Annotated in this window: 51 protein-coding genes and 3 pseudogenes (2 of these 54 cut by a window edge); 33 read left to right on the forward strand and 21 right to left on the reverse strand. The window is 70.8% G+C overall.

Annotation, left to right across the window (positions count from 1 at the left end):
• Positions 1-219 carry the beginning of an ATP-grasp domain-containing protein gene (locus CG719_RS28155; protein WP_100571519.1) on the reverse strand. It extends 873 nt beyond the left edge of the window, so the window shows 219 of its 1092 coding nt (coding positions 1-219); the start codon lies at positions 217-219; the stop codon falls past the left edge of the window.
• A gap of 270 nt (positions 220-489) precedes the next feature.
• Here CG719_RS28155 and CG719_RS28160 point away from each other — a divergent pair, with 270 nt between their 5' ends.
• Positions 490-1350: a metallophosphoesterase family protein gene (locus CG719_RS28160; protein WP_100571520.1), complete on the forward strand. Its 861-nt coding sequence runs from the start codon at positions 490-492 to the stop codon at positions 1348-1350.
• On the forward strand, positions 1347-2027 hold the full coding sequence (locus CG719_RS28165) for a 4'-phosphopantetheinyl transferase family protein (RefSeq protein ID WP_100571521.1): 681 nt from the start codon (positions 1347-1349) through the stop codon (positions 2025-2027). Before CG719_RS28160 ends, CG719_RS28165 begins: the two co-directional genes overlap by 4 nt.
• Positions 2028-2038: 11 nt before the next feature.
• On the opposite strand, the gene CG719_RS28170 is transcribed toward CG719_RS28165, so the two are convergent.
• From CG719_RS28170 to CG719_RS28175, 3 genes are all read right to left on the reverse strand, one after another.
• The gene (locus CG719_RS28170; protein WP_100571522.1) at positions 2039-2269 is read right to left on the reverse strand and encodes a hypothetical protein; all 231 of its coding nucleotides are present in this window, start codon (positions 2267-2269) and stop codon (positions 2039-2041) included.
• Between the two features lie 203 nt (positions 2270-2472).
• The gene (locus CG719_RS37225) at positions 2473-2604 is read right to left on the reverse strand and encodes a hypothetical protein (protein ID WP_267895373.1); all 132 of its coding nucleotides are present in this window, start codon (positions 2602-2604) and stop codon (positions 2473-2475) included.
• Between the two features lie 14 nt (positions 2605-2618).
• On the reverse strand, positions 2619-3275 hold the full coding sequence (locus CG719_RS28175; protein WP_100571523.1) for a helix-turn-helix domain-containing protein: 657 nt from the start codon (positions 3273-3275) through the stop codon (positions 2619-2621).
• A gap of 226 nt (positions 3276-3501) precedes the next feature.
• Here CG719_RS28175 and CG719_RS28180 point away from each other — a divergent pair, with 226 nt between their 5' ends.
• Positions 3502-4173, forward strand: a complete 672-nt coding sequence (locus CG719_RS28180) for an MmyB family transcriptional regulator (protein ID WP_199836809.1) — start codon at positions 3502-3504, stop codon at positions 4171-4173.
• A gap of 59 nt (positions 4174-4232) precedes the next feature.
• Here CG719_RS28180 and CG719_RS28185 read toward each other — a convergent pair whose 3' ends face one another.
• Together CG719_RS28185 and CG719_RS28190 are read right to left on the reverse strand one after the other, a co-directional pair.
• A complete protein-coding gene (locus CG719_RS28185) occupies positions 4233-5015 on the reverse strand; it encodes a cache domain-containing protein (protein WP_199836810.1) in 783 nt (260 codons plus the stop codon).
• 36 nt (positions 5016-5051) lie between these two features.
• Positions 5052-5786, reverse strand: coding sequence for a FadR/GntR family transcriptional regulator (locus CG719_RS28190; protein ID WP_100571614.1), 735 nt, complete (start codon positions 5784-5786; stop codon positions 5052-5054).
• A 158-nt stretch (positions 5787-5944) separates the two neighbouring features.
• Here CG719_RS28190 and CG719_RS28195 point away from each other — a divergent pair, with 158 nt between their 5' ends.
• The 14 genes and pseudogenes from CG719_RS28195 to CG719_RS28255 all read left to right on the forward strand — a co-directional run bounded on the left by CG719_RS28195 (position 5945) and on the right by CG719_RS28255 (position 30239).
• Positions 5945-6982 (forward strand): ABC transporter ATP-binding protein, encoded by a 1038-nt coding sequence (locus CG719_RS28195; protein WP_100571524.1) that lies wholly within the window; start codon positions 5945-5947, stop codon positions 6980-6982.
• A gap of 35 nt (positions 6983-7017) precedes the next feature.
• Positions 7018-8217, forward strand: coding sequence for an ABC transporter substrate-binding protein (locus tag CG719_RS28200; RefSeq protein ID WP_100571615.1), 1200 nt, complete (start codon positions 7018-7020; stop codon positions 8215-8217).
• A gap of 3 nt (positions 8218-8220) precedes the next feature.
• Positions 8221-9123: an ABC transporter permease gene (locus CG719_RS28205; RefSeq protein WP_100571525.1), complete on the forward strand. Its 903-nt coding sequence runs from the start codon at positions 8221-8223 to the stop codon at positions 9121-9123.
• Between the two features lie 37 nt (positions 9124-9160).
• Complete coding sequence (locus tag CG719_RS28210; RefSeq protein ID WP_100571616.1) at positions 9161-9976, forward strand: ABC transporter permease; 816 nt, start codon at positions 9161-9163, stop codon at positions 9974-9976.
• A gap of 74 nt (positions 9977-10050) precedes the next feature.
• Entirely contained in the window at positions 10051-11049 is a 999-nt protein-coding gene (locus CG719_RS28215) for a LacI family DNA-binding transcriptional regulator (RefSeq protein ID WP_199836812.1), read from the forward strand.
• A 119-nt stretch (positions 11050-11168) separates the two neighbouring features.
• Complete coding sequence (locus CG719_RS28220; RefSeq protein ID WP_100571527.1) at positions 11169-12521, forward strand: ABC transporter substrate-binding protein; 1353 nt, start codon at positions 11169-11171, stop codon at positions 12519-12521.
• Between the two features lie 5 nt (positions 12522-12526).
• Entirely contained in the window at positions 12527-13480 is a 954-nt protein-coding gene (locus CG719_RS28225) for a carbohydrate ABC transporter permease (protein WP_100571528.1), read from the forward strand.
• Positions 13477-14352: a carbohydrate ABC transporter permease gene (locus CG719_RS28230; protein WP_100571529.1), complete on the forward strand. Its 876-nt coding sequence runs from the start codon at positions 13477-13479 to the stop codon at positions 14350-14352. Before CG719_RS28225 ends, CG719_RS28230 begins: the two co-directional genes overlap by 4 nt.
• A gap of 31 nt (positions 14353-14383) precedes the next feature.
• Positions 14384-15991, forward strand: a complete 1608-nt coding sequence (locus CG719_RS28235; protein ID WP_100571530.1) for a glycoside hydrolase family 13 protein — start codon at positions 14384-14386, stop codon at positions 15989-15991.
• A 68-nt stretch (positions 15992-16059) separates the two neighbouring features.
• The gene (locus CG719_RS28240; protein ID WP_100571531.1) at positions 16060-18243 is read left to right on the forward strand and encodes a discoidin domain-containing protein; all 2184 of its coding nucleotides are present in this window, start codon (positions 16060-16062) and stop codon (positions 18241-18243) included.
• A 169-nt stretch (positions 18244-18412) separates the two neighbouring features.
• Positions 18413-28414, forward strand: coding sequence for a LamG-like jellyroll fold domain-containing protein (locus tag CG719_RS28245; protein WP_199836813.1), 10002 nt, complete (start codon positions 18413-18415; stop codon positions 28412-28414).
• A gap of 25 nt (positions 28415-28439) precedes the next feature.
• The gene (locus CG719_RS37450) at positions 28440-28814 is read left to right on the forward strand and encodes a DNA/RNA non-specific endonuclease (protein WP_324838904.1); all 375 of its coding nucleotides are present in this window, start codon (positions 28440-28442) and stop codon (positions 28812-28814) included.
• Positions 28762-29316: an SMI1/KNR4 family protein gene (locus CG719_RS35230; protein WP_234375796.1), complete on the forward strand. Its 555-nt coding sequence runs from the start codon at positions 28762-28764 to the stop codon at positions 29314-29316. Before CG719_RS37450 ends, CG719_RS35230 begins: the two co-directional genes overlap by 53 nt.
• A 159-nt stretch (positions 29317-29475) precedes the next feature.
• Positions 29476-30239, forward strand: a pseudogene (locus CG719_RS28255) (IS5 family transposase).
• On the opposite strand, the pseudogene CG719_RS36775 reads toward CG719_RS28255, so the two are convergent.
• Positions 30239-30412, reverse strand: a pseudogene (locus tag CG719_RS36775) (helix-turn-helix domain-containing protein); the annotation flags it as partial. The pseudogenes CG719_RS28255 and CG719_RS36775 overlap by 1 nt on opposite strands.
• A gap of 172 nt (positions 30413-30584) precedes the next feature.
• Here CG719_RS36775 and CG719_RS37230 point away from each other — a divergent pair.
• Positions 30585-30716, forward strand: a complete 132-nt coding sequence (locus CG719_RS37230; protein WP_267895374.1) for a hypothetical protein — start codon at positions 30585-30587, stop codon at positions 30714-30716.
• 46 nt (positions 30717-30762) lie between these two features.
• Positions 30763-31057 (forward strand): annotated as a pseudogene (locus tag CG719_RS37590) (transposase); the annotation flags it as partial.
• A 16-nt stretch (positions 31058-31073) separates the two neighbouring features.
• Here the strand turns inward: CG719_RS37590 and CG719_RS28275 are convergent.
• A complete protein-coding gene (locus CG719_RS28275) occupies positions 31074-31967 on the reverse strand; it encodes a DUF1963 domain-containing protein (protein ID WP_100571533.1) in 894 nt (297 codons plus the stop codon).
• Between the two features lie 216 nt (positions 31968-32183).
• Between CG719_RS28275 and CG719_RS28280 the strand changes: the two genes are divergently transcribed.
• Positions 32184-32369 (forward strand): hypothetical protein, encoded by a 186-nt coding sequence (locus CG719_RS28280; protein WP_100571534.1) that lies wholly within the window; start codon positions 32184-32186, stop codon positions 32367-32369.
• A 73-nt stretch (positions 32370-32442) separates the two neighbouring features.
• Here CG719_RS28280 and CG719_RS28285 read toward each other — a convergent pair whose 3' ends face one another.
• Positions 32443-33105 (reverse strand): response regulator transcription factor, encoded by a 663-nt coding sequence (locus CG719_RS28285; RefSeq protein ID WP_100571535.1) that lies wholly within the window; start codon positions 33103-33105, stop codon positions 32443-32445.
• A gap of 14 nt (positions 33106-33119) precedes the next feature.
• Positions 33120-34340: a sensor histidine kinase gene (locus tag CG719_RS28290; RefSeq protein ID WP_100571536.1), complete on the reverse strand. Its 1221-nt coding sequence runs from the start codon at positions 34338-34340 to the stop codon at positions 33120-33122.
• 108 nt (positions 34341-34448) lie between these two features.
• Between CG719_RS28290 and CG719_RS28295 the strand changes: the two genes are divergently transcribed.
• Both CG719_RS28295 and CG719_RS28300 read left to right on the forward strand, forming a co-directional pair.
• The gene (locus tag CG719_RS28295) at positions 34449-35390 is read left to right on the forward strand and encodes an ABC transporter ATP-binding protein (RefSeq protein ID WP_100571537.1); all 942 of its coding nucleotides are present in this window, start codon (positions 34449-34451) and stop codon (positions 35388-35390) included.
• A gap of 2 nt (positions 35391-35392) precedes the next feature.
• The gene (locus CG719_RS28300) at positions 35393-36127 is read left to right on the forward strand and encodes an ABC transporter permease subunit (protein ID WP_199836814.1); all 735 of its coding nucleotides are present in this window, start codon (positions 35393-35395) and stop codon (positions 36125-36127) included.
• Positions 36128-36216: 89 nt separating this feature from the next.
• Here the strand turns inward: CG719_RS28300 and CG719_RS28305 are convergent, their stop codons facing one another.
• The 4 genes from CG719_RS28305 to CG719_RS36785 are packed head-to-tail and all read right to left on the reverse strand — an operon-like array spanning position 36217 to position 38550.
• Positions 36217-36525, reverse strand: a complete 309-nt coding sequence (locus CG719_RS28305; protein ID WP_100571539.1) for a hypothetical protein — start codon at positions 36523-36525, stop codon at positions 36217-36219.
• Positions 36526-36545: 20 nt separating this feature from the next.
• On the reverse strand, positions 36546-36998 hold the full coding sequence (locus CG719_RS28310; protein ID WP_100571540.1) for a hypothetical protein: 453 nt from the start codon (positions 36996-36998) through the stop codon (positions 36546-36548).
• Positions 36995-37999, reverse strand: coding sequence for a metallophosphoesterase family protein (locus CG719_RS28315; RefSeq protein WP_100571541.1), 1005 nt, complete (start codon positions 37997-37999; stop codon positions 36995-36997). Before CG719_RS28315 ends, CG719_RS28310 begins: the two co-directional genes overlap by 4 nt.
• Positions 37999-38550: a plastocyanin/azurin family copper-binding protein gene (locus tag CG719_RS36785; protein WP_234375798.1), complete on the reverse strand. Its 552-nt coding sequence runs from the start codon at positions 38548-38550 to the stop codon at positions 37999-38001. The genes CG719_RS28315 and CG719_RS36785 overlap by 1 nt, the downstream gene beginning before the upstream one ends.
• 349 nt (positions 38551-38899) lie before the next feature.
• Here CG719_RS36785 and CG719_RS28325 point away from each other — a divergent pair, with 349 nt between their 5' ends.
• The 6 genes from CG719_RS28325 (at position 38900) to CG719_RS28350 (ending at position 45477) form a co-directional block, all read left to right on the forward strand.
• Positions 38900-39502 (forward strand): sigma-70 family RNA polymerase sigma factor, encoded by a 603-nt coding sequence (locus tag CG719_RS28325; protein ID WP_100571543.1) that lies wholly within the window; start codon positions 38900-38902, stop codon positions 39500-39502.
• Between the two features lie 25 nt (positions 39503-39527).
• Positions 39528-40316 (forward strand): anti-sigma factor, encoded by a 789-nt coding sequence (locus CG719_RS28330; protein ID WP_100571618.1) that lies wholly within the window; start codon positions 39528-39530, stop codon positions 40314-40316.
• Positions 40317-40772: 456 nt separating this feature from the next.
• Positions 40773-41201 carry an ATP-binding protein gene (locus tag CG719_RS28335; RefSeq protein ID WP_100571619.1) on the forward strand — a complete coding sequence of 143 codons (429 nt, stop codon included), beginning with the start codon at positions 40773-40775 and terminating at the stop codon, positions 41199-41201.
• Positions 41198-41905, forward strand: coding sequence for a hypothetical protein (locus CG719_RS36790; protein ID WP_234375799.1), 708 nt, complete (start codon positions 41198-41200; stop codon positions 41903-41905). The genes CG719_RS28335 and CG719_RS36790 overlap by 4 nt, the downstream gene beginning before the upstream one ends.
• A gap of 369 nt (positions 41906-42274) precedes the next feature.
• Positions 42275-44035, forward strand: a complete 1761-nt coding sequence (locus CG719_RS28345) for an ABC transporter permease (protein WP_100571544.1) — start codon at positions 42275-42277, stop codon at positions 44033-44035.
• Positions 44036-44103: 68 nt separating this feature from the next.
• Complete coding sequence (locus CG719_RS28350; protein ID WP_100571545.1) at positions 44104-45477, forward strand: ABC transporter ATP-binding protein; 1374 nt, start codon at positions 44104-44106, stop codon at positions 45475-45477.
• Between the two features lie 28 nt (positions 45478-45505).
• Here CG719_RS28350 and CG719_RS28355 read toward each other — a convergent pair whose 3' ends face one another.
• Entirely contained in the window at positions 45506-45916 is a 411-nt protein-coding gene (locus CG719_RS28355; RefSeq protein WP_100571546.1) for an ArsR/SmtB family transcription factor, read from the reverse strand.
• A gap of 4 nt (positions 45917-45920) precedes the next feature.
• The gene (locus CG719_RS28360; protein WP_442802752.1) at positions 45921-47735 is read right to left on the reverse strand and encodes a phosphatidylglycerol lysyltransferase domain-containing protein; all 1815 of its coding nucleotides are present in this window, start codon (positions 47733-47735) and stop codon (positions 45921-45923) included.
• A 205-nt stretch (positions 47736-47940) separates the two neighbouring features.
• Between CG719_RS28360 and rodA the strand changes: the two genes are divergently transcribed.
• A complete protein-coding gene (rodA, locus tag CG719_RS28365) occupies positions 47941-49146 on the forward strand; it encodes a rod shape-determining protein RodA (protein ID WP_100571548.1) in 1206 nt (401 codons plus the stop codon).
• A 10-nt stretch (positions 49147-49156) separates the two neighbouring features.
• On the opposite strand, the gene ftsW is transcribed toward rodA, so the two are convergent.
• Both ftsW and CG719_RS28375 read right to left on the reverse strand, forming a co-directional pair.
• Positions 49157-50551 carry a putative lipid II flippase FtsW gene (gene ftsW, locus CG719_RS28370; protein ID WP_100571549.1) on the reverse strand — a complete coding sequence of 465 codons (1395 nt, stop codon included), beginning with the start codon at positions 50549-50551 and terminating at the stop codon, positions 49157-49159.
• 146 nt (positions 50552-50697) lie between these two features.
• Entirely contained in the window at positions 50698-51084 is a 387-nt protein-coding gene (locus CG719_RS28375) for a hypothetical protein (protein WP_100571550.1), read from the reverse strand.
• Between the two features lie 147 nt (positions 51085-51231).
• Between CG719_RS28375 and CG719_RS28380 the strand changes: the two genes are divergently transcribed.
• The gene (locus CG719_RS28380; protein WP_199836815.1) at positions 51232-51465 is read left to right on the forward strand and encodes a hypothetical protein; all 234 of its coding nucleotides are present in this window, start codon (positions 51232-51234) and stop codon (positions 51463-51465) included.
• Between the two features lie 146 nt (positions 51466-51611).
• Positions 51612-53150, forward strand: coding sequence for an LCP family protein (locus tag CG719_RS28385; RefSeq protein ID WP_100571552.1), 1539 nt, complete (start codon positions 51612-51614; stop codon positions 53148-53150).
• Between the two features lie 112 nt (positions 53151-53262).
• Here CG719_RS28385 and CG719_RS28390 read toward each other — a convergent pair whose 3' ends face one another.
• Complete coding sequence (locus tag CG719_RS28390; RefSeq protein WP_234375800.1) at positions 53263-54282, reverse strand: LAETG motif-containing sortase-dependent surface protein; 1020 nt, start codon at positions 54280-54282, stop codon at positions 53263-53265.
• 165 nt (positions 54283-54447) lie between these two features.
• On the opposite strand from CG719_RS28390, the gene CG719_RS28400 reads away from it, so the two are divergent.
• Entirely contained in the window at positions 54448-55269 is an 822-nt protein-coding gene (locus CG719_RS28400) for a phospholipid scramblase-related protein (RefSeq protein ID WP_100571553.1), read from the forward strand.
• A gap of 7 nt (positions 55270-55276) precedes the next feature.
• On the opposite strand, the gene CG719_RS28405 is transcribed toward CG719_RS28400, so the two are convergent.
• Positions 55277-56257, reverse strand: a complete 981-nt coding sequence (locus CG719_RS28405) for a hypothetical protein (RefSeq protein ID WP_100571554.1) — start codon at positions 56255-56257, stop codon at positions 55277-55279.
• Between the two features lie 363 nt (positions 56258-56620).
• Between CG719_RS28405 and CG719_RS28410 the strand changes: the two genes are divergently transcribed.
• On the forward strand, positions 56621-57262 hold the full coding sequence (locus CG719_RS28410) for a TetR/AcrR family transcriptional regulator (RefSeq protein ID WP_100571555.1): 642 nt from the start codon (positions 56621-56623) through the stop codon (positions 57260-57262).
• 135 nt (positions 57263-57397) lie between these two features.
• On the opposite strand, the gene CG719_RS28415 is transcribed toward CG719_RS28410, so the two are convergent.
• Positions 57398-57671, reverse strand: partial view of a DUF2510 domain-containing protein gene (locus CG719_RS28415; protein WP_100571556.1) — the 3' end only. The gene runs 791 nt beyond the window's last position; 274 of the gene's 1065 nt are visible here — the last part of the coding sequence; the start codon falls outside the window, past its right edge — the gene reads right to left on this strand; it ends in the stop codon at positions 57398-57400.

A 57671-nucleotide genomic window follows, 5' to 3' on the forward strand; every position in this document is an offset into this window, starting at 1 on the left:
CGCACACTGGTCGAGGGCGTACTCGACGTAGCCGGCCGGGGAAAGACCCTCCGGTTCGAGCTCGGCGGTGTCCGCGGCGGCCAGGACGGGCGAGTCGGCGTCGCCGTGCGTGGCATGGATCTCGACGGCCCGTTCACTGGGGTTTCTCCGCAGCTGGTCCATGAAGAAGACGTTCTCCGCGTACGTGCGGTTGAGCCAGACGCGTACGCGGGAGACCATGCGGGCCGCCTTTCGGGGGGACGCGGGCAGGGCGAAGCCGGCCGAGCCCGGCCAGAGGGGAGGGAGGGACACCAAGCCGCCCTGCGCGAAAGGGAGTTGGGGCGGCGGTGTTGGGGCGATCATACGACCTCCGCAGAGCGGGTCGTGCCACCCGCGGGCGCGTCCCGGTCCGCCGCGGGCCGGCGTCCGCGGCGGACCGGCACGCGCTTGTCTCCGTGCCGCCGGATGTGTTCTTGTGGTGCCCATGAGGTGGGTGACAGGGGGCAAGAAGTGACGGAAGAGGCCGGTGGGGCCGGGCGGTTGCTCGCCATCAGCGACCTGCACATCGGTTACAGCGAGAACCGGGCCCTGGTCGAGCGGATGGCGCCCGAGCGGGACGACGACTGGCTGATCGTGGCCGGCGACGTCGCGGAGACCGTCGCGGACATCCGCTGGGCCCTGAAGACGCTGGCGAGCCGGTTCCGCAAGGTGATCTGGGCACCGGGCAACCACGAGCTGTGGACCCATCCGAGCGACACCGTCACCCTGCGCGGCGTCGCACGCTACGAGCACCTGGTCGAGCTGTGCCGCGAACTGGGCGTGACGACGCCCGAGGACCCCTATCCGGTCTGGGACGGGCCTGGCGGCCCGGTGGCCGTGGCACCGCTGTTCCTGCTGTACGACTACTCCTTCCTGCCGGCGGGCTGCGCGACCAAGGACGCGGGACTGGCCTACGCGCACGACACCGGCGTGGTCTGCTCGGACGAGTTCCTGCTGCACCCGGACCCGTATCCGAGCCGCGAGGCCTGGTGCGCGGCCCGGGTCGCCGAGACCGAGCGCAGGCTCGAGCGGATCCCGGGCGATCTGCCGACCGTGCTCGTCAACCACTACCCGCTCCACCGGCACCCGACGGACGTCCTGCGGTACCCGGAGTTCGCCATGTGGTGCGGTACCCGGCGCACCGCCGACTGGCACCGCAGGTTCCGCGTGGCCGCCATGGTCTACGGCCACCTCCACATCCCGCGGACCACCCACCACGAGGGCGTCCGCTTCGAGGAGGTGTCGGTCGGGTACCCCCGAGAATGGCGGACGCGCTCGGCACCGCCGGGCAGACCGCGCCGCATACTTCCCCTGGAGGTCGGAACCCGGTGATCGAGGACCTGCTGCCGGACTCGGTGGTGTCCGTGGAGGCGTACGGCGACGACGGGACCGACCTGGCCCCGTTGCACCCCGAGGAGCAGGCGGTGGTGGCTCAGGCGGTCGCCAAACGCCGGCGCGAGTTCGCCGGTGTGCGTGCCTGCGCCCGCCAGGCCATGGAGAAGCTCGGCGTGCCGCCGCAGCCCGTACTGCCCGGCGAGCGGGGCGCCCCGCGCTGGCCGGACGGGCTGACCGGCAGCATGACCCACTGCGACGGCTACCGCGCCGCCGCTCTGGTCCGCGCCACCGACCTGGCCTCTCTCGGCATCGACGCCGAACCCCACGCCCCGCTCCCCGAAGGCGTGCTGTCCACCATCGCCCTGCCCGCCGAGCAGCGGCGTCTGGCGCAGCTGGACGCGCAGCACCCCGGGGTGCACTGGGACCGGATGCTCTTCAGCGCCAAGGAGTCCGTCTACAAGGCCTGGTTCCCGCTCACCGGCAAGTGGCTGGACTTCGAGGAGGCGGACATCGAGGTGAGTACCGCCGCGGGCCCGGCCCCGCGCGGCGGCTTCCGCGCCCGGCTCCTCGTCCCGGGGCCCGTGGTCGACGGACGGCGCCTCGGCCACTTCGAGGGGCGCTGGGCCGTTGCCCAGGGTCTGGTGGTCACCGCGGTGGCGGTCCCGCGCGCCTGAGGGTCACGGCGTCACGGTCCGGGGCACCAGCTGTGCAGGAGCCGGAAGAACTCCTCCTCGTTGCCCGTCAGGCCCGCCCGGGTCAGCGCCTGTTCCGCCTCGGCGAGCACGGAGGGCGGGACCACCGCCGGGCGGTCACCGCCCGGCGGGCCGTCGTCGAAGGCGGCGCGCACCGTGTACAGGAGCCTGAGATAGGCCTGGACGGCGGTGCGTTCGTGGTCGGTCAGTACGGCGGTGGGCATGGATGGCTCTCCCCGGTTTCGGCGTCACACGGTCACCCGCCCGGTCGCCCGGACGGCGCACGGCGCCTCCGCACGGCGGTGACGCGTCCTCCAGCTTGCCGCCCACCACTGACAACGCCCTCGCGCTGCGCGCCGGTACGCCCACTCGGCTCGCCCCGGATGGCCGAGGGATGCCACGATCCGGGCGGGGACGAAGCCGCAGATCACGTACGGCACTTGCCGGCCGGCAGCGGACCGGAGCTCTCCACCGCCTCCTTCTCCGCCAGGCCGAACCGGCCGCGCACGGCGCGGTGTGCGGCCAGCCGGCAACGCCGCACGCCCCTGCCGGGCAGCACGCGCCCTTCCCGCGTCACGACCCGGGGCGCTTGACGCTCTCCAGAAGCATGTCCAGCCACTCGGCGACCTTGTCACGGTGCTGGTCGGTGGGCAGTTGCGCGGCCCGCCAGGCGATCCCGCGCACGCCGTGGTCCTGGAGCAGCCGCTCCAGCGGGTCGTCGGCAGCCGTGTCCGCCTCCCGTTCGCGGTCGGCTAGGCGCTGGAGGAGTTCCTGCTCGGTGTGCTGGAGGGACCCGGCGAGGGCCTCGGGGTCCTCGGCGGTGAGGAAGCCCGCGTGCACCCGGAAGAAGCGCTGGATGGCGTCGCAGTGCTCCATCGTGGGGCGCCGGTCGCCGTTGATGAGGGCGCCCGCCTGCTGCCGGGACATGCCCGCGCCGTCGGCGATCTCCTGCTGGGTGTAACGGCGTCCGTTGGGCTTCAGGCGGGTGCGGCGCAGCAGGTCGAGCCGCTGCAGGAAGCGGGCCTGCACATCCGGCTCGCCCGCGGACCGGCCGCTGAGCAGGGTCCTGACCACGGGCTCCGGCACACCGGAGGCCGCGGAGAGGCGGCCGACGTCGAAGACCTCCGCCTGGGGCACGCCGAGCCGGTCGGCCAGCGCGGTGACGCGTGCGACGACGGCCGGCAGCGCGGCCGAGGCCGTGGCGCCCGGATCCTCGATGCCATCCGTCACCGACAGATCTCCTACGTCTCTCACAGGCTTCTCACAAAGGCGGGGTGCCGTGAACTTCCCGGAGGGTAACCGGTCGTTCGAACTCGCATCCAGGTCTCGCCACAATTGTGGCCAATTTCAGCCGTCAAGCGGCGTGGAATGCCACGATAGTTGACACGCCTCATGGATGAGAAGCAGGATCAAGGTGCCGCGTGAAGGCCGCAGAGGCAAGAGGGGTGACCTCCCGATGGCACATCAGGCAGGAGGGCCGCGGCCGGCGCCGCGGGCCGTCCCCGTTCGTTCCCAGGCGCAGGCCTACCTGCGGGACTACACCACGTTCCTGGAGGCCGTCCCCTTCCCGTCCCTCGTCGTCGACCAGGCGTGGGACGTGGTCCTGACCAACAGCGCTTTCACGTCACTCTTCCGCGGCGTCGGCCCGCATCCGACGGCCATGCCGGACGACAACTTCCTCCGGTTCGTCCTGTTCCACCCGGACGCGGGCACGGTCCTCGGCGAGCACGAGTCGCGCTGGTGCCTGCCGATGCTGGCGCACTTCGCCGCCACGGTGGAGCGCAGCGGCCACGACCACGGACTCCAGTCCATCCTCGAGGACATCGCCGAGGACCCCATCATGGAGGCCGCCTACCGGCAGGGGCTGCCGCACTGGATCCGCGCGGTCGGTGAGACGGCGGTCGTCTCGGACGGCGCGGTGCGTCCCCTGCTGCACCCCGACCCCCGCTGGGGCGCCACCGAGTGCCGCATCATCGAGGAGACCCCGGCGACCCTCCAGGAACTCGGCTACACCCGCCTCACACTGGTACTTCGCGAGGCCCGCCGTCCCGCGCCCGCCCGGCGCGCAACGGGACGGGCCCGCCGCCCGGCCGGCCACCTGAGCGTGGTCACGGCCCCGGAGGGCTGACCCGGCACCGTCGGCGTTCAGGTCGCCGACGGCGCCGGGCCGCCCCGGCCCCCTGGCGGTCACGAGGCCGTGATCACCAGGACCAGCGGTACGCCCCGGCACGGAATCAGCCGCTTCCCGGCCTGGGTCACGGGGCGGCCCCGGTCCAGCGCCCCGGAGAAGTCCGGCCCCCTGGTCAGGGAGCCGGCCAGATGGGCCGGGTCGGCGGAGGCCGCCACGCGGCCGCGGGCGTTCACCAGATGGGCGGGACCGGGCAGCTCGCGCAGCAGGGGCAGCACGGCCGCCTCGAAGTGCCGTAGATACACGTCCGCCGCGGCCACCCCGGCGAACCGGCCCGCCACCTGGACCGGCGCGGACAGGGTCAGGCTGTACTCCTCGGAGCACAGGTAGTCCACGTAGGGCCCGGCCACGGCTCGCAGCCCGGTGTCACGGGGCAGGGCGAACCAGTCCCAGTGGGTGTAGTCCGAGTACGCCGACTGCCGCGGATCCAGGTCGAGCAGCAGCGGCCGTACGTCCCCCCGCGCGGTGCACTGCCACCACTCCAGCCAGGCCGGCACGTCGGCCAGCAGCCCCGGCGCGGCCACGAATCCGGCCCCCGACACAAGGTCCTCGCGGCCCAGCCGCAGATGCAGTCCCGGCCGCAGCGCGGCGAGGTCGGCGCTCACCGGCGCGCGGCCCTCGGCGGCCACCCGCGCCAGCAGATCCGCCGTCTCGGCGCGGATCCCGGAGACGGCGTCGAAGACCGCCTCCAGTGTGCGGCCCACCCGCGCGGCGACGCGCTCCCCGGCGCACACCTCGCGCGTCGCGGTCGCCGCCCCGGCACCTGCGCGGCTCGTGCTCATGGCGTCCTCCAGCGGACGGGGCCGCGCGCCGTGTCGTCAGAGGCCCAGCCGCACGGCGATGAGTCGCGCCGCCGACTCCTGGACGCATCGCTCGGCGAGCGTACGGGCCGGATCACGGGCCCCATCCTGCACGGCGGAGACGACGGCGCGAAGACGATCTGCGACTTCTTCACGATATTCGTCGTCGCCGAGCACCAGGCACAGCAGCGCGCCGACCTCCGTCTGGAGCGCGATCTGCTCCCGGGTGAGCCGGGCGGACTGCGCGGCCGCCGCCAGCTCCACATGGAACCGGCCGTAGACCCGGCTGCGGGCCGCCGCGTCCCCGGCCTCCGCCAACTCCTCGGCGGTGCACAGCAGTCCGCCGAGATCGCCGGGTTCGGTGCGATCGGCGGCGAGTGCGGCCGCCGCCCCCGACAGCGCGGCCCAGTGGTCGCTGAGGTCGCGCAGTTCCTCGGTGCTCCAGCCGCGCAGCCGGGACTTCAGCCGTTCCTCGTCAGGGAGTTCGGGCAGGGAGACGAAGCTGCCGCCGCCGCGCCCGCGCCGGGTGACGACCAGGCCCTGCTGCCGCAGCGCCATCAGCGCCTCCCGCAGGGTCACCGTGGACACGCCGAGCTGCCCGGCCAGTTCGCTCTCACCGGGCAGCTGTTCCCCCTCCGCGAGCAGCCCGAGTTCGATGGCGTCGCCGATCCTGCGCACCACCGCGTCCACCCGCGCCCGGCTCTCCACCGGCGCGAAGACGACTCTGCGGGCACCGGCCTCACCCGCGTCCACCGTCGCGCGCGGGCTGTCGGCCCCGTTCTCGACGTGTCCCTGCTTCACGGCCACCACCTTGCCAGTTGACCCAAGTTTTACCTAGAGGCGGTCTTGAGCTTTGAACTATGACTTCATAGGTTTCAGCTCAACGTTCGGAAGCGTCAGAAAGGTTCCCCATGGAGGGAGTTGCCGTCCGACTGCAGGGCCTGCGCAGGACGTTCGGGGAGACGGCCGCCGTGGCCGGGGTCGACCTGGAGATCCGGGACGGGGAGTTCTTCTCGATGCTCGGCCCCTCCGGCTCGGGCAAGACCACCGTCCTGCGCCTGATCGCCGGCTTCGAGGCCCCCGACGCGGGCCGCGTGGAGCTCGCCGGGCAGGAGGTCACCGGCCTCGCCCCCTTCGAACGGGACGTCCACACCGTCTTCCAGGACTACGCCCTCTTTCCCCACATGACCGTCGAGCAGAACGTCGCCTACGCCCTGAAGATTCGCAAAGTGCCCAAGGCGGAACGCCTCGTCCGCGCCCGCAAGGCCCTCGCCGAGGTGCGTCTCGACGGCTACGGCGGACGGCGCCCGGCCGAACTCTCCGGCGGCCAGCGCCAGCGCGTCGCCCTCGCCCGCGCCCTGGTCGGCCGCCCCCGCGTCCTGCTGCTCGACGAACCGCTCGGTGCCCTCGACCTCAAGCTGCGCGAGCAGATGCAGGTCGAACTCAAGGCGCTCCAGCGCGAGGTCGGCATCACCTTCGTGTTCGTCACCCACGACCAGGAGGAGGCCCTGACGATGAGCGACCGCATCGCCGTCTTCCACCAGGGCCGCATCGAACAGGTCGGCACCCCCGCCGAGATCTACGAACGCCCGGCGACCCTGTTCGTCGCCTCCTTCGTCGGTACCTCCAACCTGCTGGAGGGCGAGTCGGCCCAACGGATCCTCGGCGTCCCCGGAACCCACAGCGTCCGGCCCGAGAAGATCCGCGTCCTGAAGGAGTCCGCCGACGCCGACGAACCCGGGCAGGCGACCGTCACCGGCATCGTCGCCGAGGTCGTCTACCTGGGCGACTCCACCCGCTTCCTGGTCGACCTCGACACCGGCGGCCGCCTGACCGCGCTCCAGCAGAACCTGGAGACCTCCGCCGAGGACGTCGCCGCCTACCGCGGCACCCGGGTACGGCTGGCATGGCACCGCCGCCACGCCGTCCAGGTCCCCGACGCCCGCTGAGCAAGCACCACCGCCCCCGACCCATGGAGTACGTCGTGCGCCTGACCCGAACCCTCCAGACGGCGGCCGCCCTCACGCTGCTGCTCGCCGCCACCGCCTGCGGCTCCTCCGGCTCGGGGAGCGGCACCTCCGCCACCGGCCTCAACCCTCCCGACCTCAAGGCGCAGGCCGAACTCGGCAGGCCCGAGGGCCGGGTCAACGTCATCGCCTGGGCCGGCTACGTCGAGGACGGCTCCAACGACCCGAAGGCCGACTGGGTCAGCGGCTTCGAGAAGCAGACCGGCTGCCAGGTCCACTCCAAGGTCGCGGCCAGCTCCGACGAGATGGTCAAACTCATGAAGACGGGGGAGTACGACACCGTCTCCGCCTCCGGCGACGCCTCCCTGCGCCTGATCGCCTCCGGCGACGCCGCCCCGGTCAACACCGACCTCGTACCGAACTACAAGGACGTCTTCGGCGACCTGAAGCTGCAGGCCTGGAACTCCGTCAAGGGCAAGGCCTACGGCATCCCGCACGGCCGCGGGGCCAACCTGCTCATGTACAACACCGAGAAGGTACGGCCCGCGCCCGACTCCTGGTCGGCCGTCTTCGACGACGCGGCACGGTACAAGGGCCACGTCACGGCCTACGACTCGCCCATCTACATCGCCGACGCCGCCCTGTATCTCAAGGCCACCAGGCCGGAGTTGAAGATCAAGGACCCGTACGCGCTCGACCAGAAGCAGTTCGACGCCGCCGTCGCCCTGCTGAAGAAGCAGAACGCCGACGTCGGCGAGTACTGGGGCGACTACCTGCAGGAGGTCTCCGCGTTCAAGAGCGGCGACTCCCTGGTCGGCACCACCTGGCAGGTCATCGTGAACCTCGCCGCCTCCGAGGGCGCCAAGGTCAAGGCGTTCGTGCCCAAGGAGGGCGCGACCGGCTGGTCCGACACCTGGATGATCTCCGCCAAGTCCAAGCACCCCAACTGCGCCTACAAGTGGCTGGACTGGATCGTCTCCCCGAAGGTCAACGCCCAGGTGGCCGAGTACTTCGGCGAGGCCCCCGCCAACGCCAAGGCCTGCGAGCAGACCAGCGACAAGGACTTCTGCGCCACCTACCACGCCGCCGACACCGGCTACTGGAAGCGGGTCGCCTTCTGGAACACGCCGATCCCGCAGTGCCTGGACGGCCGTACGGACGTCACATGCGTCCCGTACGCCAAGTGGGTGCAGGCCTGGACCGAGATCAAGGGCTGAACCATGACCGTCACCGCCCAGGCCGCCGGACGACAGGGCTCACGGGCCGGCGTCCGGCGGCTGGCCGGGATGCTGCACCGCCGCCCCCGGCTGCGCCTCTCCCTGCTGCTGACCGCCCCGCTGCTGTGGCTGGCCGTGCTGTACCTCGGCTCGCTGGCCGTGCTGTTCCTCTCCGCCTTCTGGACGACGAACTCCTTCACCTCCGAGGTCGTCAAGGTCTGGTCGCTGGACAACTTCCGCGCGCTGCTGACGACTTCCGTCTTCCACCAGGTGATCCTGCGCAGCGTCGGCGTGGCCCTCGCGGTCACCGCCCTGTGCGCGCTGATCGCCTTCCCGCTCGCCTTCTGCACCGCGCGCGTAGCCCGGCCCCGGTGGCGGCCCCTGCTCGTCGTCGCCATCCTCACACCCCTGTGGGCGAGTTACCTGGTCAAGGTGTACGCCTGGCGGCTCATCCTGTCCCAGGGCGGGCTCGCCGACTGGATGCTGAGGCCGTTCGGACTGAGCGGCCCCGGATTCGGCCTGCCGGCCGCCCTCATCACCCTGACCTACCTCTGGCTGCCGTACATGATCCTGCCGATCCACACCGCCCTCGAGCAGTTGCCGGCCAACCTGCTCGACGCGTCCGCCGACCTCGGGGCGCGTCCCTGGCGCACCTTCCGGTCGGTGGTGCTGCCCATGGTGCTGCCCGCGGTCGCCGCCGGGTCCGTCTTCACCTTCTCGCTCAGCCTCGGCGACTACATCACCGTGCAGATCGTCGGCGGCAAGACCCAGCTGATCGGCAACCTCGTCTACTCCAACATCGAACTCAACCTGCCCATGGCCGCCGCACTCGGCACGGTGCCCGTCGTCGTCATCGTGCTCTACCTGCTGGCGATGCGGCGCACGGGCGCCCTCAGCAGCCTCTGACCGTCCACGGCAGCCTTCCCTGGGGGTGTACCACGTCATGCAGCTCTCCCGTGGCGCGCGCGTCGCGCTGGGCGTCGCCGCCGCCTTCGGCTTCGCGGTGATCTACGTCCCGCTCCTGCTGGTCCTCGTCAACTCCCTCAACCCCGACCGCAGCGCCGGCTGGCCGCCGCCCGGCCTGACCCTGCACTGGTGGTCGGTGGCCTGGGACAACTCCGGGGCGCGCGGCGCCGTCTGGGTCTCGGTGAAGGCGGGTCTGGGAGCCACCGCGATCGCCCTGGTCCTCGGCACGCTCATCGCCTTCGCGGTGGCCCGGCACCGCTTCTTCGGCCGCGACACCCTGTCCTTCGTGGTCGTGCTGCCGATCGCGCTGCCCGGCATCGTCACCGGCATCGCCCTGAACTCCGCCTTCTCCACGGTGCTCCGGCCGCTCGGCGTCGGCCTCGGCCTGTTCACCGTGGTCGTCGGGCACGCCACGTTCTGCATCGTCGTGGTCTTCAACAACGTCGTGGCCCGGCTGCGCCGCACCTCCGGCTCGTACGAGGAGGCGGCGATGGACCTCGGCGCGAACACCTTCCGCGCCTTCGTCGACGTCACCTTCCCGCTGGTGCGCTCGGCGCTCTTCGCCGGCGGCCTGCTCGCCTTCGCCCTGTCCTTCGACGAGATCGTGGTCACCACCTTCACCGCGGGACCCGGCGTCGAGACCCTGCCCATCTGGATCTTCAACAACATGACCAGACCCCAGCAGGCCCCCGTGGTCAACGTCGTGGCAGCCGTCCTGGTCCTCCTCTCCGTCATCCCGATCTACGTAGCCCAACGCCTGTCCTCGGACACGGCGACGGAGAGCAGGATCTAGCACGGCAACGGGCACGGCAACGGCCGACATCCTTTACGCAAGCAGTTTGCGTCTCTTGCGTTAGGCTTGCGCATATGACGCGACGACTTGCGGAAGTGGCGAAGAAGGTCGGGGTCAGTCAGGCCACGGTCAGCCGGGTGCTCAACGGGAAGCCCGGAGTGTCCGACGCCACCCGGCAGGCGGTGCTCTCCGCGCTGGACGTGCTCGGGTACGAGCGGCCGACGCAACTGCGCGGCGAGCGGGCCCGGCTGGTGGGCCTGGTCCTGCCCGAGCTGCAGAACCCGATCTTCCCGGCCTTCGCGGAGGCCATCGGCGGCGCGCTGGCCCAGCTCGGGCTCACCCCGGTGCTGTGCACCCAGACCAAGGGCGGGGTCTCCGAGGCGGACTACGTAGAGCTGCTGCTGCAACAGCAGGTCTCCGGCGTCGTGTTCGCGGGCGGCCTCTACGCCCAGGCGGACGCGCCGCACGACCACTACCGGCGGCTCGCCGAGCGCAACATCCCCGTGGTGCTGGTCAACGCGGCCATAGAGGACCTCGGTTTCCCCGCGGTGTCCTGCGACGACGCGGTCGCCGTGGAGCAGGCCTGGCGCCATCTCGCCTCCCTGGGGCACGAGCGGATCGGCCTGGTGCTCGGGCCGGAGGACCACATGCCGTCGGCCCGGAAGCTGGCCGCGGCCCGCACCCTCGCGGGCGAGCTGCCCGACGAGTTCGTGGCGCGGGCGATCTTCTCCATCGAGGGCGGCCACGCGGCCGGGGCCAAGCTGATCGACCGCGGGGTGACCGGCCTCATCTGCGCCAGCGACCCGCTCGCACTGGGTGTCGTACGGGCCGCCCGGCGCAAGGGACTCGACGTGCCCGGTCGGATCTCCGTCGTGGGCTACGACGACTCCGCGCTGATGAACTGCACGGAACCGCCGCTCACCACCGTGCGCCAGCCCATCGAGTCGATGGGCAGGGCCGCGGTCGAACTGCTCAACGCGCAGATCGGCGGCACCTCCGTACCGGCCGACGAGCTGCTGTTCGAGCCGGAACTGGTGGTCCGTGGCTCCACCGCGCAAGCACCGCGTGACTGAGATCCAGTAGATCCTCTCTACTGTCAAATAATTACAGATTCTGCGCGACATCTTGCGAAGCCCTGTCGCCGGTGCTTGAGTGTGCGGCGCCCACAGCTCCTGTCCAGAGGGGTCCACCGATGTCAAGCACCGGCTTCCGCCGCACACTTGCGGCGATCGGCGTCTGTTCCTCCCTTGCCCTCGTCGCCACGGCCTGCGGGTCGTCGGACGACGAGTCGTCCGGCGGCAAGACCCGCATCACCGTCAACTGCGAGCCGCCCAAGAGCGCCAAGGTCGACCGGAAGTTCTTCGAGGAGGACATCGCCTCCTTCGAGAAGCGGAACCAGGACATCGACGTCGTCGCGCACGACGCCTTCCCCTGCCAGGACCCGAAGACCTTTGACGCCAAGCTGGCCGGCGGCCAGATGGAGGACGTCTTCTACACCTACTTCACCGACGCCAGGCACGTCGTGGACATCAACCAGGCCGCCGACCTCACCCCGTACGTCAAGGAGCTGAAGAGCTACGACACCATCCAGCAGCAGTTGCGCGACATCTACACCGTCGACGGGAAGATCTACGGCGTCCCGCGCACCGGCTACTCGATGGGCCTGATCTACAACCGCAAGCTCTTCGAGAAGGCGGGCCTCGACCCCGACAAGCCGCCGGCCACCTGGGAGGAGGTCCGCGCCGCCGCCAAGAAGATCGCCGCGCTCGGCGGCGGAACCGTCGGCTACGCCGACTACAGCGCCCAGAACCAGGGCGGCTGGCACTTCACCGCCGAGCTGTACTCGCAGGGCGGCGACGTCGTCGACGCCGACGGCAAGAAGGCCACCGTCGACACCCCCGAGGGCCACGCCGTGCTCCAGAACCTGTACGACATGCGCTGGACCGACGACTCGATGGGCAGCAAACAGCTCCTCGTCATCAACGACGTGCAGCAGATGATGGGTTCGGGCAAGCTCGGCATGTACCTCTCCGCCCCCGACAACATCCCGATCCTGGTCAAGGAGAAGGGCGGCAACTACAAGGACCTGGCCCTCGCCCCGATGCCCGGCGGCAAGGGCACGCTCATCGGCGGCGACGGCTACATGTTCAACAAGAAGGCCACGCCCGACCAGATCCGCGCCGGCCTCAAGTGGCTCGACCACATGTTCCTCACCCCCGGCGAGGGCTTCCTCGGCGACTACGCCCGCGCCAAGAAGAACGACGGCCCGGTCGGCCTGCCCGAGCCGCGGCTGTTCACCGGCGCCGCCGACGCCAAGGACCAGGAGGTCAAGAAGGCCAACGCGAACGTCCCGGTGGAGAACTACCAGGCCTTCCTCGACGGCAACAAGAGCCTCCAGCTGAAGATAGAGCCGCCGAACGCCCAGCAGATCTACTCCGTCCTCGACGGGGTCGTCTCCGCCGTCCTCACCAAGAAGGACGCGAACATCGACCAGCTCCTGGGGGACGCCTCCGGCAAGATCGACAGCATCCTGTCCCGGAGCTGACGGCGATGACGAAGACGGCAGCGCGGCGATCCGCCCCGGCGGTCGCCGTCCGCTCCCTCCCGGCGCCGCCCCCGGCAGGGGACCGGAGGCGGCGGCGACTGCGCGACCAGCTCCATGCCTACGGATTCCTCCTCGGCGGCCTCGTCTGCTTCGCCCTGTTCTCCTGGTACCCGGCGATCCGCGCGGTCGTGATCGCCTTCCAGAAGTACACGCCTGGCGCCGAGCCCGAGTGGGTCGGCACCGCCAACTTCACCCGCGTCCTGCACGACCCGGAGTTCACGGCGGCCTGGCGCAACACGCTCACCTTCACGCTGCTGGCCCTGCTCATCGGCTTCGCCGTCCCGTTCGTCCTCGCCCTGGTCCTCAACGAACTCCGCCACGCCAAGGCCTTCTTCCGGGTCGTGGTCTACCTGCCGGTGATGATCCCGCCGGTGGTGAGCGCCCTGCTCTGGAAGTGGTTCTACGACCCCGGCGCCGGCCTCGCCAACGAGGCGCTGCGCTTCCTGCACCTGCCCACCTCGAACTGGACCAACGGCGCCGACACCGCCCTGCTCTCCCTGGTGATCGTGGCGACCTGGGCCAACATGGGCGGCACCGTCCTGATCTACCTCGCCGCGCTCCAGTCCATCCCCGGCGAGCTGTACGAGGCCGCGGAACTGGACGGCGCGAACCTCCTCCAGCGTGTGCGGCACGTGACGGTCCCGCAGACCAGGTTCGTCATCCTGATGCTGATGCTCCTCCAGATCATCGCCACCATGCAGGTGTTCACGGAACCGTTCGTCATCACGGGCGGTGGCCCGGAGAACGCCACGGTCACCGTGCTCTACCTGATCTACAAGTACGCCTTCCTCTACAACGACTTCGGCGGGGCCTGCGCGCTCAGCGTGATGCTCCTGGTGCTGCTCGGCGCGTTCTCCGCCGTCTATCTGCGGCTCACCCGCTCCGAGGGGGACGCATGAGCACCCGGACCCTGATCTCCCCGGCCGTCCTGGCCCGCCCGCGCGGCAAGGCCGTCTACTGGACCGTATTCACCGGTGTCGTCCTGCTCTTCGCGCTCGCCTTCCTCTTCCCGGTCTACTGGATGGCGACCGGCGCGATGAAGTCGCCCGACGAGATCGCCCGCACCCCGCCCACCCCGCTGCCCGAGCGCTGGCACCTCGGCGGCTTCACCGACGCCTGGGACCTGATGCAGCTCCCGCAGCACCTGTGGAACACGGTGGTGCAGGCCGCCGGCGCCTGGGCGTTCCAGCTGGTGTTCTGCACCACCGCCGCCTACGCCCTGTCCAAGCTGAGACCCGCCTTCGGCAAGGTGGTCCTCGGCGGCATCCTCGCCACCCTCATGGTCCCGGCGCAGGCCCTCGTCGTACCGAAGTACCTGACGGTCGCCGATCTGCCGCTGATCCACACGAGCCTGCTCAACGACCCCCTCGGGATCTGGCTGCCGGCCGTCGCCAACGCCTTCAACCTCTACCTCCTCAAACGGTTCTTCGACCAGCTTCCGCGGGACGTTCTGGAGGCCGCCGAGATCGACGGCGCCGGACGGCTGCGCATCCTGTGGTCGGTGGTGCTGCCCATGTCCCGGCCGGTCCTCGGCGTAGTCTCGATCTTCGCGCTTGTCGCCGTGTGGCAGGACTTCCTCTGGCCGCTGATGGTCTTCTCCGACACCGACAAGCAGCCGATCAGCGTGGCCCTCGTCCAGCTTTCGCAGAACATCCAACTGACCGTGCTGGTCGCCGCGATGGTGATCGCCAGCATTCCGATGGTCGCCCTGTTCCTCGTCTTCCAGCGGCACATCATCGCCGGGATCAGCGCCGGCAGCACCAAGGGCTGACACGGCCCCCCTCGACAGAAAGGCACGCACTGTGGGACAGCCCACCCATGCCCGGAAGCAGACCGACTGGTGGCGCTCCGCCGTCATCTACCAGGTCTATGTGCGCAGTTTCGCGGACGGCGACGGGGACGGCACCGGTGACCTCGCCGGAGTCCGCGCGAAGCTCCCGTACCTCGCCGAACTCGGCGTGGACGCCCTCTGGTTCACCCCGTGGTACCTGTCGCCGATGAAGGACGGCGGCTACGACGTCGCCGACTACCGGGCCATCGACCCGGCCTTCGGAACCCTCGCCGAGGCGGAGAAACTGATCTCGGAGGCCCGGGAACTGGGCATCCGCACCATCGTCGACGTCGTACCGAACCACGTCTCCGACCAGCACCCCTGGTTCCGCGCCGCGCTCGCCGCGCCGCCGGGCAGCCCCGAGCGCGAGCTGTTCCACTTCCGCTCCGGCCGCGGCGAAAGGGGCGAACTGCCGCCCAACGACTGGCCGTCCCAGTTCGTCGGCTCCACCGAACCGGTGTGGACGCGGCTGCCCGACGGCGACTGGTACCTGCACCTGTTCACACCCGAGCAGCCCGACCTCAACTGGGACCACCCGGCGGTCCGCCAGGAGCACGAGGACATCCTGCGCTTCTGGTTCGAGCGGGGTGTCGCGGGCGTCCGCATCGACTCGGCCGCCCTGCTCGCCAAGGACCCCGCGCTGCCGGACCTCGTCGAGGGCCAGGACCCCCACCCGTTCGTCGACCGCGACGAACTCCACGACGTCTACCGCTCCTGGCGGTCCGTGGCCGACGTCCACGACGGCGTCTTCGTCGGCGAGGTGTGGCTTCCCGACCCCGAGCGTTTCGCCCGCTACCTGCGCCCCGACGAACTCCACACCGCCTTCAACTTCTCCTTCCTGTCATGCCCCTGGGACGCCGGACGGCTGCGGGAGTCGATCGACACGACGCTCGCCGAGCACGCCCCCGTGGGGGCACCGCCCACCTGGGTGCTGTGCAACCACGACGTCACCCGCACGGTCACCCGCTACGGCCGTGCCGACACCGGCTTCGACTTCGCCGCCAAGGCCTTCGGCACCCCCACCGACCTGGCCGTCGGCACCCGCCGGGCCCGGGCCGCCGCCCTGCTGTCCCTCGCCCTGCCCGGCGCGGTCTACGTGTACCAGGGCGAGGAACTCGGCCTGCCCGAGGCGGACATCCCCCTCGACCGCATCGAGGACCCGATGCACTTCCGCTCCGGCGGCACCGACCCCGGCCGCGACGGCTGCCGGGTCCCGCTGCCCTGGGCGGCCGACGCGCCGTACGCCGGCTTCGGCTCCTGCGACGAACCGTGGCTGCCGCAGCCGGCCGGCTGGCCCGCGTACGCCGTCGACCGGCAGCAAGGCGACCCCTTCTCCATGCTCACCCTCTACCGCGAGGCGATCCGCCTCCGCCCGGCCTTCGGCGACGCCCCCCTGACCTGGCTGCCCGCCCCCGAAGGCGTCCTCGCCTTCACCCGGGCCGACGGCGCGACCTGTGTCGTCAACCTCGCCGCCACGCCCGCCGAACTTCCCGCCCACACAGAACTCCTGCTGAGCAGCGGCCCGTTGGACGAGGCCGGCCGGCTCCCGCAGGACACGGCGGCCTGGCTGCGCGCCTGAGCCCGCGCAGCCCGGCCGCCGCGACGCACCGCGCTATCCCCGTTCCCCCACCACGAAGGGATCAGCACATGCACGCGACAACCAGGGCCGGATCAGCCCGGCGTCTGCCGGCCATCGGGGCGAGTGTCGCCCTCGCCGCCGGCATGCTCGTCACCCTCGGCGCACCCGCCGCCCACGCCGCGGCGGGCGCCACCCTCCCCCTCACCTCGGTCGAGGCCGAGTCCGCCACCACCAACGGGACCAGGATCGGGCCGGACTACACCCAGGGCACCATCGCCTCCGAGGCCTCAGGACGCCAGGCCGTCCGGCTGTCCTCCGGGCAGCGCGTGGAGTTCACGGTGCCGCGCGCCGCCAACGCCGTGAACGTCTCCTACAGCGTCCCCGACGGCCAGTCCGGCACGCTCAACGTGTACGTCAACGGCACGAGGCTGAGCAGGACGCTCGCGGTCACCTCGAAGTACTCCTATGTCGACACCGGCTGGATCGCCGGCGCCAGAACGCACCACTTCTTCGACAACACGCGCCTGCTGCTGGGCCAGAACGTCCAGCCCGGCGACAAGGTCGCCGTGGAGGCCGCGAACGTCCAGGTCACCGTGGACGTCGCCGACTTCGAGCAGGTCGCCGGGGCCGCCTCACAGCCCGCCGGATCGGTCTCCGTCACCTCCAAGGGCGCCGACCCCAGCGGCCAGGGCGACTCCACCCAGGCCTTCCGGGACGCCATCTCCGCCGCGCAGGGCGGCGTGGTGTGGATCCCGCCGGGCGACTACCGGCTCACGTCCTCCCTGAGCGGCGTCCAGAACGTCACCCTCCAGGGCGCGGGCAGCTGGTACTCGGTCGTGCACGCCTCCCGGTTCATCGACCAGTCCAGCTCCTCGGGGAACGTGCGCATCAAGGACTTCGCGGTCATCGGCGAGGTCACCGAGCGCGTCGACTCCAGCCCCGACAACTTCGTCAACGGCTCGCTCGGACCGAACTCCTCCGTCTCCGGCATGTGGCTCCAGCACCTGAAGGTCGGCCTGTGGCTGACCGGCAACAACGACAACCTCGTCGTCGAGAACAGCCGCATCCTCGACACCACCGCCGACGGCCTCAACCTCAACGGCACCGCCAAGGGCGTGAAGGTCCGCAACAACTTCCTGCGCAACCAGGGCGACGACTCGCTCGCCATGTGGTCGCTGTACGGTCCGGACACCAACAGCAGCTTCGAGAACAACACCATCTCGCAGCCGAACCTCGCCAACGGCATCGCGATCTACGGCGGTACGGACATCACGGTGAAGGACAACCTGATCTCCGACACCAACGCCCTCGGCAGCGGCATCGCGATCTCCAACCAGAAGTTCCTCGACCCCTTCTCCCCGCTGGCCGGCACCATCACGGTCGACGGCAACACGCTGGTGCGGGCCGGCGCGATGAACCCCAACTGGAACCACCCGATGGGCGCGCTGCGCGTCGACTCCTACGACAGCGCCATCAACGCCACCGTCCGCATCACCAACACCACGATCACCGACAGCCCGTACAGCGCCTTCGAGTTCGTGTCGGGCGGAGGCTACGGGTACCCGGTCAAGGGCGTCACCGTCGACGGCGCGACCGTGAAGAACACCGGCACGGTCGTCGTCCAGGCCGAGGCGCAGGGCGCGGCGACCTTCCGCGGCGTCACCGCCACCGGCGTGGGCGCTGCGGGCATCTACAACTGCCCCTACCCGGCGGGCTCGGGCAGCTTCGCGCTGACCGACGGCGGCGGCAACTCCGGCTGGAACACCACCTGGTCGGACTGCTCGACCTGGCCCAAGCCCGGTCAGGGCAACCCCGACCCCGACCCGGGCCGCAACCTCGCCAAGGGCCGCCCGGCCACGGCCACCGGCTCCCAGGACGTCTACACCCCGGGCAACGCGGTCGACGGGAACGCCGGTACCTACTGGGAGTCCACCAACAACGCCTTCCCGCAGTCCCTGACGGTCGACCTTGGCTCGAACCAGGCCGTACGCCGGCTCGTGCTGAAGCTGCCGCCGTCGTCGGCCTGGGGCGCCCGCACCCAGACCATCACCGTCCAGGGCAGCACCGACGGCTCGTCCTACTCCACCGTCGTCGGCTCCCAGGGCTACCGCTTCGACCCGGCCACCGGCAACACGGTCACCGTGTCCCTGCCGGGCAACACCAACCTCCGCTGGCTCCGCCTGACCGTCAGCGCCAACACCGGTTGGCCGGCGGGCCAGTTCAGTGAAGTGGAGGCCTACCTCACCCCGTGACCGCAGGCGTCCCGGGCTTCGCCGCCAGGAGCAGGTTCCGCGAGGCGGCGCAGCCCGGGACCGCCCGCGTGCACTGTGATCATGGTCACGCCATATTGAGGATTTCTTGTGGATGCCCAGGGGATCCATTCGAAGATCGTTTAGAACTTGATCTTCGAGGTGGGCCTCCGTGCGTCCGGCACGTCCGTACGTTGTTGCTGTTGCGTTCGTGCTGGCCGTGCTGGCCGGTACCGAACACGCCGCGTTCGCGGTGGACCAGCGGACGGGAGGCGGTCCCGGGGAGGAGGCTCCCGACCAGCGGTGGGGTTCCGCCGCCGGGCGCGGCCACTTGGTCTCCGCGGATGCCACGGACGCTTCGGCGACGGGCGGCCACGCGGAGCCGCTCAAGGGCCGTGGAGAGCTGGACGCCGAGGGCCAGACGGGGGTGACCCGGCTGGGCGGCACTCCGAAGCTGCCGAAGCCGGGACCGGTCGAGGAGACACAGGCACCCGAGTCGCCCGCGGTCGAGGGCTTCGATTCCACGTCCAGTGCGGAGCTCACGGGCGAACGCAGGGAACGGCAACGCACGTTCCGGAACACGGATGGCACCTACACCACGCGCTTCTACACGGAACCGGTCAACTTTCTTGCGAAGGACGGAAGCTGGACGTCCATCGACACCACGCTGGTGCGCCAGGACTTTGCCGGCCTGCGGACGATGAACGCCGGCGATCCGGGCTGGGAGACGGAGGCGACCGAGTCACCGGTGTCCTTCGCCGCGTCGGCGGACGCCGACCCACTGGTGCGGATGGGGCCCGGCGAGGGTCTGTCGGTCGGGTATTCCGTCGAGGGCTCCGCCGCGGCCACCGGGCATGCCGAGGGCAGCCGGATCACGTATGCCGGGGTGAGGGACGCCGCTGATCTGGAGTTCGTGGCGGGCGGCTCCTCGGTGAAGGAGACCCTGGTCCTTCACGACAGGACCGCGCCCTCCGAGTGGCGTTTCCCGCTGCGGCTCGAGGGGTTGACGGCCGCCGCGGACGGCCACGGCGGCATTGTCTTCACCGACGTCGACGGAATGCAGCGGGCCTGGATGCCGCCGGGGTGGATGCAGGACTCCGCGACATCGGGTGACTCCGCCGAGGGCGCGGTGTCCTTGGGAGTCGCCTACGACCTGGTCGAGCAGGACGGTCGGCAGGTCGTCGTGATGAGGCTGGACGCGGACTGGCTGAACGCGCCGGAGCGGGTGTTCCCGGTACGGGTCGACCCGTCCGTGAAGTCCTTCGCCGCGACCTCCGGCACGTATGTGGAGCACCCGTACAATCAGAACTTCGCCTCCGACACGGTGCTGAAGGTGGGCACCTATGACGGTGGCGGTCACAAGGCCGCGGCGTTCCTTCGCTTCTCCGGTGTGGAGAGCACGCTGAAGAACGCCTGGGTGCTGGGAGCCGACCTGGCTCTCTACAACACCTGGTCGCAGTCCTGCACGGCACGTCCGGTGACGGTGCACCCGATCACCTCGAACTGGTCGGAGACCACGACGTCGAAGTGGCCCGGACCGTCGACCGGCTCGTCACTGGCCTCGAAGAGCTTCGCGCACGGCTGGCGTCCCGAGAACACGGAGAAGTGGTCGTGCGGTCCGGCCTGGGAGGCCATCAAGCTCGGCTCGGCCGGCCGCGCCCTGGTGGACGACTGGACACACGGCCGGAAGAAGAACTATGGCCTGGCGGTGAAGGCGTCCACGACGGACTCCAAGGGCTGGAAGCAGTTCGGCTCGGACGACTACCCGAACGGCAAGCCCAGCCTGGACATCACCTGGACCAAGTACGGCGCGACGTACAAGCTCGGCGACTTCACCGCGCCGGTCACCGCCACCGCGAAGGGCGTCGAGAAGGTCACCGTCACCAACCAGGGCCAGGAGACCTGGCCCAAGGGCGGCAACTTCAAGCTGCGGTACAACCTGTTCGACGCGTCCGGCAAGGAGATCACCGACAAGGCGAAGATCTCCTGGACGGACATGCCCAAGAACGTCGCGCCCGGTGACAGCGTGACGCTGGACGCGACGATCGCGCCGTTGACCCCTGCCACGTACACCGTGCAGTGGACGATGGACGACTACGGGGTCAGCCGCTTCACCTCGGCCGGTGTCCCCGGGCCCGCGGTGAAGATCTCCGCGGTGAACATTCCGCCGCAGCTGACGGCGGAGTCGCCGGGCAGCGGTGTCACGGTCGACTCGCTCACCCCCACGTTGTGGGCCAAGGGAACGGACGCCGACCACTCCCCGAAGGCGACCCTCCAGTACACCTTCGAGGTCTGCGAGGTCGAGGGCAGCAACCTCCGCAAGAACTGCAGGAAGGGCGCTCGCGGCGCCACGCAGCAGTGGGCGGTGCCGTCCGGCTGGCTGTCCTGGGACAAGTCGTACGCCTGGTACGCCTACGTCTACGACGGCGCAGCCACGTCGGCTCAGCCCGGACCCGCGTTGCTGACCACGCGGTTGCCCCAGCCGGCCGTGACCAGCCACCTGGGTGGCGCGGACGACGGCAAGGAGATCGGCGTCCGGGCGGGCAACTACGTCACCGCGGCCACGGACGCGGCAGTGTCCACCGTCGGGCCGGAACTGTCGGTCACCCGCACCTACAACTCCCTCGACCCCCGCACCGACGGCGCGTTCGGCTCCGGCTGGACCACCCGCTGGGACATGCGGGTCCGCGAGGAACCGGAGACGTCGACGGCGCTGGTGACACTGTCGGACGGCTCCCAGGTGCGGTTCGGCCGCAACCCCGACGCCACCTACGCCGGGCCGTCGGGCGGTGCGCTCACTCTCACGCGCCGAGGTGAAGGCTGGACGCTGCGGGAACGCTCCGGCACCACCTACCACTTCATGCCCAGCGGTGTACTGGCCCAGATCGCCGACGTGGCGGGCCGCACGCAGAATGTCACGCGCGAGACGAAGGACGGCGGCCCGGTCAAGAAGGTCACCGACGCCCTCTCGGGCCGTTCGCTGTCCTTCACGTGGTCCGGGGGACACATCAAGTCGGTGACGACGAGCGCCGTGGACGCGAACAGCCCCGGCCTCACCTGGAACTACCGTTATGACGGCGACCGGCTGACCGAGGTGTGCCCGTCGTCCACCACCAAGTGCACGGTCTACGAGTACGGCGACGGCTCCGTCTACCGCAGCAGCGTCCTGGACGCCGCCCCCACCTCGTACTGGCGACTGGGCGAGGGCGAAGGCGAAACGGCGACCAGCGAGGCCGTCTCCCGTACCGGACTCGACGAGGCCGTCTACCGCGACGTTCAGCTCGGCACCGGCTCCGCCCTCGCCGGCACGGCGGACACCTCTGCCTCCTTCGACGGCGCGGACTCCGTGATCGAACTGCCCGCCGACACCCTGAAGGCGGCGGCGTACCCGGCCGTCGAGCTGTGGTTCAGGACCAGCACGCCGATCGCGGTGCTGCTCGGATTCCAGGAGGGCGAGCTCGGCACGAAGCCGGACTCATGGCGTCCGGTGCTGAACATCGACGCCGCGGGCAAGCTCCGCGGCGAGTTCTACCTGTCCGGTGCCTCCGGGGCGACCCCCATCGTGTCGTCGCGGACCGTCACCGACGGCCAGTGGCACCACGTGGTGCTGTCGGCGTCCGCCGCCGCTCAGACGCTGTACCTGGACGGTGCCAAGGTCGGGTCACTGAACGGGGCGATCATCGACCAGTCCGGTGACTACGCCTACCTCGGCGGTGGCTACGGCACCTCCGGCTGGATGAACCTGCCCGGTGCCGACTACTACTTCAAGGGGCAGATGGACGAAGTCGCCTTCTACAACCACCCATTGGACGCGGTCACGGTTGCCGAGCACTACGCGGCCAGGGCCGCGATCGGCCAGATGACCAAGGTCACCCTGCCGTCCGGCCGAGTGCACGCCACCGCCGGGTACGACCCTGTCAGCGGCCGGCTGACCGAGCACTCCGACGCCAACGGCGGTATCTGGAAGGTCTCCTCCCCCTCGTACTCGACAGCCTCGTCCTCGTACGCGGAGACGATCCAGCGCAGCGGTCCCACCGGCTACTGGCGACTGGGTGAGCGCAGCGGCGCACAGGCCGCGAGTCCCCTGGGTGACGACTCGACCGGTGCCTACGTGGACAGCGTGCGCCTGGGCAGTCCGGGCATCTTCGCCGACGGCGACGACACAGCCGCCGGGTTCACCGGTGACGGCGCGGTCGAGGTTCCCGCCGAGTCCCTGGGCAAGGGCACGTCGATGTCGGTGGAGCTGTGGTTCAGAACCGGCGATTCCGGCGTGCTGGCCACCAACCAGAACACCGAGTTCGGAGACACCCCGACCGGCTATCGGCCCATGCTGGTGATCGACTCCGCCGGCAGGCTGCGCGGAAAGTTCACGCCCAGCGCGAGCAGCATCCTGTCCAAGCAGGCGGTCAACGACAACAAGTGGCACCACGTCCTGCTCACCGGAAACGAAGGCGCCCAGGTGCTCTTCGTGGACGGCGACTACCAGGGCCAGACGGCCGGCGGCGTCGAGACACTGCGCCATGCCCACGTGCTCATCGGCGGCGGCTACGCCTCCAGCGGATGGGACGGCCAGGCCGGCGGCTACCGCAACTTCACCGGCGAGATCGACGAAGTCACCTTCTACGACAAGGCGTTGGTCAGCTTCTCGCAGACCATGAAGCCCGACGGCACCAAGAGCTGGACGTATGCGCCGATATCCTTCCCCGGCGCCACCAACACGCCTCTCCTGCACGTTCAGGCCCGCAATGCCCTGATCAACGGCACAGGCGACCAGTACCGGGGGGTCGCCGTCGCGGACGCGCCGGCCGCGTACTGGCGGCTGAACGAGACCGACGGCACCAGGCTGCGCAGTGAGGTCGGCGGCCCGGACACGGACGCCGCCTTCCATGTGGACGGGACCATCCTGCACCGGTCCACACTCGGCACGACCGGCGTGTTCGGGCCCGGGGACGACTTGGCGGTCCGCCTGGACAGCGGCGGTTTCGTCGAAGTGCCCGGCTCCCTCCCCAAGGGGACGACCGACCTGTCGGCGGAGATGTGGTTCCGCACCTCGACCCCGTCGGCCGTGCTGCTGGGCTACCAGAACCAGCCCATCGGCCAGGTACCGACCTCCTGGCGCGCGGTGCTGAACATCGACGGCGCGGGCAAACTGCGGGGCGAGTTCTATCTCGCCAACGTATCCGGAGCCACTCCGATCGTCTCGGCGCAGAAGGTGACGGACGGGACGTGGCACCACGTGGTCCTGTCGGCCTCGGGCACCACGCAGACCCTCTACCTGGACGGTGCCAAGGTCGGCTCGCTGAACGGCGCGATCGCGGAGCAGTCGCTTCGCTACTCCTACGTCGGCGGTGGCTACGGCAGCTCCGGCTGGATGGGCCTGCCGGCGAACACGTACTACTTCAACGGCGACATCGACGAGGTCGCCCTCTACCGCAAGCCGCTGACCGCCGATCAGGTCTCCGCCCACTACCGGGCACAGGCCGAGGGCGCCGACTCCGGCCTGACGTCCACGATCACCCTCACCGACCCGAAGCAGAGGACCAGCACGGCCGCGTACGACGCCCTGCACGGCCAGCGCGTCGTCTCCCGCACCGACGCCACCGGCGCGGTCACGTCGTACGCCTATGACCACGGCGGATTCCTGCACACGGTCACCGACCCCAACGGCCATGCCACCGTCACAGGCCACGACGAGCGCGGCAACGTGGTGTCGTCCACGACCTGCCGGGACGCCGACTCCTGCTGGACGAGTTTCTCCTCGTACCACCTCAACAGCAGTGACCCGCTCGACCCGCGCAACGACAAGCCGCTGACCCATCGCGACCAGCGGTCGAGCGACTACCGCGACGACCGCTACCGCACCGCCTACACCTACAACTCCCTCGGCCTGCCCCTCACCGCCGTCCGCCCGGACAACAGCACGGCCTCCACCACGTACACCGCCGGCACCGAGACCGCGGTCGGCGGCGGCACCACCCCGGCCGGCCTGGTGTCGACGCAGACCACACCGGGCGGCGCGAAGACGTCGTACCGCTACCACGCGGGCGGCGACCTGGCCGAGGTCACCTCACCGTCCGGGCTGGTCACCAAGTACACCTACGACGGACTGGGCCGGAAGACGTCCGAGAAGCAGATCTCCGACAGCTTCCCCGACGGCGTGACCACGAGCTACGCATACGACGCGGCCTCCCGCGTCGTCACGGAGAGCGGCGCCGCGACGAAGAACGAGATCACCGGCGCCACCCACACCGCCGTGATCACACGCGGTTACGACGAGGACGGCAACCTCCTCTCGGAGACGACCAAGGACACCACCGGCGGCGACACCGTACGCACGGCCACCTATCACTACGACGCGCACGGTCTGAACGACAGCGCCACCGACGCCGAACAGAACACCACCCGCTACGAGCACGACGCGCTGGGCCTCGTCACCGGGACGACCGACACGGCGGGAACGCACTTCGCGTACACCTACACCGCACGCGGACAGCACGCCACCACCGTTGTGAACGACTGGACCGGAGACCCGTCCGGCATCATCCGGAACCTGACCGTGGTGTCCAACGCCTACGACCCGGCCGGCCGCCTGGCGTCCACCACGGACGCGATGGGTGCCACCACGGCCTACACCTACTTCGCCGACGGGCTGCCCGCCACCACCACGGCCAAGCAGGTCACCCAGGCCGACGGCCAGAAGCGCGACATCGTCCTGGAGTCCAACACCTACGACCCGGCGGGCAATCCGACCCAGCAGGTCATCGGCGGAGGCGGGACCACACGGACGTACACCGTGGACGCGCTGGGCCGCACCAGGACCAGCGTGCTCGACCCGGGCGGTCTGAACCGGACGAGCACCTTCACCTACGACGGCGACGACCGGCTGAAGGAACAGACGGAGACCGTCTCCGGGAGCAAGAAGCTCACCACGACCGCGGAGTACGACTCCGCGGGCAACCTGACGCGACAGACCGTCACCGACGGCACCAGCACCCACACCACGACCGGAACCTACGACCAGCGCGGCCTGCTGCTCACCACGGTCAGCCCGCGCGGCAACGTCACCGGCGCCGACGCGTCCGCGTACACCGCCACCTACCGGTACGACGAACTCGGCCGCCCGGTGCGGCAGACCGCTCCAGCGGTCCAGGCCGAGGAGAGCGGCGGCACGGCGACCACGGTCAAGCCGACCACGCTGACCGGCTACAACACCTTCGGCGAGGCGACCGAGACGAAGGACGCCCGAGGGAAGGTGACCCGTACCGAGGTCGACCGCCTCGGCCGCACGACCGCCGTGACCCTGCCCGACTACACCCCGCCGGGCGGCGCCGCCGCGCTCACCGCGACCACCCGCGTCGCGTACAACGCACTCGGCCTGCCGCAGTCGGACACCGACCCGCTCGGCCGCGTGACCCGCTACGGGTACGACCAGTTCGGCCGGCTCACCAGCAGGACGGACCCGGTTGCGAGCCCGGCGGACGCCCTGCGGGCCGAGCCCGGCTCCGGCCTGCTCGCGGGCCCTGCCACGGACGCCGAAGGCGGCGGCGTGTCCCGCTACACCTGGACACCGACCGGCCTCCAGCTCTCCGCCACGGACCCGACGGGCGCCCGCACCGAAGCCACCTACGACGAGCTCGGGCGGCAGCTGACCGCCACCACGATCGAGCGCCACCCGAACCGGCAGAATCTGGTCGCCCGCTACACCTGGGACGACGCGGGCAACCAGACCGCCTCGACGACACCGGGCGGCATCACCACCACCGGTATCTACAACCCGGCGGGCGAGACCAAGTCCGTGACCGACCCGGCCGGCACCACCAGATTCGACTACGACGGCCTCGGCCGCCCGACCGAGACCATCGACGCGACCAACCGCCGCACGACCACCGCCTACGACGCCCTCGGCGACGTCACCGCGACCACCGACTACGGCAAGGGCCCCACCGCGCTGCGCACGGCGGCCGCCGAATACGACGCCGACGGCAACCTGACCGCGGTGATCTCCGCGCAGACCAAGGCCCGCACCACGTACGGCTACGACGCGCTCGGCCGGATGACCAAGCAGGTCGAGCCCGTCTCCGGCAGCGAGTCGATCACGACGACCTTCGGCTACGACGAGACCGGCAACCGCACGCGTCTCACCGACGGCCGTGGCAACACCACCTTCCACACCTTCAACGCCTGGGGCCTGCCCGAGTCCACGACCGAACCGTCCACGACCGCGCACCCGAACGCGGCCGACCGCACCTGGACCACCGTCTACGACAAGGCCGGCCAGGCGGTGACGGAACTGCTGCCGGGCGGCGTCAAGCGCGAGAGCGTCTACGACGGCCTGGGCCGCCTCATCCAGGAGACCGGCAGCGGCGCGGAGGCCCCGACCACGGACCGCACGCTGTCCTACGACCTGGCGGGCCGGATCACGTCGGCCGGTTCCGGCACCCCGCTCACTCCGAACACCTACACCTACAACGACCGAGATGAGCTCCTTACCGCTGCGGGCCCCGCCGGCACGGTGAAGTACGCCTACGACGCCGACGGCCGCATGACCGAACGCACGGACGCGAAGAACACCACCGTCTACGGCTACGACACGGCGGGCCGGCTGGACTGGCTGTGGAACGAGATGACCGGCGCGGACATCTGGTACGCGTGGGACGCCGCGGGACGCCCCGTGATGGAGCAGTACGCGAACCAGCCGGCCGGCTCGTCCCAGTGGGTGGAGTCGGCACGCCGCAGCTACGGCTACGACAGCCTCGGCCGCCTCACCGACGACATCATCACCAGCCCGGACGAGAGGACCGAGTTCGCCTCCACCACCTACTCCTACGACCTGGAAGACCGCCTGACCTGGAAGCAGACCAGCGGAACGGCGGGCGCGGGCGAACACGTCTACGGCTACGACCAGGCAGGCCGCCTGACCTACTGGACCCATGACAAGCAGACCACCCACTACACGTGGGACGCGTCCGGCAACCGCACGAAGGCCGGCTCCGTCACCGCCACCTACGACCCGCGCAACCGGCAGCTGACCGACGGCTCGACGACGTACACGTACACCCCGCGCGGCACCCTGGCCCGGACCTCGGCCGGGACGAAGACCCGCACCCTCGCCTTCGACGCCTTCGAACGCAAGGTCACCGACGGCACGGCAACATTCACCTACGACTCCCTGGACCGCGTCGCCAGGCACAACGCCACCACGTTCCGCTACGACGGCGGGTCCAACAACCTCCTCGGCGACGGCACGACCGACTACAGCCGCACCCCCGCCGGCTCCCTGCTGGCCAGCACCGACGGCACCACCACCCAGTGGTCCGTCACCGACCGGCACACCGACCTCGTCGCGGGCCTGTCCACCGACGGGAGGACGGTCACCGGCTCCACCGCCTACGACCCCTTCGGCACCGTCACCACCACCGAGGGCACCACCCCGGCTGTCGGCTACCAGTCCGGCTGGACCGACCCGGACTCCGGCGACGTCAACATGGCCGCCCGCTGGTACCAGCCCGGCACCGGCACCTTCGCGGCACGGGACACCTGGCAGCTCGATCCCACACCCTCAGCGCAGGCCAACCGATACGGCTACATCAACGGAAGCCCGCTCAACGGAACCGACCCCAGTGGGCACCTCGTGGCGTGTGCCACTCCGGTCACGGCACCGGCCTGCGTCGGCGGCGCTGTGGGCAGCGTTGCGGGACCGGAGGGCACAGCGCTCGGCGCACTCCTGGGGCTTGGGACGGGGGTGGGTTTGGTGGTTGGTGATTGGCTGTCACCCAGCCCGCCGACCGGTCACCTTTACCGCCGAGGGGCCGGCGTTTCACTCAACTACGCCGGCAGCCTCTCGAACGCGCTGACGAAGCAGGCCAGCCGATTCGCTGGACCGTCGGGCGGCCGGTCAGGGCTTGTCTGCACGGGCAGTTGCGGCGGCTCCAACGCCCCTGGCCGGAACCCTCGATACGTGCCGACGGGCACGGCGGGGAGCGGTGGCGGCCGGTGCGTGTGGAACTGCGTGATCACCCCGCCCAGGCCGGTCATCGACCCCAACCCCAACAGGGGCCCCCATCCCGTCCCCGCGCCCACCCGGCCCGCCCCCAAGCCGGACTGGGACCCCAACGGCAGCAATCGGCCCCGGCCCCGAGGAATGCCGCGCCACTGGAGCGATTGCGTATATTGACTCGTACGATCTGCGACCGTGGCGCCTGGACCCGAAGTGGAAACCTGCTGGATATGATCGGTTGCCGGTCGGAAACCGGGCGGCCCTCCATTTGATCGGCAATCAGATGGGAGGCGCCAACGACACTCTGCGTAATTTCGTGGCTGGCTACCAGACTCCGGCCAACTCCCCCCATATGCGGTCGCTGGAGGACGACGTCACACGTGCCGTGAAATCGCAGGAGCGTGTGGCGCTCGGTGTCGTCCCTGTGTACGGGCAAGACCCGGCCATCCCAACGGAGATACGAATGCGTGCGGTTGGAGATCGTGGTTATCGTCTGAACTGCACCGTTTATAATCGACCATCTGGTGGTTACGACTGCTCCGAAAGGTCATCCGGTGGAAATCTCTCGATTCCGTGAACTTCTGGGACAACCGACGGTCAACGGTGATGTGGGGCAGGACTGGCAAGCGCTGGAGGCGCACTCCGGACTGAACCTTCCGGGCGATTACAAGCGGTTCGTGACGGCATACGGTCCCGGCTGCGTCAATGGCCAGTTGTATCTGTTTCATCCAAGGGCGGTGATTGGCGGCGAGGGATTGCGTCTCGAGTCACTGTGGGAACAGGCATCCTATGCATACTCTGAGCTGGCTCGGAATGCGCCGGAAATGTATCCGTTCCCCGTTTATCCGGCGCCTGATGGTTGTGTCCCAATCGCCCGATCTTCCTCCGGAAATCATGTTTTCCTGGCCCCTCCAGGTGTCGGAGCGGAGGATTGGTCCGTGGTCTTGGACATGGGCGAGTGGATCCAGTTGGAAATGTCGTTTACGGACTTTCTGTGGGTGGCGCTTAGTGGAGAACTCGATTTCCCGGTGATCGAGGGCGAGGCGATGTTCGAGCCGGTCGGCACGCTGCAGTCGTGACGGTCACCGGCACCGTTGACCCGCCGTGCTTCGAAATGATGCAGTGAGCCACGCCCTTTCCAACCTGCCTCTGACGTACCGCAGTTGGGACGACAACGTGGTGAAGCCCCTGGTAGATGGGTTTTCGACCAAGAGAACCGTCTCCACCAGAGGCTTCACGTGCTTGTTTACCCGTCGGGCGTCGACGTGTCCAGCTCTGCCCTCCGCTTCCTCACCCAGCAGTTGCGGCGGCACCGCCGTGCGATCGGTTCTCGTTGGCGGCGCCTGAGCGCCGGCCGTCAGGCCCTGCTGACACTCGCCCATCTGCGGTGGGACACACGTATGCCCAACTCGCGGCCGGGTTCGGCGTCGGAACCACCACGGCCTACCGCTATGTCACCGAGGCCGTCCAACTCCTGGCCGCCCTCGCCCCCAGCCTCACCGACGCTGTGCGGACCGCGTCGGTGAAGGCGTTCGTGATCCTGGACGGCACGGTGCTGCCGATCGACCGCATTGCCGCGGACCGGCCGTTCTACTCCGGCAAACATAAGAAGCACGGGATGAACGTGCAGGTCATCGCCGACCCCTTCGGTCGACTGCTGTGGGCCTCACCGGCCCTGCCCGGCGCCGTCCACGACGTCCGCGCGGCCCGCGAACACGGCATCGTCGACGCCCTCGTCGAGGCCGGCATCAAGTGCTGGGCCGACAAGGGTTACCGGGGTGCCGGCGGCACGGTCCGCATCCCGTGCTGGGGCCGGTGGGAGACCCTCTCCGCAGGCCAGAAGGCTGTGAACCGATCCCACGCAAAGATCCGGGCCCTCGTCGAGCAGGCCGTCGCCACCCTCAAGTCCTGGCGGCTCCTCCGCAAACTGCGGTGCTCGACCACCCGGATCACCAGCCTCGTCCAGGCCGTCCTCACCCTTCATCTGACCAGCTCAGAGTGAAGATGGAAAGGGCTCACTGTGTGCTTGGAGAAGCTGACCCGCTCGCCCCGCTCCGCCCGGCTCAGGCCGGCGTGCTCGCGTAGCGCCTGGACGACCGCGCCGAACGTCCGCAGACTGTCCGAGCACTCGGGCTCGTTGCCCGTCCCCGCCCCCACCGTGCTGTCCGCCACCATCGGCAACCTCCCGCGCACTTGCCCCGCCGCAGACATCGAGCACGACCATGGTTACGGACCGTCATGTGTGCCGTCCAGTCTGTGACTGCCGCTGCGCATCTTCATGCAAGGCGGCCACCGCGACCTGCACTGGAATGAGCCACAGTGGAACTGGCTCGCCGAAAACCTGCGCGTGGCAGCCGCTCTCGCTGAGGCAGGCTACGACTTCCGCCTTGTCCTGGGAGACGGCGGACACAGCCCCAATCACGGCGGCGTCCTGCTGCCGGACGCTCTGCGCTGGCTGTGGCGGCCCAACGAGCATTGATCGATACACACATCATCCAACCTGGCGCCGGCTGCGGTGAGGGCACCGGGGCTTCGGCTGGCGCGACTTCCGCGACCTGATCGTCCGCGCCCGCATTCAGCTCGGCGGCCTGATCGTGCCCGTCTGGGACAACGTCCGCCTCCACCTGACCACTGGCATGAAGGACTTCATCGCCGCGAACGCCGACTGGCTCACCGTGTTCCAGTTACCCATCTACGCCCCAGACCTCAACCCTCAGGAGGGCATCTGGTTGCCCGAGCCGTGAAGCGCAAGCTCAAGATGCTGCAGTACCGCCCCGAAGTGATCGACGCTGACTCGTGGGCACCGGTATGGCCCTTTGATTCAAGCCGCGCGCGGTCAAGAACAGTCTGAGCGGTAGGCGAAGGGCCTGTCGGGGCAGCTGGTGCATTCGAACAGGTAGATGCCGCCCATGTCACCGAGCATGAGCCCAGGGGGGCATTGGATCTCGGTGCGTTGTTCGTAAGGAAGGTCCCAGACGGTTCCCGTGGCCGGGGTGTCCTCGATGGGCAGCCACGTGCGCCAGCTCTCGCCGTCGAACTCGGAGCTGTTGATCGTCAGGAGATGCTCCATGCGCACACTGCATGTAGGGCACGTCGGCCAGTCAGGCTCTTGCGTCCACGTCGGGTACCCGCCGACCTTGACGCCGTCCGACACGGAGAGGTGGGACCAGTAGGACCAGCCGGTTTCCTCCTCCAGCTGTTCGAACCGGACTTCGAGCGCGTCGGCGACCTCGTTCGGGAGGTCCCAGTTCGGGTAGTCGGTGACGCGCTCAGGGTGCAGGACGCACGGGTCCGGTAGGTAGTCGTTGTCAGGGCCAGTCGGGCAGGGTGGATTGGCCGGCTGTAGGTCGCTCAGGGAGCTGTCCCGCCAGTACATCTCGGGGCGGGGAACGTAGCCGTCCTCGTGGTCGAAGGGGCACCAGAGGACCTGCAGTAGATCGGCGGCGCTGGGGAAGGCCAGGTCAGGCACGTCGGTTGCGAATAGCTGGAGGACCGGGACGAGCGGGATCAGTCCCTGGGCGGGAGGGGAGAACGCCGTGCGCGGGTGGTCGTCCTCGCAGTGGGGCCAGGGCTCCGAGAGCGGCCAGAGCACGGGTCCGCCGAGCGAGCTTTCCCGCGCGCTCGGATCGCCGAGGCGCGGATGCAGGCGAACGGCCGTCTTCCGATAGTCGGCCACCTCCGGGAACAGCGTCTCGACATCGAGCGGACGTGGCGGGGTGGTGCGAGCCATCGGACGTGCTCCTCACAGACCAAAGCGTTGGCTTGGCCACGACCGAGGCCGCGGTGGGCTGAGAGTAGCCGCACGGTCTGTCGGATCCACCAGCAGGCCCCGTTCTGGGTTACGGGGCACTTCGCGGTCAGCCTTGCCAACACCAGGCATCACGAGTTCAAGTTCAGTAGCGGTCCTGAAGCCCGAACTGAAGGGGGCGGAGTCGATGACTGCGGGATGGTGCACTTCCTCTTGCGTGTGTTGCGGGCGGAGTTCGACGAGTGTCCTCTCGGTGATCTCTCCCTCTGGGGGCGGGAGTCGGCGACCTTCCTGAACCGGCGGGAGGAGCAACGCCTGTGGAAGGAGGGGCTGGACCCGTGGACGGGGGAGTCGGACCCGTTTGCCGGAATGTTCGCCGACTGACGCCGGGACGATGGCGGCACCTTGACGAACGCCGTGACGGGAAGGGACGGGTCGAGTACGGCCACTGCCGGCCTCAGCCCGGGGCGACGAACCCGGACTCGTACGCCGCGATGACCGCCTGGGTGCGGTCGCGGGTGCCCAGTTTCGTCAGGACCGAGCTGACGTGGGACTTGACGGTCTCGGTGCCCACCACCAGGCGCGTGGCGATCTCCGCGTTCGACAGGCCGCGGGCCATGAGGCGCAGCACCTGTTGCTCCCGTTCGGTCAGCGCGGCGCGCTCCATGGCCGTCCGGGCCGCGGCGTTGCCGTGTTCCTCGCCGTACCGGGCGGCCAACTCCCGCAGCGCCGAAGGGAACAGCAGCGAGTCGCCCGCGGCCACCAGCCGTACCGCGTGCACGATCTCCGCCGGCCGCGCCCGCTTCAGCAGGAAGCCGTCGGCGCCCGCGCGCAGCGCCCCGTACACGTACTCGTCGTTCTCGAAGGTCGTCACCACCACGATCTTCGGCGGGTCCGGCACGGTGCGCAGCACGGCGCGGGTGGCCTCGATGCCGTCCATCAGGGGCATCCGTACGTCCATCGCGACGACGTCGGGGCGCAGTTGCCGCACCAGGGGGATCACGGCGGCCCCGTCGGCCGCCTCGCCCACCACCTCGATGTCCGGCTGCGCCTCCAGCACGGCGCGCAGGCCCGCCCGTACGAGCGGTTCGTCGTCGACGAGGAGAACGGTGATCGGCATCCGGTCAGCGTAGATCAGCGCAGTGGCAGGTCGACGCGTACCAGCCACCCGCCGCCGTCCTGCCCCGCCCGTGCCTCGCCGCCGAGCAGCGCCGCCCGCTCCCGGATCCCGCGCAGCCCGCGGCCGCCACCCGCGCCGGCCGCCGGGGCCGCCGCCCCGCCGCCCAATTGGTTGCGCACCTCCAGCCGCAACCGTGCCTGCTCCACGGCGATGCGTACCCGGACGTCGACCGGCCCCGCGTGCCGCAGGACGTTGGTGAGCGCCTCCTGGAGCATCCGGTAGCCCTCGCGGGAGATGGGCCCGGGCACGTCCTCCAGCGGCCCGGTCACCTCGGCGTCGACCCGCGCACCCGAGGACCGCGCGGATTCCAGCAAGCGGTCCGCCTCGCCGAGCGCGGGACGGGGGCCGGCGGGCCGTCCCGTGTCCCGCAGCATGAGCAGCACCTGTTCCAGGTCCTCCAGCGCGGCCCGGCCGGTCTCCTCGATGGCCTCCAGCGCCCGGCCGGTGAACTCCGGGTCGGCGGCTGCCCGTGCGGCACCCGCCTGGACCACGGCCAGGGTCAGCGCGTGGCCGAGGGAGTCGTGCAACTCCTGTGCGATCCGGTTGCGTTCCAGCAGCCGCTCGGTGCGCTGCTCCAACTCCGACAGACGCTCCCTGACCGACGGCCCGAGCAGGCGGCGGGCGGCCTGGGCCATGAGGGCGCCCGCCGCGGCGGCCACCGCGAGCAGCACCAGCACGGGTACCGGGACGAGGAGGGCGTACCACCAATGGGACCCGGGAAGCGTCAGGAGCGAGTCGGTGACGCCGGGGCTCCCGGCGGCCGCCCCGGCCAGCGACAGCGAGAGCGCCGGCAACTGGTCCGACACCAGCCCGAGCGCGAGTCCCGCCTCCATGCGCAGCACCATCCAGGCACCCGTTCTGGCCCGGTCGCTCCATGAGGCGGACGGCGCCGCGGAAACCCCCGGATCCTCCTCGCTCCGCACTCGCGCGTGCGGTCCGGGGAACAGCATCAGCCGTGCCTGGAGCCCCTCCGCGCGGCGCATCGAGGGCACCATGGCCGCTGCCAGGACCAGCGGGACGGGAAGCACCGCGATCAGTGCCCAGTCGCCGGGCGTCGGCTTGACCAGGCCTGGATAGACCATCGCGCAGACGATCGGCACGATCGCCCCCACCACCAGATGGAGCCAACGGGTGTAGGTGACCGCACGGGTCAGCGGCGACAGCAGGCCAGGCATGCCGCCATCCTGGCAGAGCGGGCGGAACCGTCGGCTCCCCCGCACGGGGGAGGCGGTCTCCTCCCGCGGGGGAGGCCAGGCACCCGCCCGCGCGGCCACGCTGAAGCCATGAACAGCATCCAAGTGCGAGGCCTCACCAAGGAGTACGGCGGCACCCGGGCCCTCGACCGTCTGACGTGCACCATCGAACCGGGCCGGGTCACCGGGTTCCTCGGCCCCAACGGCGCCGGCAAGTCCACCACCATGCGGCTCGTCCTCGGCCTCGACCGTCCCACCGCCGGCTCCGCCACCGTGGGCGGCCGCCCCTACACGGCCCTGGGCGAGCCCCTGCGCACCGTCGGCGCGCTGCTGGACGCGCAGGCGGCCCACGGTTCCCGTACCGCCCGCGACCAGCTGCGTTTCCTCGCCGTCAGCAACCGCATCCCGGCCCGCCGCGTGGACGAGGTGCTCCAGGAGACCGGTCTCGCCTCCGTGGCCGGCCGCCGCATCCGCACCTTCTCCCTCGGCATGCGCCAGCGCCTCGGCGTCGCCGCCGCGCTCCTCGGGGACCCGCCCGTGCTCATGCTGGACGAACCCGCCAACGGCCTCGACCCGGAAGGGATCGTCTGGATCCGCGAGTTGCTGCGACGGCTGGCTGGGGAAGGCCGCACGGTCCTGGTCTCCAGCCACCTGATGAACGAGACCGCGGCCTTCGCCGACCATCTCGTCGTGCTCGGCCGGGGCCGGCTCCTCGCCGACACCCCCATGGAGGACTTCATCGAACAGCGCAGCCACCCGCGCGTCCGGGTGCGGGCCGGCGCTCCCGCCCGGCTGCGGGCCGCGCTGCTGGCCGAGGGATACACGGTGGCGGAGGGAGACGGGGGCCCGCTGGTGGTCGAAGGCGCCAGAGCCGAGCAGGTCGGAGCCGTCGCCGCCCGCGAAGGCATTCCGGTCCTCGAACTCTCCGACGAACGGGCCTCCCTGGAGCAGGCCTATCTCGCCCTCACGACCGGCGAGGCCGAGTTCGCCGCCGCGGCCGCCGTCTCCCCGACCACCGCGCAGGAGGTGTGACCATGTCCGTCACAGCCGTTCTCCACTCCGAGTGGATCAAGATCCGGTCGGTCCGGGCGAGCTTCGGCTCGCTCGTCGCGGTCTTCGCCGCCACCCTGGCCATCACCCTGCTCGTCTACTCCACCGTGGGCCAGGCGGAGGCGAAGGGCGGCGAGGACCCACTCTTCGGCGCTTTCTACGCGATCAACTTCGCGCAGATCGCCGCCATCGCCTTCGGGGCCACCGCCGTCTCGTCCGAGTACGCGAGCGGGGCCCTGCGGGTCTCCCTGTCGGCCGTGCCGCGGCGGGGCCTGTTCTGCGTGGCCAAGACGGCGGTCGTGGGTGCCGCCGCCCTCGCCGTGGGGCTCGTGACCGGGTTCGCCACCTTCCTTGTGGGCCAGGCGTTCCTGGGGGAGTACGCCATCGGCCTCGGCTCACCGGAAGCGCTGCGGGCCTGCGTCGGCGCCGGGATCTACCTCGCGCTGATGGCCCTCCTCGCCGCAGGACTCACCTTTCTGCTGCGCAGCGCCGTCGCGGTGATCAGCCTGCTCATCCCGTTCATCCTGATCGTGTCCTTCGTGGTCGGGGACGTCGCCGACGGTGCCTCCCGCTATCTGCCGGACCGGGCCGGACAGCAGATCCTGCACCAGGAGGCGGCGGGCGGCCTCGGACCCTGGACGGGCCTCGCGGTGACGGCGCTGTGGGCGGCGTCGGCGCTGCTGGCCGGCTGGTGGGCGGTGCGCCGGCGCGACGCCTGACACCCTGGCCCGGGGTCCTCGACCGCCGGGCCACTCAGAACGCAGCAGTGCCCCGCGACCGTTCATCCCGGTCACGGGGCACTGTCGTCCTACGTGGCATCCAGGCCGGTCCTGGAGGTGGGCGTCAGTTCGGCCGGTGGTGGAGCCAGGGCGGCCCGTAGGTCGTGCTCGGTGATCTGGTCGGCGGGGCGGTGGAGTGTCCAGCGGTGGGCCTCGCCGTCCATGGCCAGCACGGTGACGACGGTTTCCAGCGGTGGATGGCCGGGTTCGGTGTACGTGAATTGGCGGATGATGACGGCGGTGTCGTCATCCAGGCTGAGCAGGGCGCGCACGCCGTCCCTCAGCTCGCGGAGGTGCGGGCACAGCCCGGAGGTTGCTGGGTGCGGTTGCGGTGGCATGGGGATACTCCCTGGTTCCGTCACTCTGGTGGTGTGCGGGTGATGGCCTGGTCCCAGACGGGTGCCCTGAGGGGAGGCCGGGCAGCGCGGTCTTGTCTGGTCACGGTCGCTTGCCAGATGGCGAGGAGCAGCAGGGTGCCTGCTTCGGCCAGGATGCTGAGCAACGCCTGTGGGGCAGGCTGCAGACCGTGTTCGGTGAATCCGAACACGCCCACGGTGCGTGAGGCGGCGAAGCCGCCGAGGGCGCCCAGCGCCACACCGGCGGCGGCCACCCTCAGCAGCGGCGGCATCCCGATCAGCAGCAGCGCGGCGACCGCGAAGGAGACGCTGGCCTGGAGCAGGAACAGGGGACCTACGACGTGGACGAAGCGGTATTCGTCGGCGTAGAGCCGGGCGTGGATGTATCCGCTCCCGGCGAGCGTGGCGGCGGTCCCCACACGGGTGGCCGGCGCGAGGAGTCCTCCGACGGTCATGCCAGCCTCTCATCCTTGATCGCCAGCTCCCGGTCACCCTGCCGGTAGCCCACGCTGCGGATGCCCAGTGCGTCCTTGAGCTGCCGGGCGGGCACGACCTGCGGAGTCGGGGCGGGGGCCCGTCCCGGCTTCGGCAGCGGATAGGCCGTGGTGGTGGCGGAGTGGAAGGTGATGTTGCCCTCCGTCTTGGCGAACAGCTGGTGGACATGCCCGTTGAGACAGGTGACGGAGGAGAAGCGGCGCAGCAGCGCGATGACACGGAGCGCGTCGTCCGTACTCCAGCCCCACCGCGGGTACATGGCGAACAGCGGGATGTGACTGAAGACCACGATGGGCGTGTCCGAGGACAGTCCCCTGAGGTCCCTGCGGACGAACTCGATCTGCTCCTCGCCGAGATGGCCGAGCTTCTCCAGGCTCAGGGTGTTGACCAGGGCGACGAAGTGCACGCCGTGCGTGTCGAAGCTGTACCAGCCTTCGCCGAGCGTGCCCTTGCCGAAGGTCTGCCGGTAGGCGCGTCCTGCGTCCCCGATGGAGTCGTGCTCGCCGGGCACCGTGAAGACACGGTCGGTCCGCATCCCCGTCATCATCTGCCTGACCTGGTCGAACTGCGAGGACGTGGAGAGATGGGTCAGATCCCCGCTGTGCATCACGAAGTCGGGCCGGAAACCGAGCGAGTTGACCTGGCGGATCGCCTCGGTGAATGACCCGGCCACGTCCATGTTCGCGGGCCCCTGGAAGCCGATGTGGCTGTCGGAGACCTGCACGAACCGCAGCACGCCGTTCGCGGTCGTGCCGCTTCCCGCAGCCGCGGCCTCGGCGGCGGTGTCCCGGGAGCCGGCGATGTGGCTGATCACCTCTCCACCGGCCACGGTCAGCGCCACGGCTCCGCCGAACCACCCCGCGTGCCGGATGAGTTGACGCCGGGACATGCCGTGTTCGCGGGCGGGCTGCTCGGTGCCACCGGCCGACGCTCCTTGGTGAGGTTCGTGGTACTCGGTCATCAGGTCACCTCCACGGTGGCGGTCATGAAGGGATGGATGGTGCAGAGGTAGTGGTAGGTGCCGGATTTGGTGAACTTGTAGCGGTAGGTGGCATGGGTGGCGAGGCCGGCCGAATGCAACGGACCACCCGTTCCGGAGCTGGTGACGGTATGGGCTTCAGTGTCCTGATTGGTCCAGGTCACCGTCGTGCCCGCTTTGACCTTCAGCGTGGCTGGGGAGAACGCGAAGTTCTTGATCGCCACGGCGTTCCCCGACACCGGCGCGGCCGACGTGCCGGTGCTCGGGGGGTTCATGGGCATGCTCATACTGGGCGTGGGTGAGGCGCCGGGAGCGGCGCCCGTCGCGTTTCCCGGTTTGGAGGCGCCGGGCATGCCGGCCGTCCGGTGCTGCCCCTGTCCCGGTGTGATGGCGCCGGAACCGGTGGATGAGGGGTGCGGCGACTGGCCGCATGCGCTCAGGAGCCCCAGCGTGCCGGCGGTGGCGATGGTGGCGACGGCGAGCCCAGCCGCAACGCGTGATCGCCGGCCTGGTGTACGAAGGTGCGGGTGCATGCTGTTCGTTCCTCACGGTCAGGTTGAGATGGGGAATGTGTCGGCCGAGTGCACGCAAACGAAGTGAAGTCACCGGCGGCATACGGCAGTTCCGCGTCCGCGAGCCGAGGGTGGCTCGGGGTGTGGGCGAGATGTGCCGCGTATGTCGGCTCTTGTCTGACTCCACGGGCGGCGGGGGTAGTGCGGTTCGGTCGATGCGCACCTTTTGTGACATTTCCTTTGGGTCGCCGCGGACTGGCCGACCCTCAGGGCGTTCCGCACGCGCGGCCCTGACGATACTCACGGAGAGTTACCGCTTCTAGGTGGTGCATCACAAGACAAAGTAGTAAATATGCGCAATGATCATCTTATGCCCTGGAGTTCCCGAAAACGTGGCCCGAGGGTCGATCCGGATCGCTCCGCGGACCGTGTCTCTGGTAGAGGGACCCTTTCGACCACGGACGAGGAACTGCTGCGCACCCTGTATGCCGAGCACGCGGGCCCCCTGTTCCACTACGCGCTTCGGCTGACCTCAGGAGACCGGCAATGGGCGGAGGATGTCGTGCAGGAGACGTTGCTGCGGGCGTGGCAGCATCCCGCCGCGTTCGACCCCGCACGAGGCCCGGCCCGGGCATGGCTGTTTACGGTCGCCCGGCGCCTGGTCATCGACGCCCACCGGGCCCGGCAGGCCAGGCCGGCCGAGGCCGGCGGCGACGCGCTGGAGCGGGCCGCCGAGCAGACACCGGGAGAGGACGAGATCGAGCAGGCGCTGCAGAGCTGGGCGATGGCCGACGCCGTCCGGACGCTGTCCCCGGATCACCGCGCGGTCCTGCTGGAGACGTACTACCGGGGCCGGACCATGGCGGAGGCCGCACAGGTGCTGGGAATTCCGCTGGGCACCGTGAAGTCGCGGACGTACTACGCCCTGCACGCCCTGCGACTGGCGCTGCGGGAGCGGGGCGTCGAGCCATGACGGTGGCATGGAGGAGGTGGTGACCATGAGCGCGGAACACGACGCACTCCGGCTGGCGCTGGGAGGATACGTCCTGGGCACGCAGTCCCCGACGGAAAGGGAGCAGGTGCGCGCCCACCTCGCGGTGTGCGACGAGTGCCGGGAGGAGCACGCCGAGCTGGCGGGCCTGCCGGCGCTGCTCGCGACGGTCACCGAAGCCGAGGCCGCGGACCAGGCGGTGCCCGCGGCCAGCAGGGACCTGACCGATCGGCTGGTGCGGCGGGCCGTCGAGAGCACACCGGCCTCGCCTCCGGCGCCTTCCGACGTGCCCGCGGCCCCTCAGGCGCCCGAGGCCGGTCTCCTCGACCGGATGCTCCAGCGGGCCGCGGCCAGGCGCCGCAGGACCTGGAGGCTGCAATGGGCCGGCGCCGCCGCCTCCCTGATGCTCACCGCGGGAGCGGTCGGCGGCACCTGGCTGGCGACCATCGGGTCCGTGGGCAGTGAGGCGACGCCGCCCGGACCGACCACGCCGGCTCCGTCGCGCACCTTCTCCGGACATGATCCCGCCACCGGCGTCACCGCCTCGGTGAAGGTCTCGCCCTCGGCCTGGGGCAGCGCCCTGCAGGTCTCCGCCAAGGGGGCGCCCGCCGGGATCACCTGCCGGCTGCAGGCGGTCGGGCCGGGCGGCGTCAGGGCGGACGGCGCCACCTGGCGGGCGGGCGAGTACCCTTCCGGCACCACGGTCCCGGGGGCGGTCCCCATGTCTCCGGGTGCCATCGAGCACTTCGAGATCGTCGCCGGCAACGGTCAGAAGCTGGTCACGGTCCGGGCGTGAGATCGCCAGGAGTCCGCCCGACCCTGCGTCGGGCGGACTCCTGGCGTACCGGACCACGGTCGTTCACGGGACTTCCGCCCGCTCTCCTTCTGCGGCTGCCACGGCAGTGGGACCGGTCGCCCTCGCCGTCGGTTGTCGCGAGGGGGCCGGTCCTCGGTCGGCCGACTTGACGCGTGAGCGGGCAGCCGGGCGTGCACGCTCCCGGTGGCCGGTCGCCAACGGCCGGCGCCCTCGGCTCTCCTGGTCACGGCGAGCGAGCTCAGCCCTCCGCGGGCCTTGACCTGACCCACAAGAAGTGGAGCAAAAGGCGCGGATTGCTCGAACCGTTCGGCGTGTGCCGTCCGTGGAAATGAATGAAGGCTCCCCTGCAGGATCCGGCATAGCGACCGCTCTTCGAATGTGTTGGCGGTCACCCACGTTCCGGTCTCCGTACATCCACAGAAGAGTCAGAAGGCCATGTTCGTAACCGATTCCCCCCGCCCGAGCTCACTGCTCTCCCGGCGCTGCCGCCACGAGGCGCTGCTCACTCTGCCCGCGCGGGAGGAGCACGTCTCCTCCGCTCGCCACTTCGCGGCCGATCTGCTGGAGACCTGGCGAGTTCCCGAGAGCGAGCGGGACTCCGCCGTTCTCATCGTCGACGAACTCGCGGCCAACGCGGCCCAGTACGGCCGCGAGCGCATGACCCTGCTGCTCGTCCTCGATCACGGCACCCTGAACATCGTGGTCAGTGACTCCGGAACGGCCGTGGAGCGCCCCCGCCCCGACATCGCCCCGGACGAGCACGGCCGCGGCACAGGCATCGTCCGGTACCTCGCACAGTCGACCGAGGTCCACCAGACGCGCAGCGGCCGCGAAGTCCGCGCCTGCCTGAGGTGCTCGGCGTGATCGGCCCCGGATTCCCGTGCGAGCCGCCGCCCCAGGCCGGGCCCTGCGCGACGGCGACGCGGCGGCTGCCGGTCACCGGGGGCCGTCTCGACGCAGGGTCCACCGACGACGCCCCTGAGTGGGCCTTCGCGCCCCACAATCCGTGCCCCGTCGACGGCTGTCCGGGTCCGGCCCGGGTGCCCGTGCGGTCCCCGGCGGCCCCACTGGTCCTCGATCGCGGCGGCCTGGACCACGACACGGTGCTGCGCACACGGTGTGGCGTCCGCCTCGGCGTGCCGGGGGAAGGCGTCACCCCGGACACCGGCGAGGAGATCGACGCTCCGTCCCCGCATGAGGCGTACGCGAACGCGCCCGACCTGCGCCGCGAAATGCACCAGGTACTCGCCCTCGGGGCCGAGCGCGACGGCCGGCAGGCCAGGACCGTCACCGGCCCGCCGGTCGACGCCGCCGTCGCCGAGCGCGCCTGGCTGCTGCGGCGGGCAGCCCTCATGGACCGTATGGCTCTGGAAAGCCCCGGCCCCTGCCCCGGCCCGGTCGGTGCCGCCGCACAGACCGCCGCGGAGCTCGTGCTGCACGACCGCCGCCGGCCCGGCCTGGTGGTCGGGCCGCACCAGCCCGACGCGATCGCGCGCGGCACAAGTCGCCGCCCCTACGTCCGTCAGGAATACGCCGCCTGGGAGTCCGCGGGGCGGCCCGGCGCCTGACCCGCCCCCGGGCGGCTTTATTTGCGTATCGACGCAATGACCGGCACACTACCTGTCGGCACCCGCCTGTCGCGCCGTGCGCGAGGCCCGTGCTCCCCGACGGAACGCATGGCTGAACGGAGGCACTCGTGGACATCGACCCACCCAGTCCGAGCGGCCTCTCCGGCAGTCTCTGACCGCCACCCCGGTCGTCCGCTTTCTTCTTTTTATTCTCTTTCTTCCCTCTTCTTTTCTTCCTTCTCTTTTCGCCGCTTTCTCGCCGTACCCTGTCATGCCGGCCCTGGTCCGAGCGCCGCCGCGTCGCGGTGTGCTCGCACCAGGGCGTCCATGTGCCGAAGTCCGGGTGGAGCGCGGTTGGAGGTGCCTGTGATGTCGTTCCGGACGAGTGTGCCCGCCTCGCGGTCGCGGACCTCGCTCCCCGCCCGGTTCGCCGGCGGCCTCACCCGCATGACCTGGGTGGACCTGGTCGTCGCCGCCGCGGTGGTGGTGCTGCTGTACGTCACCCTGCGGGTGGGGAAAGGGGTCACGCTCTCGTTCTCCACCAGCCAGTCGGCGAAGGTGGACACCGGCATCGGTCAGCTGCCCTACGACGCGGCCCGCTCGCTGCTGCGCATGTGCGTCGCCCTGGTCCTGTCCACGGCGTTCACCTTCGTCTACGCCTACGCCGCCGCCAAGAGCCGCCGTCTGGAACGGATCCTGATCCCGGCGCTGGACATCCTCCAGTCCGTACCGGTGCTGGCGTTCCTGACCGTGGCGGTGACCGGGTTCGTCGCCCTGTTCCCGGGCTCGATGCTCGGCCTCGAGTGCGCCGCGATCTTCGCGATCTTCACCTCCCAGGCGTGGAACATGACGTTCGGCTTCTACCACTCCCTCACCTCGCTGCCCCGCGAACTGGACGAGCTGTCACGGTCGTTCGGCTTCACCCGGTGGATGCGGTTCTGGAAGGTGGAACTGCCCGCCGGGATGATCGGCCTGGTCTGGAACGGCATGATGAGCTTCGGCGGCGGCTGGTTCTTCCTCGTCGCCTCCGAGGCGGTCACCCTCGGCCACACCGACTACGCCCTGCCCGGCGTCGGCTCCTACGCCGGGGCCGCGATCGCCGACGGCGACCTGGCCAAGGTCGGCTGCGCGATCCTCACCATGGCGGTCATGGTGATCGGGGTGAACTTCCTCTTCTGGCGGCCGCTGACCGCCTGGGCGGAGAAGTTCAAGATCGAGCAGTCCGAGGCCAGCGAGGTGCAGCGGTCGGTCGTCCTGGACTTCCTGCGCCGCTCCGACTGGCCCCGGCTCGCCGGCCGCCTGCTGCGCCCGGCCGGCCGGGCGCTCAGCCGGGCCGGGAGCGTATTCGGCACCGACGACCGGCCGCTCGTGGTGCAGCACGGCAGGCGGCGCGCGGGGGACGTCGCCTTCGGCCTGGTGGCGGGCGGCCTGATCGTCTGGGGCCTGGTCGACCTCTGCCTCTACCTGTACGACCGCACCGGCCTGGGCGTGTTCGGCGAGCCGCTGCTGCTCGGGCTCGCCACCCTCGCCCGCGTCGTCGTCCTGGTCGCCGTGGCCACGGTGGTGTGGGTGCCGATCGGCGTGAAGATCGGTTTCTCGCCCCGGCTGACGAGGATCGCCCAGCCGGTGGTGCAGGTGCTGGCGTCCTTTCCGGCGAACTTCCTCTTCCCGCTCGCGGTGTGGTTCTTCCTCCGGACCGGTCTGAGCATAGACATCGGCGGCATCTTCCTGATGGCCCTGGGCGCCCAGTGGTACATCCTGTTCAACACCATCGCCGGAGCCATGGCCATCCCCACCGACCTGCGCGAGGCCATGGACGACCTCGGGGTGAGCGGCTGGCAGCGCTGGCGGCGGCTGATCATCCCCGGCATCTTCCCCGCCTACGTCACCGGCGGCATCACCGCCTCCGGCGGCGCCTGGAACGCCTCCATCGTCGCCGAGGTCGTCACCTTCGGTGGGGTCACGCTCACCGCCACGGGCCTGGGCGCCTACATCGCCCGCGCCACGGAGGAGGGCAACCATCCCCAGCTGATCGCCGGCGTCGTCGTGATGAGCGCCTACGTCGTCTGCCTCAACCGCTTCCTCTGGCGCCGCCTGTACCGGCTGGCCGAGGCCCGGTACTCCCTGTGATCCCGTTCCGTCCGCACCCCGGGCCCCATCCGTACCCCGCACTCCGCACCCCACAGCTTGGACATGCCATGGCGATGAACACCCTCCAGGTCACGAAGAACGACCGCCCGGCCGACGGCGAGCTGCTGCTGGAGACCGTCGGCCTGACGAAGTCCTACGCCGGCGCCGACGGTGAACTGCCCGTGCTCTCCGGCATCGACCTCCAGGTCCGCGCCGGTGAGGTCGTCGCGCTGCTGGGCAAGTCCGGCTCGGGCAAGTCGACGCTGCTGCGCTGCATGGCCGGACTCGTCCCGGCCAGTTCCGGCACCGTCAGCTACAAGGGCGCAGTGCTGACCGGCGCCAACCCCGGTACGGCGATGGTGTTCCAGACCTTCGCGCTGCTGCCCTGGCTGACCGTGCAGCAGAACGTCGAACTCGGCCTGGAGGCCAAGGGCGTACACCCCGTGGAGCGCACCGAGGCCGCCCGTCTGGCCATCGACCTGATCGGCCTGGACGGATTCGAGTCCGCCTACCCCAAGGAGCTGTCGGGCGGCATGCGCCAGCGCGTCGGCTTCGCCCGCGCGCTGGTGGTCGAGCCGGACGTGCTGATGATGGACGAGCCCTTCTCCGCGCTGGATGTGCTCACCGCGGAGAACCTGCGCGGCGAGCTGATGGAGCTGTGGGAGTCCGGCCAGTTCCCCACCCGGGCCATCGTGCTGGTCACCCACAACATCGAGGAAGCCGTCCTGATGGCGGACCGGATCGTGGTGCTCGGCTCCCGTCCCTACGGCACCATCCGGGAGGTCTTCGAGGTCGGGCTCGACCGGCCCCGCGACCGCAACTCCGCCGCCTTCGAGGACATGATCGACCGCGTCTACCGCACCATGACAGGCCGGCAGAAGGAGGGCCGCACCCCCGGCCGGCAGGAGCCGGCCGACCTGGAGAGGCGGACGGTGGCCAACACCCCGCTGCCGCAGGCGAGCGTGGACGGGCTGTCGGGTCTGGCGGAGCTGGTGCTGCACCGCGGCGGACGGTGCGACCTCGCCGACCTCGCCGACGACCTCGGCCTGGAGGTCGACGACCTCATGCCCCAGGTCGACGCCCTGGACCTGCTCGGTTTCGCCGGGTTCAGCGGTGACGACCTGCTGCTCACCGACACCGGCACCGCGTTCGCCGGGGCCGACGTCCAGGAGTCGAAGACCATCTTCGGCCGGGCGGCGATCCAGCTGCCGCTGGTCAAGGTGATCACCAGCAGCGTGCGCGGCAAGGCCGACGGCACCGCGCGGGCCGGGTTCTTCCGCGATCTGCTGGCCCATCACTACACCAGCGAGCAGGTCGACCAGCAGTTGGAGACGGCCACCGACTGGGGCCGCTACGGCGAGTTGTACGCCTACGACGCCGGGCCCGAGGAGTACCGCCGCGACGACACCGGTGACGCGGCCGGAGCCACGGGCACCCTGTAGACCGCCCGAGCACCGCGGGTCAGCCGCCTCAGGGGGTGCCGCCCAGGGCCGGACGGCGCGAGAGGGCCGGGCTGGTGGCGGTGGCCCGCCGGGGTGCGGGCGCGCTTTCCTCGCCGCCGGGGCCGCCGCCCTTCGGTCCGTCGCCCTCGGTGACCGCGAGGTGGGCGGCCTCCAGCAGGGGGCGTACCCCCGCGGCCTGGTAGTAGATGCGCGTGCCCTCTCGGCGTGTGGTCACCAGACCGGCCGACCGGAGTCTGGCCAAGTGCTGGGAGGTCGCGGCCACATGGGCACCCAGCATCCGTGCCAGCTCGCTCACCGGCTGCTCGCCGTGGCTGAGCGCCCACAGCAGCCGGTAGCGGGAGGGGTCCGCCACCGCCTTGAGCACCGCCACCGCCCGGTCCGCCGCCTCGGCGTCCCACCCCTGTGCTTGCGTATCCATGCAACTAGGGTACCGGCGGTTCCCCGGGCGGCTCCAACGCGGCGGGCCTCGCCCCGGCGGGCACGGTCTCCGGACGCCGGGGCCCGCGCCGCCACGGGACGGGCCAGGACAGGTTGAGGAACGCCTCGGCCTGGAGGGCGGCCAGGCTGATGCGGAGCAGGTCCCGGGCCGTGGGGTAGATCAGGAACCTCGGCTCCCACCGGGGCTGGAACTTGGCGTTGAACTTGTACAGCGACTCGATCTGGAACCAGCGGGAGAGGAACAGCAGCAGGCCGCGCCAGGCGCGCAGCGCCGGTCCCGCGCCCAGGCGTTCACCGCGGGCGAGGGCGGCGCGGAACATCGCGAAGTTCAGCGAGACCCGGCTGATGCCGAGGCCGGGGGCCTGCTGGAGGGCCTTGACGATGAGGAGTTCGTTCAGTCCGGGGTCGGCGGTGCGGTCGCGGCGCATCAGCTCCAGGGAGATCCCGTCCGGGCCCCAGGGCACGAAGTGCAGGACCGCGCGGATGTCCCCGCCCGGGGCGGAGGCGCCGGCGTCCGGCTCCTTGTGGGCGGTGACGACCACGCAGTCGCCGTCGCCGGCCTCGCCGAAGCGGCCGAGGGCCATGGAGAAGCCGCGCTCCACCTCGGTGCCGCGCCAGGCAGCCGCCGCCGCGCGGATCTGCTCCGTCTCCTGCTCGGACAGGTCCCGCACACGGCGGATGCGGCAGCTGTAGCCGCCCCGTTCGATGCGGTTGACCATCTGCCGGACATTGCGCATCGGCCGCCCGGACAGGGTGAAGGCCTCGGTGTCGACGACGGCCTCGTCGCCGATCTCCAGCGCGTTCAGACCGGCTTCGCGGGTCCACACCTCGCCGCCGGTCTCGCTGCACCCCATCACCGCGGGAACCCAGGCGTGACGGGCGGCGGTGTCCATGAACTCCTTGATGGCGCCCGGCCAGGCCTCCACGTCACCGATCGGGTCGCCGCCGGCGAGCATCACACCGGACACCACCCGGTAGGCGATCGCCGCCTTGCCGGTGGGGGAGAAGAGCACGTTCTTGTCGCGGCGCAGCGCGAAGTAGCCGAGCGAGTCCCGCTCACCGTGCCGTTCCAGCAGGGCGCGCAGCCGCCGCTCCTCGTCGTCGCCCAGCACGGGTACGGGTGTGAAGGGGCGCAGCGCGAGGTAGAGGGTGGTGGCCGCGGTCAGCAGGCCGAGCCCGGCGAGCGAGAAGTACACGAGGTCGGCGGTGCGCGCACTGGAGTAGTGCACGGGTCCCTCGATGCCGATCAGACCGTAGGCGACGTGCTGGATCCGGTCGGACAGCGGGGACGCGACGACCTTCCTGGGGTGCGCGCCGACGATCAGCAGTCCGGCGCCGAAGCTGAAGGCGCTCAGCAGGAGGAAGTTCCACACCGCCCGCCACCGGGTGCGTGGGTCGGACAGCGCGTAGAACTCCCGGCGGGCGACGAGCAGCAGCACGAGCAGCAGCACGGTGACGGCGCCGGGCACGTGCTGGTGCCAGCGCAGCAGTTGCAGGGCCGCTCCCGTGGGCAGCAGGATCATCACCGCCCGCCAGGCCCGCCGTTTGCGGCGCCGCAGGGCGTGGGCGAGCATCACCATCAGCACGCCCACGATCAGCGAGGCGGCGGTCGCCAGGGACGACACGGCCCCGGGCAGGGCCCCGGCCAGGGTCTGCACCCGTCCGTGCCGCATACGAGGGGAGATCGCCCCCGCGACGTCGAGCACGCCCACGAGCAGGCACAGGTAACCGGCCACGGCGGGCACACGGTGGTAGGCGGCGCGAAGACGGTTCCGCGAGGCGCCTTCGTCGGTGGTCACGGAGTCCTTCACGAGGGGCCAGCGTAGAGCCTGCTGAGCGGGTGTGACCACGGGCGGGGCTGGTGATCACATCTTTCCCCGGCGTGCTTCAATCAACGGATTGCGCAAGTGGGTGATGATGACGTCCCGCGCCGTGCGGGACCCGGGACGGCCTGCCGGGACGAAACGGGACGAACCGGGCGAGCCAGAGCGAAGGAGAGTCGCGATGGAGGTCGGGAGCAGGCTCAGGGAGCCGGGCGCCACGCGGGCGGCGGTCCTGCGCGCGGGACCGCGGCCGCGCACGGCGTTCGGTACGGTCCTGCGGCGGCTGGACTGGCCGCTGCTGGGTGCCGCGCTGGCGCTGTCCGTGCTCGGCGCGCTGCTGGTGTACTCCGCCACCCGCGGCCGTACCCAGTTGACGGGAGGCGACCCGTACGCCTTCCTGACCCGCCATCTGGTCAACCTCGCCATCGGGATCGCCCTGGCCGTCGGCACCATGTGGCTCGGCCCGCGCAGACTGCGGGACCTCGTCCCCGTCCTTTACGGCGTGACGCTCCTGCTGGTCCTCGCGGTACTGACTCCGATGGGCGCCACGATCAACGGGTCGCGCCGCTGGATCATGATCGGCGGGATGTCCATCCAGCCCGCGGAGTTCGTCAAGGTCGCCATCGTGCTGGCCATGGCCGTGCTGCTGGCCACCAAGGTGGACACGGGCGACCGGCGGAGCCCGGACAGCCGCAGCGTCCTGGAGTCCCTGGCGGTGGCCGGTGTGCCCGCCCTGCTGGTCCTCCTCACGCCGGACCTCGGGCAGTTCATGGGCATCGGGGTGATCGTGCTCGGGGTGCTGCTCGCCTCGGGTGCCTCGGCGCGCTGGGTCACCGGACTGCTCGCGGTCGGCGTCCTCGGTGCCCTGGCGGTGTGGCAGCTGCATCTGCTGGACCAGTACCAGCTCAACCGGTTCGCCGCGTTCGCCGATCCCGCCCTCGACCCGTCCGGGGTCGGCTACAACACCAGCCAGGCCAGGATCGCCATCGGGGCCGGCGGCCTGCTGGGCCAGGGGCTGTTCCACGGAGCGCAGACCACTGGGCAGTTCGTGCCCGAGCAGCAGACCGACTTCGTCTTCAGCGTGGCGGGGGAGGAGTTGGGCTTCCTGGGCGCCGGGGCGCTGATCGCCCTGCTCGGCGTGGTGCTGTGGCGCGCGCTGCGCATCGCCCGCGCCTGCCCCGACCTGTACGGAACGGTGGTCGCGGCCGGCATCGTGGCCTGGCTGGCCTTCCAGGCGTTCGAGAACATCGGCATGAACCTCGGCATCATGCCGGTCACCGGACTGCCGCTGCCCTTCGTCAGCTACGGCGGCTCGTCGATGTTCGCCGGCTGGGTCGCCGTCGGCATCCTCCAGGGCATCCGTCTGCAACGCCCGTTGTCCGCCTGACCCCGGCGCCTCAGCGCCGGCGACCGGGCCGGCGCAGCAGGGCCGTGCGCATCCGGCGTCCGCGGCCGTCCAGCGCCGCGCGGACCGCCGGTTCGCTGCGGGTGGCGGCGAGCAGGATCCCCACCGCGTACAGGGTGGCGATCAGTGAGCTGCCGCCGTAGGAGAACAGCGGCAGGGGTACGCCCGCCACGGGCACCAGGCCCAGGACGCCGCCGAGGTTGATGAAGCTCTGCGCCCCGAGCCAGGTGATGATGCCGCCGGCCGCCAGACGGACGAACGGGTCCTTGTGGCGGGCGGCGATGCGCAGGCCGCCCGCGAACAGCGCGGCGAACAGGGCCAGTACGGACAGGGTGCCGACCAGACCCAGCTCCTCGCCGGTGATGGCGAAGATGAAGTCGGTGTGCGGCTCGGGCAGTTGGCCCCACTTCTCCACGCTGGCGCCGATGCCGTTGCCGAACAGGCCGCCCGTCGACAGCGCGTAGAGGCCGTGCACCACCTGCCAGCACTGGTCGTTCGGGCCCGGGTCGCTCGCACCGAGGCAGGCGAACCGGGACACCCGGTGCGGCGCGGTCATGATCAGCAAGGTGGCCAGGAGTGCCGCGCCCGTCAGGGCGGCCCCGAAGAGCCGCGGCGGCGCACCGGCCAGCCACAGCAGACCGAACAGCACGGCGCACAGGATGACGGCGGTACCCATGTCCCCGCCGAGCATCATCAGTCCCAGCAGCAGCAGCGCACCGGGTACCAGCGGCACGAGCAGATGCTTCCACTGGTCCAGCAGCTTGTGCTGCTGCTTGCGGGCCAGCAGGTCCGCGCCCCACACCACGAACGCGACCTTGGCGAACTCGCTGGGCTGGAGCACGAACGGCCCGCCCAGGTCGAGCCAGTTGGTGTTGCCGTTGACGGTCCGACCCAGCCCCGGCACCTGCACCAGCGCCAGCAGCAGCACGGACCCGGCCAGCAGCGGGAAGGCCAGTAACCGGTGCGCCTTCACCGGCATACGGGCGGCCGGCAGCGCCAGCGCCGCGCCGATCACCGCGGCCATGATCTGCCGGCGCAGATAGTAGGTCGGCGGCAGACCGGAGCGCAGCGCCTGGATCTGCGAGGAGGAGAACACCATCACCAGCCCCAGGCCGGCGATCAGCGCGGCACTGCCCGCCACCAGGTAGTAGCCGGTGAGCGGCCGGTCCCAGGCCCGCCGCAGCCGCACGCGGGCGCGGTCGAGCGCGCTGTGTCCGGGCGTACGTCCCGCACGCCCGCCGCGCGGCCGGCCCGCCGCCTTGGGGGCCCGCCGCGGGGACGCCTTCTCCGGGGCCCGCGGCGGGGCCGGCCGGCGTTCGGGTGCCGCCTTGGCGCCCTGCGCGCCCGGCGCGCGCTTCTCCGCGCGGACACTCTGTGAATTGCGCATGTGCGCAACCGTAGAGGTACGGGAGTGCTCCCCATGAGTCCGGCGCTCCGACGCCGGTGGCGCATCGCCGCTTCGCGGGACGCGTATGTGGGCGCGCGGCCCCGGCCGCGCGGGACGAGTCGCCATGGTGATCGGCCGCCGTCCCGTCAGGAGCGCGGCGCGCGACGGCGCCGGAACGGGTTCCGGAAGCGCCGCGGTCCACGACGCGCGGCCCGTGACCCGCCGTCCAGGAGGAGGCGGGCGGTGCCCTCGGGGCCCAGGGGAGCGTGGCCGGGACGGCGCGACCAGAAGCGGGCCAGGTGGCGTTCCAGATCCTCCCGGCCGTCCTCCTCGGTGCGCGCGACCAGGACCGGGCCCTCCGCGCCCTCCGGGGCGCGCAGGTCGACGATGCGCCCCTCGGCGGTGAAGGCCGCGAACTCCCCGTCCGCCACGTCGATGGCCTCGAGGCCGGCCTCCGCGGCCGGAAGCGAGGGGAAGACGGCAAGTTCCTCGTCCCGGTCGAAGACCAGGACGAGGTCGGCAGGATGGTTCACGTGCCCATCCTCCCCGGTCGGGTCCCCAATTCGCCAGCCGGGCAAGGGGGATGGCGAAATCATGGGTCCGGGGGCACTTCGGCCCGGGGTCCGGGCGGGCGGGAGATCTGCTCGGGTCAACGATTGCGCAACCCGTAAACTGTCCCCATGGAACCTGGTGGTGGCGTGATGGGGCAGGATGCCGCGGTCCTGGTGGGCGGGCCGGCGGACGGGATGCGGGTCAAGGTCGCCGGGCGGCCGTGGGTGCTCCAGGTGGCGCTCCCCTGCCAGGCGGAGGCGCCGCGGGGCGACGCGCGCGTGGAGGCGGTCTACATCTACCGCCGCGACGCGCGCGCGAAGGGCGAGCCCCTGCGGTACGGATTCGACGCGGCCAGCCCCTGACCGCTCCCGCTCGGCCGGGGTGCGGGCCGGTCGCGTACCCCGTCGCGAAGGCCCCTCATCGACTGTTGCTACATTGCGCAACTGTACAACCATTGGGTGGGGTCAGTCGTCCCCTCTGTATGAGTACGACGGATGAGGGTGCGCGCATGACGACCAGCCACAAGACCGCTCCTTCGCGCCGCCGGAGCAGGGGAGTCCCGCCCCAGCGCCGGGGCGGTTCGCGCCGCGCCTCCCGCGGCAGCGGTGGACGCACCCGCGCACGCACCGCCCTGATCGTGGCGCTGTCCCTGCTGGTGCTCGGCACGGCGGGGGTTGGCTGGCTGTATCTGAAGCTCAACGGCAACATCAACACCTTCGGCGCCGACGGCCTGTCCGACGACCGGCCCGACGCCGGCTCGTCCAAGGGCGAGAACGTCCTGGTCATCGGTTCCGACGCGCGCGTCGGCGGCAACGACGCCCTCGGCGGCGGCAGCAAGGACGACATAGGCCGCTCCGACACCGCGTTCCTGCTGCACGTCTACGCCGACCACCAGCACGCCCTCGCCGTGTCCATCCCCCGGGACACCCTGGTCACCATCCCGCCCTGCAAGCTCCCCGACGGCAGCTGGACCGAGGCGCAGCCGAACACGATGTTCAACGCCGCGTACTCCGTGGGCGGCACCGCCGAGGGCAACCCCGCGTGCAGTCAGAACACCGTGGAGCAGCTCACCGGGCTGCGCGTGGACCACACCGTCGTCGTCGACTTCAAGGGATTCGCCGCGCTGACCGACGTGGTGGGCGGGGTGCCGGTGTGCGTGCCGCAGGACGTGTACCAGAAGGACCTCAACCCCAACCGGGCCACGCGCGGCTCCGTGCTGTTCACCAAGGGCGAGCAGACTGTCGCCGGGCAGAAGGCGCTGGACTGGGTCCGCATCCGGCACGGCATCGGCGACGGCTCCGACATAGGCCGGATCAAGCGCCAGCAGGCGTTCGTCGCCAGTCTCATCAAGCAGGTCAAGGCCGACGGGCTCACCCCGGGCAAGCTGCTGCCCCTCGCCGACGCCGCGACCAAGTCGCTCACCGTGGACCCCGGTCTCGGCTCGGCCGACAAGCTGCTGTCGTTCGCGCTGTCGTTGAAGAACGTGGACCTGCACAACACCAAGTTCGTCACCATCCCGTGGCGCTATCAGGGCGCGCGGGTGGCCATCGTGGAGCCGGACGCCTCGGAGCTGTGGGCCGCGCTCAGGGCCGACCGCACCATCGACGGCAAGGACGCCGGAGGCAAGAAGGGCAAGAAGGGCAAGGCGGGCGCCTCCCCGTCTCCCGACACCGGCCTGGGGAAGGGCATCGACGTCAGCGTCTACAACGGCACCACCACCCTCGGCCTCGCCACGCGGGGCGCCGCCACCCTCACCGGCCGCGGCTTCACCGTCACCTCCACGGGGAACGCGGGCAGCCAGAACCACGCCACCACCGTCATCCAGTACGGGCCCGGCCGGCAGGACCAGGCCGAGACGGTCGCCAAGCTCTTCCCCGGGGCCGAGCTCCAGGCACTGACCGGACCGGGCATCAACGTGGTACTGGGCGAGGACTTCGCGGCCGCCCCGGACGCGGCCTCGGCCGAGCCGACCTCCATGCCCACCTCGGTGGCGGCGGAAGCCCGCTCGGCCGACGACGACCTGTGCACCAACCTGTCCTACGGGTAGGCGGACACGCCGGCGCGGCGCCCTGTCCGCCCGGCCCGCCGACGGCGAAGGGCCGCACCCGCTGCTGCGGGTGCGGCCCTTGTGCCTTGCCTCAGTGCGTCAGGGACGCGGATCAGGCGGTGGCGGCTCCGCTGCCGGCCTTGCGGCGGCGCACCACGAACACGGCGCCCGCGCCGACGGCGACCGCGGCACCGCCCGCGAGCGCGATCATCGGCAGCGCCGAGCTGGAGCCGGTCTCGGCGAGGTGGCCCTCCGGGACGATCTGGTTGTCGCCGGCCGGCTTGACCGGCAGCGGCTTCTTGCCGCCCTGCGGCTTGGCGTCGCCCGGGTTGCCCTGCTTGGAGCCGGCGGCGAGGACGTCGAACTGGTAGGAGTCGTTGTCGCTGGAGTAGACGCAGTTGCCCTTGTCGTCGGCGTACATGCCGATGGAGATGGCGAAGCCCATGCCGGCCGGGGCCTTGTTGCCAATGCTCAGTCGCAGGTCGATGGAGAAGGACTCCTTGGCCTGGACGTCGGTGTAGCCGAGGTAGCCGGCGCCTTCGTCGCGCTCGTCCAGGGAGATGTCCACCCACTTGCCGGTGGCCGGGTCCTTGAACTGCAGCGTGAGGTAGCTGGTGTTGAACTCGAAGTTCTTCTCGTCGATCTGAGCGGCGAACACGCCGAGGTCGACGCGCTTGTAGGCGTTCTTACCGGAGTTCTTGACGTTCAGCTTGAAGTTGTGGAAGCCGCTGCCCGCGACGATCTTCGAGGGCAGGCCGGACAGGCTGGTGTGCAGGTTCTTGTCGAACTTCAGGTCGTCGGTGTCCTTGCACAGCTCCGGGTCCGGCGTGGGGGAGGCCGACGGAGAGGAGGTCACGGTCGCCGACGGGGTGGGCTTGGGTGAGTCGGTGGCGGACTCGTCCTCCGAGGGAGTCGACTCGGACGGGGTCGACTCCGCGTCCTCCGTGGGAGTCGACTCGGACGGGGTCGACTCCGTGTCGTCCGTGGGAGTCGACTCGGACGGGGTCGACTCCGTGTCGTCCGTGGGAGTCGACTCGGACGAGGTGACCGGGTCGTTGCCCGTCGCGAAGGCGGCGGGGGCCGCAAGAAGCACGGCCGGTGCGATGGCTGCCGTGGCTGCTGCGAGAGCCAAGGAGCGGCGAATCTTCATGCGAACCTCGAAAAACAGAAGTGGTCGATGTGTGCGCAAAGGAGATCGCCGGGGGCGGTGAAGGGTTGCCCGACAATCGCGAAGTCAATGTGTGACGTGCCTCACTCGCGGGCGTGGGGCCGGTCTGCCCGGCGGTAGTGTGCGCCGGTGAGTACGTACGCGAACACACCGGCAGGTTGGTACCCGGACCCGCATGGAGCGGCCCAGACGCTGCGTTACTGGGACGGTTCCCAGTGGACGGAGCACACCCACGCCGACCCGCAGGCCCAGGCCGCGCCGCAGATGCCGCAGCAGCAGGCCGCCCCGGATCAGCGTGTGCAGCGCCAGGTCCAGCACCAGGCCGGAGTCGCTCCGGGCGCGCAGGGGGGTGGCTCCCTGTTCAGTGAGCCGGTGCTCGTGGTGAACCAGAAGGTCAAGCTCATCGAGCTGACCAACGAGTACGCCGTCTTCGACCAGCACGGCAACCGGGTCGGCGCGGTCACCGAGATCGGGCAGAGCGCGCTGAAGAAGGCGATGCGGTTCGTCTCCAGCCTCGACCAGTTCATGACGCACAGGCTGGAGATCCGCGACGCCTACGGCACGCCCCAGTTGGTGCTCACCCGGCCGGCGAAGGTCTTCAAGTCGCGCGTGGTGGTGTCCCGTCCGGACGGCTCCGAGGTCGGCGAGATCGTCCAGCAGAACGTCTTCGGCAAGATCAACTTCGCGATGAACGCGAACGGGCAGCAGGTCGGCGCCATCAAGGCGGAGAACTGGCGCGCCTGGAACTTCGCCATCGTCGACCACGCCGACAACGAGGTCGCCCGGATCACCAAGACCTGGGAGGGCCTGGCGAAGGCGATGTTCACGACCGCCGACAACTACGTGCTCCAGATCCACTACCAGCTGCCCGAGCCGCTGCTGAGCCTGGTGGTCGCCACCGCGCTCACCGTCGACACGGCGCTCAAGCAGGACTCGCGCGGCTGGAACTGACCGGCGGTTACAGCGGGGTGAGGTGTCCCGGCCCCAACGGCCGGGACGGCAGCGCCGGTTCCTGGGCGGGCGGTTCCGTCTCCAGGGCGAGTACGGCGGCCACCGGGTGGTCCGGGTCGTCGCCCCGCGCGGTGCGCTCGGGACCCGGTCCGGGGTGCGCGTCCGCGGGCCTCGGGGCGGCCCGCGAGAGCGTCACGACCCCCCAGGAGGCGAGGGCCGCGCCCGCCGAGGCCAGCAGCACGCCCGTCACGCCGCCCTTCAGTCCCTGGCCGAGCAGGGTGAGCCCGATCAGCGCGGCCGCCGCCGGATTGGTCAGCGTCAGCACCGCGAGCGGGGCGCCGAGCCCGTCCCGGTAGGCGGTCTGCGACAGCAGCAGGCCACCGGTGGCGAAGGCCGCGACGAGCAGCGCCACCAGGATCACGCGGGCGCTGAGCAGGGGTCCGGAGTGGTCCGTGGCGGCCACCGTCACCGTCTGGGTGAGCGCGGAGGCCACGCCCGAGGCGACCCCCGACGCGGTCGCGTGCCGCAGTCCCGGCCGCGCCCCCGGCCGTGACAGCGCGCCGATCAGGACGGCCGTGGCGCCCGCGACCGACAGTGCCTCCAGGGGGCTCAGCACGTGTACCGGGGCCGGTCCGGAGGCCGCGAGGAGCAGGGCGGCCAGGCCGAGCAGCGTGCACGCGGTTCCCCGCCACTCGGCTGCCACGACCCGCCGCCCGGCCATCCGCGCCCCCAGCGGCACGGCGGCCACCAGAGTGAGCGCGCCGAGCGGCTGGACCACGGTGAGCGGGCCGTACTTCAGGGCCGCCACGTGCAGCAGGGCCGCCGATCCGTTCAGCGCGACGGCCCACCACCAGGCGCCGGCCCGGAGCAGTCCGCGCAACCCCGTTCCGCGGTTGCGTGCGGCGAGCCGCTCCTGGGCGACCGCGGCGGTCGCGTAGGCGACAGCCGAGAACAGCGACAGGACCACGGCCGTCAGGGCGGCGTTCACCGGGCCGCCCCCGCCGGGGCGTGTCCCCCGGCCGGCCGGGACGCGGCGGCGAGCGGTCGCCCCGCCGGTCCGGCGGGCTCCGCTTCGGCGGCCTCGCTTCGGGATGTCATGCCCGGACCTCTCGTGACGGTGGTGCGTGGGGTGATGCCGGTGGTGCTGTCCGCACCCGCGTCGTCACCTGTGCCGATGCCCGCTTCGACACCGGTGCGGATGTACCATACATCGACACGACAGCGTACCGATACGACAGTGTACCGATACGCAGGCGTACCGGTACACTGTCGTATCGATGGACCTTCGCCACACTGGAGAGCGGGCCCCGAGCCAGGCCTGAACTCCCGGACACGAGTGAGGAGCGCAGCGATGACATCGCAGGCCGCGGACGAGCCGGAGACGGTTGTCGCCTCGCGCCGCTCCAAGCTCACGCCGGAGCGTGAGCAGGAGTTCTTCGATGCCGTGCTCGAACAGATCCGCGAGCACGGCTACGACGCCGTCACCATGGAGGGCGTCGCCGCCAGCACACGGTGCAGCAAGTCGACGCTCTACCGGCAGTGGCGGACCAAGCCTCAGTTCGTGGCGGCCGCCCTGCGGTCCAGCGGCCGCTGCCGCTTCGCCGGCATCGACACCGGCTCGCTCGCCGAGGACCTGCGGCGGGTGGCGCGGTCCGCGGGCGAGTGGTCGGGCCGGGACACCCGCCTCCTCCAGGCGCTCGGACACGCGATCACGCTGGACCCCGAGCTGCAGCGGGCGCTGCGCGAGACGCTGGTCGAGCCGGAGATCGCCGCGCTGCGGGAGATCCTGCGGCGCGGGGTGGAGCGCGGCGAGGTCCTCGCGGACAATCCCGCGCTGGAGTTCGTACCCGCGCAGCTGTTCGGCGTCCTGCGCATCCGGCCCGTCCTCGAGGGGGAGTACGCCGACCCGGACTACGTGGTCCGGTTTCTGGAGGCCGCGGTGCTGCCGGCGCTGGGCCTCGGTTCACGACTCAGGCCACCGTCACCGGGATGACCGGGCGGTGACCTGCCCGGACGGGGGCGGCGCGCACCCCGGACGGGCGGGCTACCTCTGGAGCGGAGAGGTAGCCCGCCCGTCCGTCATGGGCCGCCGGGTCCGCGTATGCCCGGGTACGACCCGGACGACGGCTCAGACGCTCTGGCCGCTGCCGCCGCCCGAGGCCGCCTCGATGCCCCGGGTGATGTCGTCGATCACGGACTGCGGCTCCCCGACGTCGACGCCGAAGCGGACGACGATCAGCTGCCGTGAGGCGCCGGGCGAGGTGAAGGCCAGCGACTCCACGTACCCGTCGGCGCCCTTGCTGGTGACGGCCTTCCAGCGGACCAGGTAGCCCTCCTGCCCGGCCACGGTCACCGCCTTGGAGGCCAGCACCTCGTGAGAGGTGATCCTGCCGTAGGCCTCG

This window comes from Streptomyces sp. CB01373, from assembly GCF_002803075.1.
Lineage (GTDB): Bacteria > Actinomycetota > Actinomycetes > Streptomycetales > Streptomycetaceae > Streptomyces.

Excerpts from the sequence above, each read along its gene's own strand:
- CG719_RS28170 (WP_100571522.1), bottom strand. The coding sequence starts at position 2,269 with ATGCCCACCGCCGTACTGACCGACCACGAACGCACCGCCGTCCAGGCC.
- CG719_RS28180 (WP_199836809.1), top strand. The coding sequence starts at position 3,502 with ATGGCACATCAGGCAGGAGGGCCGCGGCCGGCGCCGCGGGCCGTCCCC.
- CG719_RS28185 (WP_199836810.1), bottom strand. The coding sequence starts at position 5,015 with ATGAGCACGAGCCGCGCAGGTGCCGGGGCGGCGACCGCGACGCGCGAG.
- CG719_RS28195 (WP_100571524.1), top strand. The coding sequence starts at position 5,945 with ATGGAGGGAGTTGCCGTCCGACTGCAGGGCCTGCGCAGGACGTTCGGG.
- CG719_RS28205 (WP_100571525.1), top strand. The coding sequence starts at position 8,221 with ATGACCGTCACCGCCCAGGCCGCCGGACGACAGGGCTCACGGGCCGGC.
- CG719_RS28210 (WP_100571616.1), top strand. The coding sequence starts at position 9,161 with ATGCAGCTCTCCCGTGGCGCGCGCGTCGCGCTGGGCGTCGCCGCCGCC.
- CG719_RS28215 (WP_199836812.1), top strand. The coding sequence starts at position 10,051 with ATGACGCGACGACTTGCGGAAGTGGCGAAGAAGGTCGGGGTCAGTCAG.
- CG719_RS28220 (WP_100571527.1), top strand. The coding sequence starts at position 11,169 with ATGTCAAGCACCGGCTTCCGCCGCACACTTGCGGCGATCGGCGTCTGT.
- CG719_RS28225 (WP_100571528.1), top strand. The coding sequence starts at position 12,527 with ATGACGAAGACGGCAGCGCGGCGATCCGCCCCGGCGGTCGCCGTCCGC.
- CG719_RS28230 (WP_100571529.1), top strand. The coding sequence starts at position 13,477 with ATGAGCACCCGGACCCTGATCTCCCCGGCCGTCCTGGCCCGCCCGCGC.
- CG719_RS28240 (WP_100571531.1), top strand. The coding sequence starts at position 16,060 with ATGCACGCGACAACCAGGGCCGGATCAGCCCGGCGTCTGCCGGCCATC.
- CG719_RS28275 (WP_100571533.1), bottom strand. The coding sequence starts at position 31,967 with ATGGCTCGCACCACCCCGCCACGTCCGCTCGATGTCGAGACGCTGTTC.
- CG719_RS28280 (WP_100571534.1), top strand. The coding sequence starts at position 32,184 with ATGGTGCACTTCCTCTTGCGTGTGTTGCGGGCGGAGTTCGACGAGTGT.
- CG719_RS28285 (WP_100571535.1), bottom strand. The coding sequence starts at position 33,105 with ATGCCGATCACCGTTCTCCTCGTCGACGACGAACCGCTCGTACGGGCG.
- CG719_RS28290 (WP_100571536.1), bottom strand. The coding sequence starts at position 34,340 with ATGCCTGGCCTGCTGTCGCCGCTGACCCGTGCGGTCACCTACACCCGT.
- CG719_RS28295 (WP_100571537.1), top strand. The coding sequence starts at position 34,449 with ATGAACAGCATCCAAGTGCGAGGCCTCACCAAGGAGTACGGCGGCACC.
- CG719_RS28300 (WP_199836814.1), top strand. The coding sequence starts at position 35,393 with ATGTCCGTCACAGCCGTTCTCCACTCCGAGTGGATCAAGATCCGGTCG.
- CG719_RS28305 (WP_100571539.1), bottom strand. The coding sequence starts at position 36,525 with ATGCCACCGCAACCGCACCCAGCAACCTCCGGGCTGTGCCCGCACCTC.
- CG719_RS28310 (WP_100571540.1), bottom strand. The coding sequence starts at position 36,998 with ATGACCGTCGGAGGACTCCTCGCGCCGGCCACCCGTGTGGGGACCGCC.
- CG719_RS28315 (WP_100571541.1), bottom strand. The coding sequence starts at position 37,999 with ATGACCGAGTACCACGAACCTCACCAAGGAGCGTCGGCCGGTGGCACC.
- CG719_RS36785 (WP_234375798.1), bottom strand. The coding sequence starts at position 38,550 with ATGCACCCGCACCTTCGTACACCAGGCCGGCGATCACGCGTTGCGGCT.
- CG719_RS28325 (WP_100571543.1), top strand. The coding sequence starts at position 38,900 with ATGCCCTGGAGTTCCCGAAAACGTGGCCCGAGGGTCGATCCGGATCGC.
- CG719_RS28330 (WP_100571618.1), top strand. The coding sequence starts at position 39,528 with ATGAGCGCGGAACACGACGCACTCCGGCTGGCGCTGGGAGGATACGTC.
- CG719_RS28335 (WP_100571619.1), top strand. The coding sequence starts at position 40,773 with ATGTTCGTAACCGATTCCCCCCGCCCGAGCTCACTGCTCTCCCGGCGC.
- CG719_RS28345 (WP_100571544.1), top strand. The coding sequence starts at position 42,275 with ATGTCGTTCCGGACGAGTGTGCCCGCCTCGCGGTCGCGGACCTCGCTC.
- CG719_RS28350 (WP_100571545.1), top strand. The coding sequence starts at position 44,104 with ATGGCGATGAACACCCTCCAGGTCACGAAGAACGACCGCCCGGCCGAC.
- CG719_RS28355 (WP_100571546.1), bottom strand. The coding sequence starts at position 45,916 with ATGGATACGCAAGCACAGGGGTGGGACGCCGAGGCGGCGGACCGGGCG.
- rodA (WP_100571548.1), top strand. The coding sequence starts at position 47,941 with ATGGAGGTCGGGAGCAGGCTCAGGGAGCCGGGCGCCACGCGGGCGGCG.
- ftsW (WP_100571549.1), bottom strand. The coding sequence starts at position 50,551 with ATGCGCAATTCACAGAGTGTCCGCGCGGAGAAGCGCGCGCCGGGCGCG.
- CG719_RS28380 (WP_199836815.1), top strand. The coding sequence starts at position 51,232 with ATGGAACCTGGTGGTGGCGTGATGGGGCAGGATGCCGCGGTCCTGGTG.
- CG719_RS28385 (WP_100571552.1), top strand. The coding sequence starts at position 51,612 with ATGACGACCAGCCACAAGACCGCTCCTTCGCGCCGCCGGAGCAGGGGA.
- CG719_RS28410 (WP_100571555.1), top strand. The coding sequence starts at position 56,621 with ATGACATCGCAGGCCGCGGACGAGCCGGAGACGGTTGTCGCCTCGCGC.